Source organism: Streptomyces sp. NPDC101152, assembly GCF_044768275.1.
In the GTDB taxonomy this organism is placed as follows: domain Bacteria; phylum Actinomycetota; class Actinomycetes; order Streptomycetales; family Streptomycetaceae; genus Streptomyces.
On record NZ_JBIWPO010000045.1, the window covers coordinates 1 to 55,591 of the forward strand.

The following is a 55,591-nucleotide window of genomic DNA, read 5'->3' on the forward strand; positions in this document are numbered from 1 at the left end:
AGAATCCGCACCGCGCTGCGTGCCGATGCCCGGTGTCCCGCTCCCGCGCCGTCGCGCCATCGACGTCAGGGCGGCGGCACAGGACGGTGAGGAGAACTCAACCATCGACAGGGGCAGTCGTCGCGGTAACCACCGACCCAAGCCGTGACCACGCCGACCGTCGGCTGCCCCGTCGTCACCCCTCCGCGCGATAGGCCCCGCCGTTTCACGGACGGGTCCTCGCTAAGAGATCCGCAAGCCGACAAGGCGGCCGGCTGACGCCCGCCTCAACAGACCTCATTTCTCGGGCGCACCGGCAAAAGGGAGAAGCACCCTTCATGAGTACCTATCTGGCGGACAAGGCCGAGGATCTGTCCGTGGAAGGCGCTTCCGCAACGTTCACTTACCGGCGGATCGGGCCACGGGGCGGCGTCCCCCTGGTCCTGGTGAGCGGCTTCCGCGGGACCATCGACTGGTGGGACCCGGAATTCCTGGATCTCCTGGCCGCCGACCACGACGTGATCCTCTTCGACAACGTCGGGATCGGCTACACGCCCGGCGAACCGCGCGATTCCGTCGAAGGATTCGCCGACGGAGCCATCGAATTCATCGAGGCCCTCGGCCTGGCGCAGGTCGATCTGCTCGGCTGGTCCATGGGCGGCTTCGTGGCCCAGCACGTGACGCTGCGGCGGCCCGGCCTCGTCCGCAAACTGGTCGTGGCGGGCAGCAGTCCGGGCCGGGTGCCCGAGGCGCCGCCCTTGGCGGAGAAGGTGCAGGGCATCATGTCCAAGCCCGACGCCGGCGCGGAGGACATGCTCTACCTGTTCTTCCCCGAGACCGCCGCGGGCCGCGCCGCCGGGATCGAGCACCTCACCAAGGTCTCGACACGACTGGCCGCCGGCGGCCCCGCCGTGTCCGAGACAGCGGCGATGCGCCAACGCGATGCCATCGCCAAGTACATGGCGGTTCCCTTCGAGCAGGTACGGGCGAACCTGGAGGCCATCAAGCGGCCCGTCCTGTACGCCAACGGCGTCCGCGACGTGATAGCCCCCGCCCTTGCCTCCTACATCGCCGTCCAGCACCTCCACTCGGCCACCCTGGTCCTTTACAGCGACGCCGGCCACGCCTTCCTGTTCCAGCACGTCAAGGCCTTCACCACCGAGGTGGCCAGCTTCCTCGCCGTCTGACCGCGCCGACCGAAACGTCGGCACGCGACTCGGGCGGCAGACCGCTGACACCGGATCAGACACCTGCTGGCCCCTTCTGACCGTGCGAAGTGCCGCCTGACCCGACTGCCGGTCATCACCACCGAACGCCTCCGGGGCCGGCCCGACGGTGACCCGGCGCACCTCATGATCCGACCCCGTTCTCCCAACAGACCTCGGGTGGTGCGCGTATCGGGTGCCGTCGACGGCCGTCCGGCGCCCTGGCCTTGCCCGGTCGGCGCTACGTCCGACTCACGCAGGGTGTCCTGCGCGCGTCTTCTCCAGCAGCGCCCGGTCGTGGGAGTTCACGATCACGAGGTCGGGTTCGCCCCGCTCGTACAGCTCGGCGAGGCGGGCGTGGTTGGCGCGGACGCGCTTGATGTCGTACGCGACCATCCGCTCCATGGCGCGCAGGGACGTGGGGACCGGTGAGCGGCCGTCGAGCGTGCCGTGGTGGTAGAAGGCGTCGCCCGCGTGCAGTATCCAGCGGTCGCCGGCGTCCACGGCGACGCAGGCGTGCCCGCGGGTGTGGCCCGGCAAGGAGAGCAGGACGATCCCCAGGGAGATCCCGTCCAGTTCCTTGGCCACTGCGAACCCCCGCCACCGCTCCCCGTCCGGTGTGTGCTCGACGATCTTCGGGCCGTGCGCCCACTGGGCGGCCTCGTAGCGGAGTTTCTCCCGCCGGGACGGCGCGATCATCGAGGCGAGAGCCTCGGCTGCCGTGACGTGGACCTGGGCGTGCGGGAAGTCGGACAGGCCGCCGATGTGGTCCACGTCGAAGTGGGTGACGACGATGTGCCGTACGTCCTCGCGCCGGAAACCGAGCCGCTCGACCTGGCGGGCGGCGGTCTCCTCAGGGTCGAACACGGGCCGGATCATCCGGCGGGCCGGTCCGACGCGCTTGTGGTCGAAGACGTCGTCCAGGCCGAAGCCGGTGTCGACGAGGGCCAGGCCGCTCTCGGTCTCCGCGAGGAGGCAGTGGCACACCATGTCGGCCAGCTTCATGCTGCCGCAGTTGAGGTGGTGGACTCTCATGGCAGTACGGCTTTCGGGGTGTGGACGAGGGCGGGGTCGGGTTCGCCGCCGGCTTCCTTGAGCAGGCCCCGCACGAAGCGTGCGGCCAGGATCCAGTTCCGCGGTCGCCTCATGTCCAGGCCTCCGATGAGCTGTTTCAGGAGCGTGAGGCTGTCGAAGTAGATGCGTTCGCAGACCAGGTCGTCGTTGGCGTCGAAGATGAAGTACGCCGTCATGCGCACCCGGAAGCGGTTGCCGGTCGGGGGAATCGCCCCGAGGGGGCCCAGGTGGGTGCCCAGCAGCCAGAACTCGACGATGACGGCGTCGTCAGTGTGGCGCAGAGCGATGATCTCGTGGTCCTGGTCGGGGAAGGCGGCACGGCTGCCGTGGTAGTAACCGCGGACGGCCCGGTCGCCGTCGTGCACCGTCATGGTCGGGATCAGCTCGTAGCGTGGGTGGGGGAAGGTGGCCAGGACGTCGTCCCAGTCCTGGCGGACCTCGTCGTGGAAGTGGTCCAGGACGAGCTTCTGGCGGGCCTTGCGGATGTCGTCAGTGCTCATGAGTGGGTGATCGCCTTGTGGGTGAAGGTGGGTGCGGTGCCGGGGTTGGCCCAGGAGGCCGTCAGCTCGCTGGACGGGAAGAACTGGAGGAAGCGGGGGTCGGTCTGGGAGCGGTCGACCAGCGTCTTCTCGAGGATGAGTGAGTTGTACTGGTCTGCGGTCGTCTCGATGGTGTTGGCGTTGAGGACGACCTCCTGCCGCCAGTTGCGGGCCCAGCGGGCGATACCGGGCATGCGCGAGTGCTCGGGGGTGAGGCACTCCGCGGCGATGGCGTTCTCGCTGGAGGCCCAGATGCCGGTGTCGGTGTTGAGGACGAGGGTCTGGTTGCCGAAAACGTGCCCCGGGGTTTCCACGATGGCGACCCCGGGGCCGAGGATCAGGGAGCCGTCGACGGGGAGGAAGGCGTCCGGACGTACGTCCTGGTACGTCTCCGGCTGGTACCAGGGCTGTTGGAGGGGGTGCAGCTGGGACATGGACAGCATCTCGTGCCGTTGCACGATGACCTTGGCATGAGGGAAGGCGGGCTCGACCGCGTTGTCGCCGTCGAGGTCGCGCTGCGGGCTCGTGGTGCCCACCCAACGGCGCAGGTCCTGGGTGTGCAGGTGGTCGAAGAGGAGATAGTCGACGTCCTCCGGCCGGATGCCGAGCCGGGCCAGATGGCCGAGGACCGTGCCGTGCTCGGTGACGAGCAGGGACCGCAACATCCCCGGAGTGCGTCGGGCGAGCGCCGCGAAGTACGGTGTGTTCTGGCCGAGTTCGTGGTCGCTGGGTTCGAACAGCAGCACCCGCTGCCGCCCGTCGCTCTCCGTCCACCGTACGACCAGCATGCGGTTGGTGATCGCCACGAACGGCGCGATGGCAGAACTGGCCCGGAACAGGCCGAACTTGGTCGGGTAGGGAAGGGTGATGAGGTCGCAGGTCGTGACGCTGTCCGGAGTGCCGGTGGCGGCGAACTCGGCGCGGAAGTCCTTCGCCCGGGTCCGGGCCCAGACCAGCTTGGCGCCGTAGCCGCCGGGGACCTCGACGAGTCCGTCAAAGGTGGTGATGCGGGTGCCGGTCGTCGGCAAGTCGACGACGTCGGTGTCGTGCCAGGCGAGCTTCATTTCTCCTGCTCCTCCTCCGGCCAGCAGATGTTGTCGATGGGGTTGCCAGCTGCTCGCTGGGGAGTGTGCGCGAGGTCGGTTCATCTCGAGGGAACCGGCCTCCCGGGACCAGACCCCGCACAGGGTGCTGCCCCGGTTGAGGTGGTGAACCCTCATCCCCGGCGCCTCCACGCTCAGAGTGCCAACGTGGGTACGACGACCTCGACGAGGTGTGGCCCGGGCTCGGCAATCGCCCGTTCGAGTGCCTCGTTGAGTTCCGCGGCGGTATCGACACGGACCGAGGGCACACCGAACCCTTCGCCGATCTGAACGAAGTCGAGGTGGGTATCTCCCAGATCCAGCTGGGCTTTCGCCTTGGGGCCCGCTGCCTCGGCGCCGACCCTTTGGAGTTCGAGGTTGAGGATCGCGTAGGAGCGGTTGTTGAAGATCACGACGGTGATGTCGAGCCGCTCCCTCGCCATGGTCCACAGGGACTGGATCGTGTACATCGCGGATCCGTCGCCTTCGAGCGCGAAGACCGGACGATCCGGGCAGGCGACAGCCGCGCCCACGGCGACCGGGAGCCCCTGGCCGATCGCACCACCTGTCAGAGTGAGTACGTCGTGGCGTGGCGCCCCTGCGGTGTGCGCGGTCAGGGACAGCCCCAAGGTGTTCGACTCATCGGAGATGATCGCGTGTTCGGGGAGCACAGCGCCGATCGCCTGACAGACCTTGTCCGCGGTGAGCGGTCCCGTCGGCTTGTCCGGCCTGAACGGCCGCGCGACCGGTGGTTGGACCTCCCACGCATCCACGGCATCCGCGAGCGCCTGCAGGGTCCCTTGAATGTCGTCGGTGGGTGCGACCAACTCATGGACCTCGCACCCGTCGGGAACGAGACAGCTCTCCTTGCCCGGGTAGGCGAAGAAGGACACGGGTGCCTTGGCGTCGACGAGCAACAGGTGGTCGAATCCCTCAAGTTGCGTTGCCGCGAACTCGGCGAGGTAGGCAAGGCGTTGTACCTGTGGGACGCCGGCCCCACGCTCCCACCGGGTCGGGAAGACCTCGCCGAGGAGTGTCGCCCCGGTTGCTCCCGCTATCCGGGCCGCCAGGCGCAGGGCGTCTGCTCGAAGTGCGCGGCCGCCGAGAAGCAATGCGGTCTTCTGGCGGACCGCCAGGGCCGCGGCGCCCCCCGCGATCGACGTCGCCGGCACCGCTGACGGTGGCGTCACCGACGGCGGTGCGCCGGGCTCGGCGCCCTCGTTCCACGAGACGTCAGCGGGCAGGATCAATGTGGCGACCTGCCCGGGTGATCCGTGAGCGGCCTCGATCGCCTCGGCGGCGTCGCGACCCAGTTCCTGCGCGGACCGAGAGGTCCGAACCCAGGGGGAGACGTTACGAGCGACGGTCTCGATGTCGGACTGCAACTGGGTGTCGTACGGAACGTGGTGCGTAGCGTGATCGCCGACGATGTTGATCACCGGCACCTTGGCTTTACGGGCGTTGTGCAGGTTGGCGAGCCCGTTCCCGAGTCCGCACCCGAGGTGCAGCAACGTCGCCGCGGGGCGATCAGCCATGCGCGCATATCCGTCCGCGGCGCCCGTCGCCACACCTTCGAACAGAGCGAGAACGGCACGCATGTTCGGCTCGGAGTCCAAGGCGGCAACGAAGTGCATCTCCGATGTGCCGGGGTTGGTGAAGCACGTAGTCACGCCGGCATCGACCAGCGTTCGCATCAGTGCCTGGGCGCCGTTCATGAACTCGCGGACCCCGCTCCGATGGGGTCGAGCTCGGTGCGGAAGGCGCTGCGCCATTCCGTCCACTCCGGCAGGGGGACCACCTTGTCGGGAAGGTTCGACACCAAGGCGTACTGGGGCACGAAGATCGCGCCGACGGAGTGTGCCGAGACACCGAGCTCCCGCAGCTCGTCCGCGACCGGATGGGAGCCGAGCACGAGTCGAGCGTGGCCGGGACCAGGCAGGATCGTGGCGGTCGCCTCGAGCTGGTACGGAACGTGGTACATCGCGTTGTCCACGGGGCTGACGGAGTAGCAGTGGAAGTCGCGGCGGAGGGTCTCGTGCGGACCGTCCGAGCGCTCGACCGCCAACGTGAAGATCGGGACGCCGTCCTGGCTGACCTCGGCGATCCGCTCGGTAGCGCTGTCCGAGTACTGGACATCAGCCGTGACCTTGGGAAAGCCGAGAACGTCGCGTCCGACCAAGAGTGCCTGAGCACTGTCCACGGCGATGTGGACAATGTATGTGCCGTTGCCGGGGAGTTGGTCCGCCTCGGTGATCGAGGCCACCGGCACGTTCTCACCGGGTGACCGGTGGACCGGGATACCGCAGACGAACTCGCGATACGGGTCCAGGTTCTTCTCGAGGTACTCCATCACCTGAACGGTGATCAGTGCGTGTTCCGGGGTGACAAGAACGGGGCGAACGTCGGTTTCCGGCATCAGCGCCTCGACCTTGGCCGCGTCGATGAGGAAGTGTCCGACGAACGAGCTGGCCCGCTCGGTCAGCAGCGGCATCCGCACGGACGTTCCATCGCTGAGCCAGTGCGTTCCCTGCGTGCCGTCGTCGACACCCATGATGGATTTCGTCATTGAAACCAACCTTCAGATCGTCGGCGGTAGGCACGGTCGTGGCTTCCGTTCCGCTCGCCTCGCTGGTTCTGACGTTAGGAAACCGCCCGGGTCCGGCAGAGGCTCCCAGCGGCCGAATACTTACTCGGATCGGCAATGTATGAGAGCGTCGGGTTCGTGATGGATCGGCGCGTATGGCGGCTCCCGTGGGGACCCTGCTCACTGCACGATTCGGCGAGGAGCGCGGGGTCGGACTCGACACCTGTCTGGCCGGGACTGGTCTGCGGCCCGATCAGCTCGCCGACCCGGCGCTCGAGGTGACCGCGGAGCTGGAGCTCGCCGTTTCGGCGAACCTCGCTCGTGCGCTCGGGAACCCGCCCGGGCTCGGGATCGAGGTCGGCACGCGCTTTCGCCTGACGTCGTACGGCATGTGGGGTTTCGCGCTCATCAGCAGCCCGACGCTTCGTTCGGCCCTCGATGTCGGCCTGCGGTTCATGGACCTGACCTTCGCGTTGTGCGAGATCGAGGCACGACAGGTCGGCAGTGAGGTGCATCTGGTCCTGAGCTGCGACGACCTGGCGCCCGAGCTGCGGCGCTTCGCGGTCGAACGTGAAGCAGCGGGTATACAGACCATCCAGCGTGACATCTTCGCCACGCCCCGTGCGCTCGACCGAGTGAGTTTCGCCTTCCCGCCGCCGCGGCAGGCATTGAAGCTCTACCGGGACGTGTTCGGCATCGCGCCGGAGTTCGACGCCGACCAGAATGCGTTGGTGTTCGATGCCGGCCTCTTGGACGTTCCGCTGCCGCAGGCAAACGAGCTCACGACGGCGCAGGCACTGGAGCATTGTCGCGAAAGCCTGGAACGCCGGAAAGCACGTGGCGGCCTGTCGGGTCAGGTCCGCGACGTGCTTGTCGCGCACCTTTCGGATCCACCGAGTGCGGCGCAGGTCGCTGATCAGCTGCACATGAGCGCACGCACCCTACGGCATCGGCTCGCGCAGGAAGGCACGTCCTTCCGTGTCCTGCTGGACGAGGTCCGCGAGCGTTTCGCTGAGGAGTTCCTCGGCCATGGACTACGCGTCACCGAGATCGCGTCGCGGCTCGGATACGAAGAGGTCTCAAGCTTCTCCCAGGCGTTCCGCCGCTGGAAGGGGATGGGGCCCAGGGCCTACCGGGCCGCCACCGGCGTACTCTGAAGCGTGTCGCAGAAGGCTGTGGAGACGTTCACGGGACTGCGGATGAAGCAAATTCGAGCGGGTGCTGAAAGCGGTGCGGGAGCGGGGTGGCGACGGGCCGCGGATCGGCCGTCCGTGGTGTCCCCCCTGGTGTGCACCCGTCCCTCGCAGTCCCGGCCCTTCTGCGCGCGGTCCGCTCGGCCCTGACCGGCTTCGCCGAACTCGGGCCGGAGCCGGGGGAGATGGTGTACGCGCTACGCGCCTGCACGGCGTTCGTCGTCGGTTCGATCATGCGAGGCCTTTTGCTCACCGTGGGCGCGATGGGCCCCGAACGGGTGCGGGAGCGCGTCGCCGAGATCACCGCGCCGGGCGACCCCCTCCTGACCTCCATCGCCCCGTATCTGGCGGTCAGCGACGCGGACGCCGAGTTCGAGGACGGACTCGAGCTACTGATCGACGGCCTCGCCGTACGGATCGGCAATTCCGGTCGGAGAGTCACCGGCAGTCGGTAGCACGCACCCAGGTCAAAGGACTTTGTGACAGACCCGCCGGGCAACCGGCCAACTGTCCGGCCGGATGCCCGCGCCCGGCCACCTACGCATCCCCCGGCGGGGAAGGGAGGCAGCGTTGAGACGACTCAGTGGGACAGTTCGCGGAAGAAGGTGCGGATGTCGCCGACGAGGAGTTCCGGTTGTTCCATGGCGGCGAAGTGGCCGCCGCGGTCGAACTCGGTCCAGTGCACGATGTGGTCGCGTTCCTCGACGGCACGGATGGGCAGGAGGGAGTCGTTCAGGAAGACCGCGACGCCCAGCGGGGTGGGCGAGTGGAGAGGGTAGCTCGATGAGTTGGCTTCGTCGGAGTGGGCGACCTCGTAGTAGAGGCGGGCCGATGAGGCTGCGGTGTTGGTCAGCCAGTACAGCGTGACGTCGGCGAGCATGAGGTCGCGGTCGACTGCGCCCCCAGGGCGGCCGGTGGGGTTGTGGGTCCATATCTGGAACGTCTCGGCGATCCAGGCGAGTTGCCCGGCCGGAGAGTCGGCCAGCGCGAAACCCACGGTCTGCGGCCGGGTCGACTGGTCGTCCCACCTTCTCCGGTTGCGTTCGTATCGGGCCTTGTCGTCCTTGCTGAGGCGATCGAGTTCCGCGGGTGTTCCGACGGGATCGGACGGCAGGAAGTTGACGTGCGCGCCGATGACGTGGTCGGCATCGACGTGGCCCAGTGCCTGGGAGACGAACGAGCCCCAGTCGCCGCCCTGAGCGCCGTAGCGCTCATAGCCGAGGCGGGCCATCAGCTGCGCCCAGGCGCCGGCTGTCCGTGTGGGTTCCCAGCCGCGTTGGGTGACCGGGGTGGAGAACCCGAATCCGGGCATGGACGGGATGACCAGGTGGAAGGCGTCAGCGGGGTCGGCGCCGTGTGCACGCGGGTCACTCAGGGGGCCGATCACTTGCAGGAACTCGAAGAACGAGCCGGGCCAGCCGTGGGTGAGGACCAGCGGGGTGGCGTCGGGCTCTGGTGAGCGGATGTGCAGGAAGTGGATGTTCTGGCCGTCGATCGTGGTGGTGAACTGCGGCAGTTCGTTCAGCCGCCTCTCCCAGACGCGCCAGTCGAAGGTGGTACGCCAGTACTCGGCCAACTCGGCCAGGTAGTCGACCGGGACACCCATCTCCCACCCCGTGCCGGGAATCGCGTCGGGCAGCCGGACCCGGCCGAGACGGTCGTGGAGATCGTCCAGGTCGGCCTGCGCGATGTCGATGCGAAACGGGCGGATGTCGGTGTCGCTGTCGCTTGTCATGTCCTCACTGGTTCCGTGTGGGTACAGATGCCGAGGTGGGGGGAAACTCGCCGATGCCAGCTGGGGAAACGCTTCCGTCGGCACGACTCGTCGGCTACTGGGGCAAGGTCCGAGACACGGTGTCCGGGGCGGTCGACATGCCGGAGACGACCAGGGAACCGGGCGTGCGCAGGCCGGGTCGGGTAGCCGTGGCAGCTCTTGCCGGTCGTACTCCAAGCAGCCCCTGGTCGGGGAGGTTCTTGTTGAGGTAGTCCGCGGTGACGCTCATCCGCGCATCGCCGTTCTCCCTCCACCAGTAGGGGAGAACGGCGTGCACGGACTTCAATCCGACCCTGTCCAACATGCCCGACGCCCCGATGCCGGCCGCCGATCATGTACGTGCGGTCCACACCCTCGGGCGTGGCGACGCCATTCGTCACCAGGGTCTGTGCCCGCTTCACCAGAGCAACGAACCAGGTGTTGACGACGTAGCCGTTCTCCTCCTTGCGAAGGAGGATGGGCAACACGTGGCCGAAGTGGAGAACGCAGAACTTCGCCGGACGGCCGGTAGCCGACATCTTGTGACTGCCGAGCCGGGTCGGTCAGAGCTTCGTCTTCTCCCGGACCCACGCGCCGATCTGTGCGATGGCGGCGTCGGCCTCGGGAACGCGGCCGGCTCCGTAGACGTACGAGTGCTGGCCTCCGGGGACGACCACGGTGGTCGTGTCGATTCCGGCGTCCTTGACGCGGGCGGCGAACTCCTCGTCCTCGCCGGCCAGGACCTCGTAGGTGCCCCAGGAGACGAGGGTCGGGGGCAGACCGCTCAGGTCCGCCCGGTTCAGGTTGATCCTGGTGTCGGTGAACTCGATGCCGGTGCCGCCGACCCAGGCGTCCCGGAAGAAGGCCAGCAGCTCCTTGTTGAGTATCTTGTCCGTCCCGGCGTTGGTCTCCATGGTCTTGTTGGCGATCTCGAGGTCGCACCAGGGAGAGATCGACACGATGGCGCCGGGCAGGGGCTGCTTCTTGTCGCGGAGGCGAAGGGCCAGGGCGACGGCGATGAACCCGCCGATCGAGTGGCCGATCGTGATGATGCTTCCCGGCGCGTACCCTTCGGAGAGCAGCCAGTTGAAGGCCGCCTCCGCGTCGTCCACCTGAGCGGGGTACTTGTGTTCCGGTGCCCGCCTGAAGTCCATGACCAGTACGGGCGCCCCGGCGGCCTTGGCGATGTGGCCTGCGAGCTTGCGGTCGACGACCGCCGACGAAAATACGGAACCCCCGGCGTGACCGTGCAGGAGGACGTAGTCGGTGTTGGCGTCGACGGGTTCGCACCAGATACCCGGCACGCCACCCGCGTCCACCTCCCTGTAGGTGACGTTTTCCGGCTCCCGCGCCATGAGATGGGAGCTCTCCACCCGGGTGCGAAGCGCGTCCAGTTCGGACTCCGGAATCACCATCGCGGCGAAGAAATCCGCGAACGCGGTTGCTTCCGGGCTCAGTTCGACTGCAGCGTGATCAGACATGTGATACCTCCATGGGCCATCCGGGCATACCGGCCCGTCAGGACCGGTATCGCCGTGGTTTGTCAGGCAGTGAGGGTGGGGTAGTCGGTGTAGCCGGTCGCGTCGCCGCCGTAGAAGGTGGCGGGGTCGGGGGTGTTCAGCGGCGCGCCGGTTCGTACGCGCTCGACGAGGTCGGGGTTGGCGAGGGCCATGGTGCCGACGGTGACGATGTCGGCGACGCCGTCTTCGACGTCCTTGGCGCGGGTGGCGATGTCGGTGCCGGCCCGGTTGAGGACCAGGGTGTTCGGCCAGAGCTTGCGCAGGGCGTGCAGGGGTTCGTCGTCGCCGCCGTGGAGGATGTGCAGGTAGGCGAGGTCGAGCGGGGCGAGGGCGCGCAGGAGGGCGGGGTACAGCTCGTGGGTGTCGCTCTCGGCGATGTCGTTGTACGGGTTGCCGGGGGAGATCCGGATGCCGGTGCGGCCGGCGCCGATCTCGTCGGCCACGGCGGTGGCGACCTCGACGGCGAAGCGGATGCGGTTCTCGATGGAGCCGCCGTAGCGGTCGGTGCGCTGGTTGGTGTTGGTGGCGAGGAACTGGTGCGGGAGGTAGCCGTTGGCGCTGTGGATCTCGACGCCGTCGGCGCCGGCCGCGATGGCCGCCGCCGCCGCGCGGCGGTAGTCGTCGACTGTGGCGGCGACTTCCTCGGTGGACAGTTCGCGCGGGACCGGCATCTCCTTGAGCCCGGTCGCGGTGAACATCTCGCCCGACGGGCGGACCGGGGAGGGGGCGACCGGCTGGCGGTGATGGGGGGTGTTGTCGGGGTGGGCGATGCGTCCCGCGTGCATGAGCTGGATGACGATGCGTCCGTCGGCCTTGTGCACGGCGTCGGTGACCTTGCGCCAGCCGGCGATGTGCTCCTCGGTGTAGATGCCCGGGGTCACCGGGTAGCCCTGGCCGTCGGCGTTGGGCTGGGTGCCCTCGGTGATGATGAGGGCGTGCGAGGCGCGCTGGGCGTAGTACTCGGCGTTCAGGTCGGTCGGCACACCCTCCGGTGTGGACCGGTTCCGTGTCAGGGGGGCCATCGCCAGGCGGTGCGGCAGGGAGATCTCCCCGGCGACGATCGGGTTCCACAGGGCGTTCAACATGGATGTTTCCTCAAATGAAAGGGTGAGAGAGAACTGCGGGTGGTGGGCTGTCGCGAGTAGCGCCTGCGCGGCAACCGGCCGGATGGGCCCGGTGACCATCCACCGTGGAAGGCAGACCGCGTGGCGGGGCGGTCAGCGCGCGGACGGGCTTGGCGCACACATGACCGCCACCATTGCGGTGTTGAGCCCCGGCTGTTCGTACAGGGCGAGGACGCCGAGCGCGCTGTCACAGAGGGACTCACGTACCGGAATCGGAGTGGCGGTCAGCCGCGGTAGCGAGCGGCCGGGACCTGCCGCGACAGGTTCGGGACGAGCGCCTGACGCGCCTTCTCGAAAGACTCCCAGTCGCTGATCTGGGGCAGTGACGGGATGGTGACGGGCTCACCGGCGTCGAGGCCCGCGAGCGCCGCGTCGACGGCGTCGTCCACGCTCATGATCCACTCGTCGGGAAACGCCTCAAGGTCGGCGCCGGAGCCGTCCCAGAACTCCGAACGGACAGCGCCCGGCAGCACGGCCTGCACCGTCACGGGGCTCTCGGTGAGCTCTTGCTGCAGCGCCTGGGTGAAGGTCAGCACATAACTCTTGGTGCCGCTGTAGACAGCGCTGACGGGCAGGATGTTAAGAGCCAGGGCAGAGGAGACGTTCACCACGGTGCCGTGCCCGCGGGCCGTCAGGCCCGGCAGGACCGCGGTGGTCAGTCTGGTCAGCGAGGTCACATTGAGGTTGATCAGCGCCTCGGAGGCCGCGGCGTCGGAGGTCGCCAGCGGCGTGAACAGCCCCCCGCCGGCGTTGTTGATCAGTACCTCGATGCTCTCATCGGTCCGCAGACGCTCCTCGACCACGGAGATCTGCGCCGCATCGGTGAGGTCGGCGGTGACGATGTCCACCGCGCGGCCCGTGCGGCTGCGGATGTCCGACGCCAGCGTTTCCAGCCGCGTGGTGTTCCGCGCCACCAGGATCAGGTCGTAGCCCCGGTCGGCAAGCCTCTGCGCGTAGGCGGCACCCAGGCCGGCGGACGCGCCGGTGACGACGGCGGTCTTGTTCTGCGTGGTCATGGGGGTGGATCTCATTTCTGGTGGCGGATGAGTAGGGGGTCAATGCGTCGAACCCACTTTAGATTACGATAGGTATCTAAAGGCGTCCAGTCAACGGTCTCCCGATGCAGTCACCCACGCCCGCGGCCGGAGGCTGCTCGACGTGCATGCAGGTACCAGGGGCGGCCGCCGATCGGGTTCGGATGGGCGACCTTTCTGGCGCATGGTCACCCTGGACGCGTTTCATGTACTGCCGCCGACGCGGGCACGGTGAACGACACCCCTGCGGAGACCCGCACCCCGCACGCACTCCCGGTGCAACGCGAGCCGCCTCCAGGCGGCGTCACCCCCCAGCCGCTCGACGAAGGCGTCGCGCGATCGGAAGCCGCTTCCGGTCCGGGTGCGGGTCCACGAGCTCCTCGCCCTTGCGGCAGCGAGAAAGAGTCGTACGGAAAGAGCCCACGTACGGAAAGTGGAGGCGACGGCCGGCCGGCCGGTACTTCACGTATGATAGATGTACTTCAGTATCTAACGTGGGCAGGTGAGTGATGAGTCGCGTTTCGCAGGCACAAGCGATGGAGAACCGCAGGCGCGCGGTCGCCGCTGCCTCCCAGCTCTTCCGGGAGCGCGGCGTGAACGGCATCAGCGTCGCCGATCTGATGAAGTCCATCGGGCTCACCACGGGCGGCTTCTACAAGCAGTTCCCGTCCAAGGAAGCCTTGATCGCCGAGGCGGCTCAAGCCGCTTTCGGAGACCTCGACCAGCTCCTGGCCTCGTTCGACACGGAATACGGCGATCACGACACCGCGCGCGCCGCCCTCGTCGACTTCTACCTGTCGGCCGAGCACCGTGACCAGCCCGGCACGGGTTGTCCCACCGCGGGATTCGCAGGGGACATGGCCCGCGAGCCCACAGCCGGGGAGGTGCGCGAAACGTACGCGGCCGGAGTCGAGGAATTCGCCGCGTGGATGTCCACCGACGCCACCGACGGCCTTCCGGTCGTGGCCACTCTGGTCGGCGCGATCCTGCTCGCCCGGGCCACGGCGGGCACAGAACTGTCGCAACAGATCATGGAGTCGACCCACAAAGCCCTCACCGCGCCACACGGGCCTTGACCCAAGGCCGGGTAGTCAAAGGGCTTGCAGGCTTGCAGAGCAATAACTCGCGGTCTTGATCTCTGGTGTGATGGTGATGTTTGCCTCGCGCGCCAAGTCGAACAGGTCGTTCAGGGTGACGAGTTGGCGTTCGGCGGGGTCGAGAGCGCGGTCTGCGGTTGCCAGCAGTTCCCGGATGTCCCTCAAGCGCCGGTTGATTGGCTCGGGCAGACGCTGAAGAGGGTGGCGACGGCGACCTGGGGCAGGCCGTGCCGGTAGAGGAGGACGGTGGCCAGAAATTCAAGGAGTGGACCGACCCCGCCGCGTCATCGGCCCGCTTCTACTACGAGGTCACCCACCCGGCGAACCGCCTGCAGCCGTCGGCCGACCCCGTCGGAGCCCGGCCAGAGCGGTCACCCACCCTGCTGGGTGTCGCGGTCTTCCCGCACGAAGCCCTGCCCATCCGCGCCCTCGCGGAACGCTTCGCCAATGTCGTGCACTGGACCGAGTTCGACCGCGGCGGCCACTTCGCCGCCATGGAACAACCCGAACTGCTCGTCGGCGACATCCGCACCTTCTTCCGGGAACTGACCCACTGAGTCGTCACGCCGTCGCACGCCGCGCTCTCCAAGCCGAGGTCGGAGGCGACCGGGACGTCCTGACTTCGCCAAGCCGTCGCCCGTTCCAGCGAGCCGTTCGAGGCCGGCACGAGGCTCGCCCGGTCGCACTTCCTGCCGAAACATCCGCCCTACGGGACGCTTGCAAACCTCTCGACGGCAACCTAGCATTATGATCATAATTCAATTGTTTCGCCGAAGGGACTCGATCCTCATGTCCGAGCAGCCTCTCCCCACCACCGGTCGCGCCTGGCACCTGGAGAACCGCCCCACGGGAACGCCGGTGCCGTCCGACTTCGCGCTGCGCGAGGTGGAGATCCCCGCCATCGACGCGGGCCAGCTCCTGGTCGCCAACGAATACCTCTCGGTCGACCCCTACATGCGCGGCCGGATGAGCGACAAGAAGTCCTACATCGAGCCGTTCGAGGTGGGCGCACCGATGGACGGCACCGCGGTCGGCCGCGTCCTGGCGTCCAATGCCGAGGGCTTCACTCCCGGCGACTACGTGACGCACTTCCTCGGCATGCGCGACTACGCGGTCGTCGACGCGCCGACCGCCCAGAAGGTGGACCCGGACCTCGCGCCGCTCTCCACGTACCTGGGCGTGCTCGGCGCCACCGGCCTCACCGCCTACATCGGGCTGACACGCTTTGCGAAGATCAAGGAGGGCGACACGGTCTTCGTTTCCGGCGCGGCGGGCGCAGTCGGCAGCGCGGTCGGCCAGATCGCCAAGCTGCAGGGCGCCGGCCGGGTGATCGGCAGCGCGGGCTCGGACGAGAAGGTCAAACTGCTCACCGAGGAGTACGGCTACGACGCGGCGTTCAACTACAAGAACGGGCCGGTCGCCGAGCAGCTGGCACAGGCGGCGCCGGACGGCATCGACGTCTACTTCGACAACGTCGGCGGCGAACACCTGGAGGCTGCGATCGGCGCGCTCAAGCTCCACGCCCGTATCGTGCTGAGCGGAATGGTCTCGCAGTACAACGACGAGAAGGTCGTCGGGCCGCGCAACCTGTGGAACCTGGCCGTCACACGCTCGGACCTGCTCACCTTCATGGTGACCGAAGAACTCGACCTCCTGCCCGACTTCGTCCGCGACGTCGGTGGCTGGATCGGCGCCGGCAAGCTGCACTTCCAGGAGACCGTCATGGAGGGCCTCGAGAACACCATGGAGGCCTACCTCGCACTCATGCGGGGCGAGAACGTCGGCAAGATGATCGTCAAACTCTGAATCGGCCGTCACCGGACTCAGCGAGGAACCTGGGCCAACTCCTCATGTAACAGCGTGAGTTGTACGAGGCGATTACCTCCGGCGCCGCGGAGCGGGCCCGCGCGCACGCACTGACGCACCTACGGACCAACTACCGGTCGACGGTGCGGCAGCTTTTCGGGGAGACCGGGGAGATGGCTGGACGGCCTCCTCGGGCCCCGCGGTTTCCAAGTCGCGGATCTCACCGAGGAGTTCGCCGATGCCGGTTCGCTGAGTGGGGATCTCTGTGTGCGCGGCCTTGAGCGCGGCCTCAGCGTTCAGAGCGCGTTCACGCCAGGTCGCCTCGCGTTCGTCGTCCTGGGCGGCGAGGGTCCGTGACCGGTGTTCGCTGGTTTGGGCCATCGCCGCGGAGATGGCGGTTCTGGCCTCGGGGTTGTCGTAGCGCGCCCTGCTGACCCGGCTCGTTCCCGCCGTGGTCGTCGTGTCCCTGGTCCCCGACCTGATGATGTTCTTCAGCGTCTACAAGCCGCACGCCGACGCCGCCTACCTGCGCGCCCTGCCCTTGAACAACACCCCCCGCTGCTGACCACGAGTGACTCCCTCCTCGCCGGCGGGGAACGCCCCAGCCCTTGCTCCGTCCAGCCGTGGACCGGCAGGTACACCCATGCACGAGACAGCCGCCGTCGCACGTGAAGCGTCAAATTATCGTGGGGGTATGAACACCGACGAGCCGAACTGGCTGGACGACGAGGAACAGCAGACCTGGCTCGCCATGGTCGGCATGCTGATCAGCCTCCCCGCCGCTCTGGACGCCCAACTCCGCGCGACGCCGGCATCTCCCGCCACGAGTACCAGGTCCTCGCCGGACTCTCCATGTCCCCCGAGCGCACCCTGCAGATGAGCGACCTGGCGGAATTCGCCGAAGCCTCCCTCTCCCGGCTTTCTCACACCGCCAAGCGCCTGGAGAAAAAGGGCTGGCTCACCCGCACCCCCGACCCCGCCGACGGCCGCTTCACCCTCGCCATCCTCACCGACGCCGGATGGGACAAGGTCACCGCCACCGCCACCGCCCCCGGCCACGTCGCCGAAGTACGCCGCCTGGTCATCGACCCTCTGACCAAGACGCAGGCCAGGCAACTGCGGGAGATCATCCGCCGCGTCACCGACGCCATCGACCCCGGCCGCACCTCCCCCCGATGCTCCACCCCTGACCCGCACCGCTCACCCGCCCGTGCCCCAGGCGGCCTGCGGCGCACTGATCCCCACCCCACACCCACCCCCGCAGCCGCCACGGAGACCCACCATGCCCGACCCGCTGAACCCCGCCAGCGCCTACGACGCCTTCCTCCCCGACGCCCTCACCCGGGCCGCCGCACACCGCCCCTGGACACCGGCCGACGGACCCCTGCCCGCGATATACCTCAGCCACGGCGCCCCGCCCCTCTTCGACGACGGCCGCTGGCTGCGTGAACTCTCCGACTGGGCCCTGTCCCTGCCCAAGCCCAAAGCGATCGTGATCGTCTCCGCGCACTGGGAGGACGCCCCGCTGATGCTGTCGGCCCCCGCGGCCGGTACACCGCTGTACTAGTAGGACTCCGTTAGGTTGCTCTGGCTCTTGGGTTCTGGCTGGTGGTGGATGTTCTGGGCAGGGGGCGGTGGCAGGTGGTGCAGGTGCCGGTCCAGCAGTTCAGCAGGTCCTGGATGGCGTCGAGGATCTGGTAGAGGGTGAGTTGGCTGTATCGGCTTTTGGGGCCAGGCGCTGTTCCGTCAGGAACGCGTGGGCGGCGGTGACCAGGGTGACGTGGTGGTGCCAGCCGGTCCAGGAACGGCCCTCGAAGTGGTCCAGGCCCAGGCCGTGTTTGAGTTCGCGGTAGTCGTGCTCGATGCGCCAGCGGATCTTGGCCAAGCGGACCAGTTCGGCCAGCGGGGTGTCGGCGGGCAGGTTGGACAGCCAGTAGTCGGTGGGTTCTCGGGCGCCTTCGGGCCATTCGACCAGCAGCGTCACCTCGGGCAGGACACCGTCCCAGTGGCCGTGTTCGGCGGTGGCGGCGGCCTGGGCCAGGCGACGGGATCGGATCCCGGCCGGCCGCACCCGCAGAGACAGAAAATGCGAATGCAGCGGTCCGCGGGAGCCTTCCCGCCAGGTCACCTCGGTGAACGCCTGCTGCCCGCGGCCGGCCGCCAGCGCGGCGACCCGGGACGGCTTGTCGCGGTAGCGGGGCTGCGGCTTGCGGCCGTTCCCGGACCACACCGGGGCGGTGGGCTGCGCGTCATGTGGGTGAACGGTCACGTCCGACCGGATGGCCACGACATAGCCGATGCCCCGCTCGCTCAGGCCTTCGCGGAAGTCGGCATTCTGCCCGTAACCCGCGTCGGCCACCACCACCGGCGGCACCAGACCCCATCCCGCCAGCTCATCGAGGGTGTCCAGGGCCAGACGCCACTTCTCCCGGTGCCCGACCTCTGGCGGCATCCCGGTCTTCTGCCGCCGTGCGGCATCGTCGGCCCACTCCTGGGGTACGAACAGCCGCCACTGCAGCGGACAGGACGCGGTGTCGGAGACCGCGTGCACACTCACCGCGACCTGGCAGTTCGCCTGCTTGCCCAGCGCACCGCAGTACTGGTGCGCAACCGCCACCGACATCCGGCCGTCCTTGGGAAACGACACATCGTCGACCGCCCAGGCAGCCGGGCGGATCTGCGGCAGCATCCGCTGCGCGATCCGCCGCCGCACCGGCACCGGATCCCAGGTCGACTGGTTCACGAACTGCTGCAGGTTCTGCTCGTTGCCGTCCGGCAGGCGCTCCGCCATCGGCTGGATCGATTTGCGCCGCCCGTCCAGCATCAGCCCCCGCAGGTAGCAGTCACCCTTCGCCCGCTGATCCTTGCGCGGCACCGACGCGAACACATCAGCGACGAATAACTCCAACTTCGCCCGAGCACGGTTCACTTCATGTGCGTCCACACCCCCAACATGCCCCCAACCAGGACCGAGAGTCAGACGTAACGGAGTCCTACTAGGACTTCGGCGGCTTTCACCGCCGCTACTACCAGATGCGCTACGCCACCCCTGAGCCACCGGCCTCGCCGCCCGCCTCGCCGCGATGATGCCCGACACCGAACCCCTCCACCAGCACCCCACCCGCGGACTCGACCACGGCGCCTGGATCCCCCTGATGGCCATGTATCCACTGGCCGACATCCCCGTCGTACAGATGTCCATGCCCACCCACGACCCCCAGCGCCTCCTGGCCCTCGGCCGCCGCCTGGCCCCCTACGGGATGAGGGCATCCTCGTCATCGGCTCCGGCTTCATGGTCCACGGCCTGCCCCACATCACCCGCGACATGTTGCTCCACGGCACCGTCCCCGCCTGGTCCTCCGGCTTCGACGACTGGGCCGCCGACACCCTCGCCCGCGGCGACGTCGACGAACTCGCCTCCTACGCCACCCACGCCCCCGGCATGGCCTACGCCCACCCCACCCCCGAGCACTACCTCCCCATCTTCATCACCCTCGGCACCGTCCAGAACCCCGAACAGCCCGCCCGCGCCGTCATCGACGGCTACGTGGCCGGCCTCGCCAAACGCTCCTTCCAATTGCACTGACCCGCACCGCCTCTGCCTTCGACTCCAGGGGGAGACTGGCGAGGTCCGCCTGCGCTCCCAGTGACTGCAGGACGAGCACCACCGCATCGAACTCAGCTGACCGACAAGCGGCCCTGACGCTCTGGCTTGATCCAAAAGGAGAGCCCCACTGCTCGTCCCAGGCGGCTTGTGACCTGCTGCGACGGCCCGAGGCGGCATTCAAGGCGGAGCGGGACCGGGAGGCCCGCTCCGCGGTGAATCAGGCCCAGTTCGACCAGGCCGAGTTCGTCGAGGAAGACTTTGAGGAAGAACTCGGCGAAGACGGTGAGGACGGCGCGCTCGATGACCCGATCCGCATCGTGCACGGGTTTCGCCGGGCGATGGAGTTCACCGATTTGATCGGGGTCTGCCAGGGGTTTGTCGCCGGGGCGAGTCGGCTGGTGCCGCGGCTGCGCGGGCAGGAGTTCACCGAAAGCCAAGGCCCAGCCCACCGGCGGGAGACCCGAGAAGCACCCGCGGCGCAACATCGTGGACGCCATCTGCTACATCAACGACAACGGGCGAAGTGGAGGGCGACACCGCTGTTTTCCAGGCACCCAGGCACCCAGGCCCCCGAAGCGTGACACGCAGGCGTGTGCCGTCGGCAGACGGGATCCCGCATGGCTGACGACTCCGCGGCCGTCGTGACCCCGAGGGGGTAGGTCAGGTTCGGCGGGCCTCGGCGTCCCGTCTGGCGGCTGCGCTCCTGCCCTCGCGTTCCCGTGCGAAGGCCGCGCTGAGTTCACCCGTCACTTCGTTCATGGTGAAGGGCTCGCCGCACCCTTCACACACGGTGCCGCTCAGACCCACCTCGCGACCGCATGTCTTGTGAATGTGGTGGACGGCGATCCCTTCCCCGGGCTCCTTGCACCAGGTCTCGCCCCATGCACGGAGGGCGAGCAGCACCGAGGCGAAGGCTTCGCCCTTGTCGGTGAGGTGGTACTCGTAGCGGCGGGGCCTCTCGCTGTACGCACGGCGTTCGAGCATGCCGTCGGCCTCCAGCCGCTTGAGGCGGTTGGTCAGCATCTGCGGCGAAGCCAGGGTCTGGACCTGCAATGTGTCGAAGCGGCGGTTGCCCATCGTCAGCTCCCGCATGATCACGAGCGTCCAGCGGTCCCCGATCACCGCGCTCGACCGCGCGACCGGGCACTGAGTGCTCGTGATCTCTGACCAGCCACCCATACCGACGTCCTCCTCGTGAACTCGTTCCGCCCCCCATCATCGCAGAGATCGAACGAGTTTCTATGGAAAATAGAGTTGGTAGCTATGTTTTTTTGAGTTACTCTGCGGATGAGCCGAGAGAGCGTCCATGTGACAAGACGTGGACTCCTCGGCACTTCTGGAGGCACCACTCATGACCGATACGCAGTACGACCCGGCGCACACGGGGCTGCTCCTGATGGACCCGTACAACGACTTCCTCTCCGAAGGGGGCAAGGTTTGGCCCATGGTCGAAGAGGTCGCCAAGGAGGTCGGCCTGCTCGACAACCTGCGCGCGGTGATGGCCGCCGCGCGTGCGGCCGGCATCCAGGTCTTCGTCGTCCCGCACCGTCGCTGGCGCGAGGGCAACTACGCGAACTGGAACTACCTCAACCGGGACCAGGCCGCCAGCAAGCAGAACCGGGTGTTCGAAGACGGAGCCTGGGGCGGCGACTGGCACCCGGACTTCGTTCCCCAGGCGAACGATGTCGTGGTCCACGAGCACTGGGCGCAGAGCGGGTTCGCCAACACCGATCTCGACTTCCAGCTCAAGAAGCACGGCATCACCCACGTGGTGACCATAGGCATGCTGGCCAACACCTGCATCGAGTCGACCAGCCGCTACGCCATGGAGCTGGGCTACCACGTGACCCTGGTACGCGGAGCGACCGCCGCGTTCACCCGGGAAATGCTGCACGCGGCCCACGAGCTGAACGGTCCGTCGTACGCCCACGCCATCCTGAGCGCTGACGAGATCGTCACCGCCTTCAAGGGCGCACACGTCTGACGCTCACCACAGAACCGTCCAACGGGGGCGACGTTTCCCGATTGCAGATGCACAGGTGACTCACTGCTCATGCGGTGCGTTGCGTTGCGCTGAGAAAGGATCAGATCTTGTCGAACGACCAGGTGTTGGACAGTGCGGTGATCAGCGAGACAGCGGAGACGGCTACCGTCGACGCGCCGATCGAGGCCGTCGACATCGCTGACTGGGTGCTGAACCTGCCCGACGCGGAGTACCGGCGCTGCGCGCCGGGCGAGCACATCGCTGCGGGCCGGACCACCACGGATGACGGGCGCCCGATGTCCATCAACGTGGAGAACATCGGCGGCACCCTCGTCATCCAGCACTACGTGGTCGAGGTGCACGAGCCGCACCACTGCCACCTGGTGTCACTGTCCGATGCGCAGACAGAACAAGGCTGGATCAAGGTCCAGGCCACCTGGGACCTGCGGGTGGAGCCGAACGATGACGGAACCTGCCGTCTGACCAACACCGTGACCACCCACGCCACCCAGGGGTTCCTGGACGCTCTCGCTGAGGTCGGCGTGAGCTTTGACGACGCCGCCGCGCAGTATCATCCCGCGATCGTCGCCCACAACCAGCACGAGACTCCGCTCTTCGCGGCCAGCATGGCACGCAAGGCACTGGCCAAGCCGGTCGCGAGCTGATCTCTCCGTCTCGGCGGCCACTGCTGCGCCGGCACGGCGCAGCAGTGGCCATGAGGCGGCCGACCTCACGTGGTCGCCGACTCGATTTTCATCCTTCGAGGCTGAGTACTTTCACACGTTGGTAACGACCACCATGCGCACCGTGTGCAGTGCGCCTTTCCCCTGCGACGGGGCCCAGAAGGAGTCGACTCATGTCCCAGCAAGCCGCTGCCCAGCCACGCATCAAGATCGAGGAGCTCGAGGGCGGGTTGATCATCGCCCGCCTCGCCCCTGATGAGCTGGGACTCTTCGGGCGCGACGACGCTCCGGAGTTCATCGAGCTCGTCCGGCGCGCCGACCAAGATCCGGCCATTCGCGCCGTGGTGTTCACCGGGTCACATCCCAGCCGCTTCATCAGCCACGCGGAAATCAGCTGGCTGCAGGAGGACGGATCGGCGATTCCCCCCGTGAGTACTCGGGTCACGAGCGCGGTGGCGAAGATCGCCCATTGGGCGGCCCGGTACCGGCTCACCCGGTGGGTGGCGGGCAAAACGCCGTTGATGGGGGGCATCCAGCTCGATGACCTGCACACGGCGTATCTCCGCATGGCCACCAGCTCCACGATCTTCGTGGCGGCCCTCAACGGGTCCGCGCTGGGTATTGGCGCCGAGATCTCGTGGGCCTGCGACCTGCGGCTGATGGCCGAGGGCGACCATTTCATCGGTCATCCGGAGATCCTGATGGGCATCCCGCCCGGCTCCGGTGGCACCCAGCGCATGCCCCGGCTCATCGGTTCCCACCGTGCACTGGTGGCGATCCTGGAAGGCCGGCCGCTCCCCGCGGAGGAAGCACTCGCCGTCGGGGCCATCGACGAGATCGTGCCGGCCGATCAGCTCATGTCCCGGGCCGTCGAACGAGCCGCTCATCTCGCGGCGCGGCCGACCAAGGCGATCGCGGCCGTCAAGCGGGCGGTGAACGTGGGCGGCTCGCTGTCGCTCGCCGACGGTCTGCACCTCGAACGCTCCGAGTTCCTCGCCTCCCTGCCGCAGCCGAAGGCGCAGGAACTCATGAAGGGCTACCTGCGCGACACCGCGGCGAACGGTGAGCTGCCGCTGTACCAGCCCGGCGGCTATGCCGCCGCCCTCCAACGCGGAACCGCGACAGGCGACAAAGAGGAAGTGACGGCATGACACACAAGGCGACCACGAAGTTCAGCCGGCGCACCGTGCAGTTCGCCTCGGGTGACTCCTACTGCTCGGCCTGGCTGTACCTGCCGGACACCGCCTCCGACACGCCCGTGCCGGTCGTCGTGATGGGGCACGGCCTCGGCGCCACCCGGGAGATGGGGCTGGCGCCCTACGCCGAACGATTCGCCGCCACCGGGTTGGCAGTGCTGGTATTCACGTACCGCAATCTCGGCGACAGCGGCGGCCGACCGCGCCAGGTGTTGTCCATGACCAAACAACTGGCCGACTGGGACGCCGCCCTCGAGTACGCGGCCTGGCTCCCCGAAGTCGACCGGCACCGGGTCGCGGTATGGGGCAGTTCGCTGGGCGGGGGCCACGCCATCGCCGTCGCCGCCCGGCATCCGGAACTGTGTGCCGCGGTCGCCCAGTGCCCCTTCACCGACGGGCCGGCTTCAGCCGGCGCGCTCGGAATACGGGAGACCCTGGTCCTGGGGGGCGTCCTGGCCCGCGACTTCCTGGCAGCGGCGCGCGGGAAGGAGCCGGTCACCGTTCCGGTTGCGGCAGCGCCCGGTCAACTGGGTCTGATGACCGCACCCGACGCGCTGCCCGGAATGCTGAAGTTGGTGCCCGACGGCTACGAGTGGGTCAACCGCGCAGCGGCTCGCAGCTTGATCAACATCGTCCGGTATCGGCCCGGCCGAGCGGCCAAGGACATCGCCGCGCCGATCCTCGTCTGCATCAGCAGAACCGACTCGGTCGCCCCGCCCGTGCCGACCGAACGCTACGTCCGTAAGGCACCGCGCGGCGACATCCGTCACTATGACGCGGGGCATTTCGACTTCTACTTCGGAAAGGCATTCGAGCAACTGGTCGCCGATCAGACCGAGTTCCTGGTCAGCCACCTGAAACCCGCGCAGGTCACGAGCGGCTGAGCCGACCTCACCGTCACGGAGAGGCAGCCGATATCTGTCTGACATATCTGCATATCTGACAGGCGAGGCCGAGAGCCTCACGGTGGAAGGCCCGTCCGCGGGGTTCACCTACCGGCGGATGTGTTCGCAGGGCGGTGTCCCGCTGGGCCTGTTGCACCGGTTCCGCGCGACCATCGACTGGTGGACTCCGAATTCCTGGACTACCTGGCCGCCGACCACGACGTGATCGTCTTCGACAACGTCGGCGTCGGCTACACCACCGGCGAGCCGCGCGACTCCCTCGACGAGTTCGCCGACGGCGCCGTCGAGTTCATCGAGGCACTCGGCCTCACGCAGGTCGACCTGCTCGGCTGGTCCCTGGGTGGCTTCGTGGCCCCGCGCCTGACCGCGCGGCACCGGGAGCTGGTGCGCCAGGTCATCGTGGCGGGCAGTGGCCCGACCGGCTGGGTGCCCGGTGCGCCGCCCTTCAGCGAGCAGGTCCCGGGCATCATGTACAAGCCCGGCGGCGGCCTGGAGGACATGCTGTACCTCTTCTACCCTGACACGGAATCGGCCCGCGCCCTGGGAAGGAACACTTTGAGCACGTCTCGCAGCCGACGGCCCCGCGGTCTCCGAGACGGCCGCGTAGGGGCATGATCGCTATGGCGGGCCAGTTCCTGGCAGTCCCCTTCGATCAGGTGCGGGCGGAACTGAAGGCCATCAAGCCTCCGGTCCCTTACGCCAATGGCTGCACGATGTGATGGTCCCCGCTCGCAACTCCTACGTGGCTGTCCAGCGTCTTGCCGGTTGGCCGGCCTGCGTACAGCAGGGATACCCGCGGTCCGCGTGAGAGCGCGGCGCGTTCGTCGGACTCGTCGAGCACCGTCTCGGCGATGGTCCGCAGGAGCATGAGCGCGACGGGAACGAGCACGGCGGCGACGGCCGAGTCGGTATCGGTTCGCCGGGCCGGGTTGGCGGCGGCGTCATCGCGCGACTTGCGGCTGGGCTGATCGTGGTCGTCGGTCCGACCGGAGCGGCCACGCCAAGGGATGTCACCTCGTCAGGCCTCCGACGGATCCGGACCAGGCTTCCGGGCCGAGGCCTGTCGATGCGCCAGCAGCTGCCCGGGGCGATTCGCCGTACCGCCGCGACAGGCTCCTGTGTGGCTGCTGGTCTCGATACGCCCGAGCATGGCGGCGATCTGGGAGTCGAGCGCCCGTGGTCGTGGGCCACGACCACGGGGCTCCGGTGGCGTGAGCCTCGATCTGGGCCTGGGCCGACGCTTTCTGCGGGATCGTGGCGCTGAGCGTGCCCTTCGGCGGACGAGGCAAGTCGGGGCTCCGGGCCATTCCTTCGGTGAATCGGCCTGGGGGCCCTGCGCCCCGCGGAAGGCCGTTTGCTGGCGCCGGTCCAGAGCTACAGAGCTCAACTGCGGTGGCTGGGCTGCACGCACCTCGATGTACGGGCTTGTCCTGTTCGGGTTGCAGGGCATGGCCTGCAACCCGACGTTCGGCGGAACCCGCGATCCCTGTCGCTATCCCATCTCGTTCCGCTTCCCCTCTTGCCTCTTCATGGAATTACGGTCATACTTTAAAGGTCGCGGAAACCTCAGGGCCCTGACCCAGGGCGGCCCCGCGACCGAGGCCTCTGGCCGCCGACTGCAGCCGTAGTCGGGAGACCGGTTTGCCGCCCTGCGCCCACCCTGCAGGGAAGAAGGGGGCGGCGCACACTGGCGCTAACCCTCACATCGAAGGGCATGACCATGAACGACGCACATGAAGTACGAGGCGACGTGGTGACGTCGTACAAGAACGCACCGACCCGCACCGTCACCGCCGACGGAGTGACCTTCGCCTACCGTGAGCTCGGTCCCCGGTCCGGTGTCCCGGTGGTCTTCCTCACCCACCTCGCCGCAGTGCTCGACAACTGGGATCCCCGGGTCGTCGACGGCATCGCCGCCAGGCACCGGGTGATTACGTTCGACAGCAGGGGCGTCGGCGCCTCCACCGGGTCGACACCGAAGACCATCGAGGAGATGGCCAAGGACGCCGTCACCTTCATCCGGGCGCTCGGGCTCGAACAGGTGGACATCCTCAGTTTCTCGATGGGCGGCATGATCGCCCAGGTGATCGCGCAGACCGACCCGCAACTCATCCGCAGACTGATCCTTGCGGGCACCGGTCCTGCCGGCGGTGAGGGCATCAAGAACGTGACCCGGATCTCCCACTTCGACACGCTCCGAGCGCTGCTCACCCTTCAGGATCCGAAGCAGTTCCTCTTCTTCACCCGCACCGCGAACGGGCGTCGGGCCGGCAAGGAATTCCTGGCCCGTCTGAAGGAGCGCACCAAGGACCGGGACAAGGCGATCTCCCTCACCTCCTACTTCTCCCAGCTCAAGGCCATCCACCGCTGGGGGCTGGCACGTCCGCAGGATCTCTCCGTCATCCAGCACCCCGTGCTCGTCGCGAACGGTGACGACGACAGGATGGTTCCGACGCAGAACTCGGTCGCCATGGCCCGGCGACTGCCGAACGTCGAGCTGGTGATCTACCCCGACGCCGGCCACGGCGGCATCTTCCAGTTCCATGAGCAGTTCGTGCCGACCGCTCTCGAGTTCTTCGGCCGGCCGTAGGGCCGCGGTGCGGTCTGCGTACGGGCCGAGGATGTGGGTCAGAGCCGTGGCACCCGGTGGGCGGGCGACTCGAGGCGTCTGTCCGGCATCACTGACCTGGCCGTTCCCTGGCCGTGCGGCGCCGGCGAGGTCGTCGTCGTGCGGGACGGCGATGCGGAGAACGGCGTGGTGGACGCCCCGTCGGTGACGCGGCGGGAGCCTCCGGGGGCTGAGCCAGTGCTGGCTGCTCGGTGTGAGGCGGGGTCGGGCAAGCTCCCGCTGAGTGGTGAGGCGGTTTTGAGCCGCCCGCTCGCCGCAGTCAGGCAGGGGCGGGCGGTCACCCGCCAGGGGATTGACCGTCCCCCTCAGCGGATGAAGGTGAGGGCGTTCTCGATTCCCTGCTCAAGGACCTCGTCGGAGAGCTCATGGTCGGAGAGGGCACGGGACAGCTGCAGCGTTCCCACCGCCATGGTGAAGAGCCCGATGGCCTTACCGCGGGCGGACTGCGGATTCTCGGGTGCCAGGCGGGCAGCGAGTTCTTCCACGATGCCCCTGGCGCCGTCGGTATAGGCCCCCTTGGCCCCGTCTCCGCAGCGGCCGATCTCGTCGAGCAGGGCTGCGGAAGGGCATCCGTCGCCGGGGTTGTCCCGGTGCTGGGGCGACAGATACTCGCGAACGAAATCCTCGAGTCCCTCGCGGCCGGGCCGCAACGTGCCGTAGCTCTCCTGCTGCGTGCGCAGCTGGTCGGCGACGACGTTGGCGACGAGGTCGTCCTTGGACTCGAAGTGGGCGTAGAAGGCTCCGTTGGTGAGTCCGGCGTCCGACATCAGGATGGAGATGCCGGAGCCGTCTATGCCGTCCTGCTTGAACCGGTGACCGGCCCGTTCGATGATCCGTTGCCGCGTCACCTGCTTGTGCTCCTTGGTGTAGCGCGCCACAGGGTTCCTCCATCAGTTCCGCTGGGCCATTGCCTTGCATCTCATCCTAATCTATGGTCTGACGCATGTAATATTACGCTCGGCAGGCGACTTTGCGGCCGATCCGCAGCACCCGGGACACCGCCGCGCCCCGGCCCCGGGCGGATGCGCCGCAGCTGCACCGTCGCCACTGCGGACACCACGCGGCGTTCGGCGCAAGGCCGGGGAGCGGACCGCCCACCGGACGGCACGTCATGGGCCCGAGTGGAGACGATCTCACCGCCGCCGAGCCCGCCGCCCGCCGGCCCGGGAAGCGGAGGGCCTCGCACCGCCTCAGGTCTTCGCCCGGTCGACCGCCCACACCCGGAGAACCAGGAGAGCGATGATGCTCAGCCCGAGCCGGGGCGTGTCACGACTGCTGACGGACGTCCCGACACCCGGAGCGCACCGCGATCGTCTTCGGTGACGACCACATTACGTACGCCGCCCTCGACGCCGCCGCCAACCGGGTCGCGAACCTGCTCGTCTCGCGCGGGATCCAGCCGGGCGACAAGGTCGCACTGTCCTGCCCCGACCTTCCCCACTTCTCCAGCGTCTACTTCTGACAGCGGCCAGCAGGAATTCCCCACGTACGGCCAGTTAGGAACGTGACGCTCAGTGATCGGCTACATGGGCCGGGTTCCAGCTGTCGCGCACCTCTGGACCGCTGAGGTGAGGAGGATTTGAGGCTGCGCGGGCGTCTACGTTGATGTGCTTGCTTGTTGGGGATGGCGGGCGGAATAGCCGCAGCCCGTCACGCCTTGGGGTCGGCATGCGGATCTTTCGTACCTACGCGCGCGTCTACGCCACCGACCTGGATGCGGTGCTGGCACCGCTGAGCACCGTTCCCGATCAGCCGATCACCAGCCGCTTCACGATGCCGAACGGCCTGGAGCTGGCCGTCGTGGGCCAGGTTCTGGTGGTGGCGGGGGACGAGCGGGCACTGGAGCCGTACACAGCGACTGCGGCGACGCTGATCGTGGACGACCTCGACGAGTGCCAGGCGCGTCTCAGCCAGACCGGAGCACAGATCGTGCGCGGCCCGCAGGCCGTTCCCACCGGGAGAAACCTGACCGCCAAGCTGCCCGGTGGCATCCAGTTCGAATATGTCGAGTGGGACGAAGCGCAGTGGGAACGCGTCGGAGGCCGACCCGGCTAGGTTCTCGCCCCTCCCGGAGTATGTCGCCGCCGCTCGGACGGGCCGCTGCGGTGACAGTCCGGTCTACGCTCGCTCGCGTCTCCCGCTCATGGTGACCGAGTCGCGATTACAACCTGTGAGATCCGCGGCCAAATGACTCCCCGTCAAGTGGCCGCGAGCGGGGAATTAGAACACTGGCCGCTGACATACTTCGGCATCGTCAAGGCAGGCGTCCTGTGAGTCACGGTGTCAGGGGGGTTTCCGACCCGGGGGGAGTCATAGGCGCGCCGGGCGGGGGCGTGTCGGTGGGGTACTGGGCGCGGACGGCGTCCATGAGCAGGTCGAACATGCGGCCCAGTTGGTCGCGCCCGTCTGCTGGCGAGGTAGTGGTGAGCATGCCGACGAGGATGATGACGATGTCCTCGGCGTGAACGTCGTCGCGCAGCGTCCCGGCGGCGACTCCGGCGGCAAGAATGGTTTGCACAGCTGCGGAGAGCTGTTCACGTGCCGGCGACACGGTCCCGGCGCCGGAGGCGAGAACTGCCCGTAGGGCGTCTGCGGTCTCTCGTCGTGTCATCGCGTAGTCGGCGAAGTGGTCCATCCAACTGCGTAGGGCGTGGGCTGGATGCCTCGTGTGCAGGAGCGCCTCGGCGGCGGCACACAGCTGGGCCAGTTCGTGCCGGTAGATCGCTTCGACCAGTGCTTCCCGGGTGGGGAAGTGCCGGTAGAGCGTGCCGATGCCGACCCCCGTGTCCCGCGCGATCTGCTTCATCGACACCGGTACTTGTCCGGACGCGAACGCATGGCGCGCGGCGTCGAGCAGGCGGGTGCGGTTGCGTGCTGCGTCCGCACGGATGGGCTTGGGCGTCTCGTGGCTCGGCATGATGCGGAGGGGCCTTCGGTCATGGTGCTGCGAGTCGGAGCCGCCTGCTCCCTGCTGGAACCGTGGAACGGGCAGCGGGATGTCGCCGTGCATGCGGGTCGCTCAGGTGGCGAGGCGTTGCGGGAATCCGCCGGGGGAGCCCCGCTCGCGCCGTGGGTGAGGATCAGTGGGGTGGCGCACGGGCTCGGGTGGGCGGACGCGAGGGAAAGGGGATGTCTCCTGGCCGGCGGACTTGCCTGGTGGTGAAGTGCGGCAGTTCGTGCAGCCGAGGAGAGGTGTTCAAGGCCCGACGAAGCCGCCGTGCACGGTTTCGCGATGGCGCCCGCCCGGTGGGTGGCCGGGCTGCCGTCGAGGCATGCCCGACCACCGCAGGGCACCTGGTGGGGCGGGGCCGGAACCCACACCAGGGTGCCGCGGCGCCGACTGGGGTCCCTGTCGGGCGCCGGGGCCGGTCGTGCGGCGGCGGGAGGTGGTCAGAGGTTCTCGTTGACGCGGCCGATGTACTCGCCCAGCGCGTACTCGACGTCGAGGCCCTTCTCGGCGACCAGCGCGCCGAGCCCGACCGCACGCGCGGCGAACCCCGGCTGCGTCAGTGTGCCCGCGAACTCGCCGAAGGCGGCGACCAGGTGGGCGTCCGGCGGCAGTGTCGCCCGGTTGACCTGGGCCTTCGCGGTCGCCAGTGCCTGCCGGTCGAAGGAGGCGAGGCGGGCGACCGTCGCGTCGATGAAGGCGTCGAGTTCCGCGTCGGGCAGGGTCCGGGTGACCCATCCCCAGCGCTCGGCCAGGTCGGCGTCGTAGTCGGCACTGGTCAGGATCGCCTCCAGCGCGCGGTCGCGGCCGATGGAGCGCGGGAGTCGCTCGCCGCCGCCTCCGCCGGGGACGATGCCGATGCCCACCTCGGGCTGGCCGAAGATCGCCTTCTCGCGGCTGGCGTAGCGCAGGTCGCAGGCGAGGGCCAGCTCGTTGCCCGCGCCGCGGGTGCGGCCCCGGATGGCCGCGATGCTGATGAACGGAGCCTTGGTCAGCCGCAGGACCATGTCGGTCCAGACCGGGTTGTCACCCTCGTGCTCGGGCTGGGGGAGGTCGGCGGCTGCGGCGCCGTCGTAGTGGTTGACGAAGAAGTCGGGGAGGTCGCTGCTGAAGACGACGACCTGGATGTCCGGGTCGTTCTCGAGCTCCTTGACGATCTTGAGCAGCGTCACGGCGGACTCGGGAATCACCAGGTTGGCGGGAGGATTCGCGAACGTGATCCTGGCGGTCCGCGGGGTCGTGCGCTCCAGGCGGATCGTGCTGGGCTGGCTCATGGCGTGGTTCCGTTTCGTAGGGGGCTTGCGTGGCTGTGATCGCGTCCGACGACCACGGGGCTGTTGCGTCTGGTGGGGGTGCGGGTGCCGTCGCCCTGTCTGTCGGCGCGGCATCGGCTGAGATGGGCCCGCACTGTGTGGCATGTGGTGCGCGCCGTTCGAGCTGATGACGAGCGCCGAGGTGGCCGCCATGCCTGTTATGGCCGCGCGCGTGTCGTTCGCCACTGGCCGAGTCGCTGCCTGTACCCGTTGCTCGAGCCGTTTAACTTATGATCGTAATATAATAAGCGGGAAATGCTCGACAGGCAAGAGATGCGACCCGCGGGTGAAACACCAGCCGGCCGCGTCGCGCCTACGGCGGACCGGCGCGGTCAGGCGGACGGGATGACGATCGGGGTGCCGAACAGGTAGAAGTTGCTGATGTCGATCACCAGGGGAGCCGCATAGGTGGGGAAGCGTTCGATGATGGCCTGCTTGTAGGCCTGGCCGTCGTCGCCGAGGAGCTCACCGGCGACCTTCAGGTACTCGGCCATCTCCGCGAGAACGGCCTGTCCCGCGGGCAGTCCGTGTCCGGGCAGGATCGTGTCGTAATCCGGGTCGGCGAGTTCCTGGAGGATGACCTGCCAACGGTCGATGTCGTGGTTTCCGACGAACACATGGGTCTTGTGGTAGACGACGTCCTGCGCGACCAGCACCCCGTGCTCGGGCAGCCGGATCAGTAGTTGGTCGGAGGTCTCACCGCCGGAAAGGGCTTCGAAGACGAAGGGAACGCCGTCGATGACCTCGGTGCCCGGGGTGATCAGAACGGTGGGGGCCACCTCTGCCGCGGGGACCGGGATGCCGGTGGGGTCCTGGAGGTCGCCTCGCGCCGCCATCTGATCGCGCGTGACGGCCAGGGCGTGAATGGGTGCGTTGAAGCGGGCCGCGCCCTGGAAGTGGTCCGGGTGCTCATGGGTGATGATGAGCCGGTCCAGCGGTTTGCCGAGTTCCTCGGCGTATGCGACGACCTCGTCGGCGCCCGCGATCGTGATCTGGCCGTCCACCGCGACCAGTCGGCCAGGGGTCTCGATCAGCTGGGTGGTGACGTTGATGTTGTCGTCGGGAGCCATGTAACTGTGCACCCGCACGTCGCCCTTGTCGATGATGGTGACGGTGCCCCTCATTGGTCCACTCCTTCTGGTGTCCTGCGCAGCCGGGCCGTGGTCGGGCCTTGTACGAGTTCTTGTGCCGGGTGCTCGTGCGGTGTCGCGGTCCGAAGCCGGCACCGCTGGTGACGGGCGGTGGGTGAGGGCGGGCGGCCTGTGGTGGAGCACGGGTCTGGGCCGGTGAACCGCGCCCGGGCGCTCGGCGTGCGGGCGCGCGGTGTGCCGGCGTGTATGGGCCTGCCCTTTGATGTTCGCTCCATCGCGGGGGCGCCGGGCGCCTGCGCAGGTCGGCGGACACGGTTCGTCCGTGGCCCAGGGTCTTGCTGGACGGTCCGGTCGACGAGCCTGCGGCCCGGCCGCCCGCCGGCCGTCGGTGTCGAACAGGTGGAGGCTGTCGTGATCGTGGCGCTGGAGAGGATCCCGGAGGCGTCGTCCGCTGGTCGCGAGCGGCGCTTCGCAGTCGGTGTTCACCGGCTTTCCTGACGTGCGATGCCGAGGTAGTCGCCGAGGCGGAGTTCCACTTCTTCGGGACCCTTTTCGGCAAGGAGCTTCTCGAACCGGGGCCGGGATGCCTGGACCCCTGGCCAGGTCAGGGAGCCCAGGAATTCGGTGTAGGCCGCTCGCAGGTCGGCGTCGGGCGGGAGCGTCGCCCGGTTGACCTGAGCCTTGGCGGCTGTCAGCGCTGTCTTGTCGAAGGACGTCAGCCGCTTTGCCACACCGTCCACGAAGCCGTCCAGTTCGGCGTCGGCGACGGCGCGGGTCACCCAGCCATAGCGTTCTGCCGTGTCCGCGTCGTAGTCATGGCTGCTGAGGATGGCTTCGAGAGCCCGATCCCGTCCCGTGAGTCGGGGCAGGCGTTCCGTGCCGCCGCCGCCGGGAAGAATCCCGCCGCCGACCTCGGGCTGGCCGAACACCGCGTGCTCGCGGCTGGCGTAGCGCAGATCGCAGGCCAGGGCCAGTTCGTCCCCGCCGCCCCGGGTCCGTCCGCGGATGGACGCGATGCTGATGAACGAAGCTGTGGACAGCCGTACCACGAGATCGATCCACGCCGGCGTCGCCTCCGGATCGGACGGCATGAAGTCGGCGACCCGGTCGAGATCGAAGTGGTTGAAGAAGTAGCCGGGTGTACTGCTGGTGAAGACGGCAACGTGAACCTGCGGGTCCTCGCTCAGTTCCGTGACGACCTCAACCAGTCGGGACACGGTCTCCCCGACGATGAGATTCACCGGTGGATTCGAGAATGTGATCTTGCGGATTCCCGGTGCCGACTCCTCCACGCTGATCGTGCTGGGCTGTGTCATCGTTCGCTCCAGGGGTGACCTTGACGGTTCGTCAGGGATGCGTTTGCGTCAGGGCGCCTTGACCTGGCAGAGGCGAGGCCCAGGACCAGGTCTCGCAGTCGCGTGGCCATGTCGTGCTTCTCCTTGCTGTTGCCTCGATGCCCCGGTCGGCTCGACGGAGGAGGGGGTGTCGGTCGGGTGGATGAGTGCGCCGGGCTGCTGGCCGAGGGCCGGGCAGAAAGAGGTGGCGCAACGTGCTGACGCGGCCGGCGGTCGGGACCGCGGTGTAGCGCAGTCTCGGTTTCGGGTCCGTGGCCGCCGCGGTGATAGCGCGGCATCGGCGCGCTCCGCGTCCTTGTCGCCATGTCCTTCTCCTGCGGTGAGGCGCGAGTTCACTGATCACGCCCGACGCTACGAAGGAAGCGCGGCAAGCGGATCCGTCACCGTGTCCGTCACCGTGTCCGTCACATATGGCCCGGTGTCATTGAACTCGGGTTGCGGCAGTGGCTCCGGGCGACCGCAGCCCATTAAGCTTTCAAGCAAATGGACCTGTACGGACGGCGCCAGGAGCAGGCAGCCCTCGACCGGATCCTTGACGGTGCCCGTCAGGGATTGGGAGCGAGCGTGATGTTGTGGGGTGACCCCGGCATCGGTAAGACCGCCCTGCTCGAATACATGGCTGAGTCGGCCGCCGCGGACTTCACTGTCCTGCGATGCGGGGGCACTCGTCTTGAGTCGCAGCTGGCCTTCGCCGCACTGCACGAACTGCTGTGGCCGGTGACGGAGCGGATCAGCACGCTCCCGGAGCCGCAGGCCAACGCCTTGAGCGGGGCGCTCGGTACCAGGAACGATGTGGCGGACCGGTTTCTGATCGGCGTGGCCGTACTGACGCTCGTCGGTGAGCTGGCCGGCGAGCGACCGGTTCTGATCGTCGCCGACGACGCCCAGTGGCTGGACGAGGCGTCCGCCCAGTGCCTGGCCTTCGTCGCTCGCCGGCTGCGCGACGAGGCCGTGGTCATGCTCCTCACCGGCCACGACGATCCCGTCGAGGGCCCCTGGGAGAAACTGGCGGCGATGGAGGTCCGCGGGCTGGACGACGACAACGCACGGCTCCTCGCCCGTGCCCTGGCTCCGCACGCGGACGAGAGGGTGATCCGCCGCACGGTCCGCGCGGCGGCCGGCAATCCGCTGGCACTTCAGGAGCTGCCCACGTCCGAAGCGGCCGGCGACCTCTCGGCGTATCCGCTGGGCGACGACCAGATCTCTGTCGGGCCCCGCCTGCGCCGTTCCTTCCACGCACGGATCGAGAGGTTGTCGGCGCCTGCCCGCACCGCGCTTCTCCTCGCCGCCGCCGATGACCGCAGTGACCGGGACACCGTGCGCCAGGCCGGTGGCGTGCTCGGCCTCGACGCGGCCGCGTGGGACGAGGCCCAGCACTCGGGCCTGCTCACCACGGGCTCGGGCGGGCGGATCCGCTTCCGCCACCCGCTCATGGGGGCGGTGGTCTACGACGTGGCGCCGCCCGTGGACCGGCAGGCTGTGCATCACGCTCTCGCCTCCGTGCTGAGCGGCGAGCACGCCGGCGAGTTGCGGCCCTGGCATCTCGCCGCAGCTGTGGAAGCCACGGGCGGAACCGACGAGGAGGTAGCCCGGCTGTTGGAGGAGTCGGCCCGCCGTGCCTGGGCGCGCGGCGGCTGTGCCACGGCTGCCCGTGCCCTGCAGCGTGCGGCGAGGCTGTCACCCGCGGCGGACGACGCGGCACGGCGACTGTCCTACGGGGCGAAGGCGGCCTGGGAGGCCGGACAGGTCGATGCGGCGCGGGGCATGCTGGAGCGGGCGGAAGGGATGTCCTCCGAAGCCACGGTCGGGGAGCTCAGCGAAGGGCTGAGCGGGCTGATCGAGTTCGCGCACGGCGATCTGAAAATCGCCTGCCGTCGGCTGCTCCGGGACATGGAGCGGGTGGCCGACGCCGGGCAGGCGTTCCAGCTCGGCAGCATGGCGCTGCGGGCGGCGTGGGCGGCCGGGCACGGCGAACTGCAGCGCGAGGCGCTTGACCGGCTCGAACGGCGGCTCCCACAGGGGAACTTCCCGAACGCCGATCTGCTGCCGTCGCTGCGCCAATGGTGGACGCAGGACCTGAGCGACGGAGCCGACGACAGCGACCAGGCCGCGGCCCCCGACGCCGAGGTCCTCAGCCGGCTCAGCGGCAGTGCCTGGTTCCTGATGCCGCCGGCGCCGGTGGCGATCGCCTGGGGGATCGAGTCCGCCCTGGAGGATGCCCTGCGTGGCGAGATCGACCGGCTGCGGCCCACGGACCAGGTGAACGCCCTGACCCAGGCGCTGGCACAGACGGCTGCGCTGGGCATCGCGCAGGGCTCCTGGCCGTCGACCGCGGCGAACGCCCTGGAGGGGCTCCAGGTGGCCGGGGAAATCGGTGACTACCACCTGGCGTCGCAGTGCCTCAACTGTCTGGGGTGGCTGGCAGCCGTCCGAGGCGAGGAGCCGGCCGTCGCGGACTATGCCGCCCGGGCCTTCGAGGTTTCCGTGCCGCGCAGTGTGCGCCTGCTCAGCGCCGCCGCGCAGTGGACCCTCGGCATGTCGGCGCTCTTCGCCGGCCGGGCCGAGGAGGCCCTGGACTACCTGGCCCGTCTGACCGAGGCCGGACACCACGCGGCGCACCCCACCATCGCGGTGCTCGCCGCACCGGACACCGCCGAGGCCGCCCTCCAGGCAGGGCGGCGGGCGACGGCCGAGGAACAGGCGCGGCTGCTGCGACGCTGGGCCGAACGGACCGACGCGGCATGGGCGATCTCCGCGACCCATCTGGTCCATGCCCTGCTGGCGTCGGGGGCGGATGCGGAGAAGCGGTTCCGGCTCGCGCTGGATGTTCCCGGAGCCCGGTCGCGGCCCTTCACCTACGCCCGCACGCGCCTGCTGTATGGCGAGTGGCTGCGGCGGGCCCGCCGCCGTACCGACGCCCGGACCCAGCTCGCCGAAGCCGCGGAGATCTTCCGGCGACTGCACGCGGCGCCCCTCCTCGCCCGCACCCGGGCTGAACAGGAACTGACCGGGCAGCACCTGCACCGCGACCTCGCACCGGCCCGGGACACCGCAGCCATCCTCACCCCGCAGGAGCTGAGGGTCGCACGGCTGGCCGCACAGGGGCTCACCAACCGGGAGATCGGATCACAACTGCTGATCAGCCACCGCACGGTGGCCCATCACCTGGCCAATGTGTTCCCCAAGCTCGGTATCGTCTCGCGCGCCGACCTCGCCCGCATCGACTTCGGGGACGGGTTGCACCTGATCGGCTGACGGGCCGCCTTCGGGGCTGGACCGGGGCCCCGATGATGCCCAGCGCTGCGCTGGGTGGAGTTCGTCGCCGTTCACACCCGGGGCGTCCCACCATGCGGCGATGTTGTAGGCGGTGCCGTCGAGCACGTCGTCGCCGGCGCTATCCGGTTGCTGAGGTGCCGACAAGGGTGAAGGCAGCCACGACGAGACGGTGGCGAGATCAGGTTTGATGATTCATGCCCGGAGGCGGGCCCCTGGTCCCAGCCGAGCGGTGACTTCGCGTGGAGTGAGGGCGGAGTGTTCCGCGGAGCACTCGACGACGACGCGGAGCGGAGCGCCGCATTCGGTGTGGCGAACGTCCAGTACGGGGCCCTCGGAGTCGAGGGCGTAGGCCTCGCCCCACTGGCTCAAGGCCATCAGGACGGGCCACAAATCCCAGCCCTTGCGGGTCAGACGGTACTCGTTGCGGGAGCGGCTGCCCGGCTCCTGGTAGGCGACGGTCTTCAGGACGCCGGCCGTGATCAGCTTCCGGAGGCGATCGCTGAGGACGGCCTCCGACAGGCCGAGGTGGCGGTGGAAGTCGTCGAAGCGGCGGACTCCGTTGACGGCGTCACGCAGGATCAGCAGCGTCCATTTCTCTCCGACCACGTCGAGCGTGCGCTGGACGGGGCAGTTCTCCGTGCTCGCCTCAAGCCACTCCATCCCGCCATCTTAGGGGTCTGACTTCGTAATTGACAGTCAGGTAAATCGGCAGCTAGCTTCACTTGAAAAAGTCAGATGGAGGCGCTCGACCGTGGGACGAACACGTACGTATACATGGGAAGATCCCGCGATCCTGGCGGAAGCCGCCGGACGCATGGCCGGCATCGACTTCCTGCGCGAGCTGAAGACGGGGCGACTGCCGGGGCCGCCCATCAACTACTCCATCGCCTTCACCCTGGACGAGGTGGAACCCGGCAGGGCGGTCTTCTCCCTGACGCCGGGGGAGGAGCACTACAACCCGATCGGCAGCGTGCACGGCGGAATCTTCGCCACTCTGCTCGATTCGGCGGCGGGCTGTGCCGTCCAGTCCACCCTTCCGCAAGGAATGGCGTACACCTCGCTCGACCTGACGGTGAAATTCCTGCGGCGGATCACCGTGGACACGGGCATGGTGCGTGCCATTGGCACAGTTGTCAGCAAGGGCCGCCAAACTGCCCTCGCCCAGGCGCAGTTGGTCGACGCGACAGATCGCCTGCTCGCTCACGCCACCAGCAGCTGTCTGCTTTTTCCGGTGCCGCCCCCGCAAGGATGATCTTTGGCGGAGCCCCACCGTGGCCTGGGCCCGGTACCTTGCCGACGCGCGAGCAAGTAATCACCCACTCGTTTTCATCCCGCTCGACCGCGGCCGGCTCGGCCTGGAATTGATCAGCCTCCTCCCGCAGCTCATCCACACGATGGCGAGCGGCGCACTCGCGCTGTTCCAGCAGTCCCACAACCGACGGCATCTCCGACCTCCACCGGAACGACAACTCGACGGTTCGTCACCGCAACTGAACCGTCGCCTCCATACCTGACCAGTGGAAACGCAGTGCTCAACCCCGGAAAGACAGCAGCTTCTCACCGCGAACCGGACGGGACTTCGGCAGGGGATGCTGGAATCAGCTGCTCCGCCCAGATGACCTTGCCTTCGCGGCCGTGGCGAGTACCCCAGCGTTGGGTGAGCTGGGAGACCAGGAACAAGCCGCGACCTCCCTCGTCGGAGTCCCGGGCGCGGCGCAGGTGCGGGGCGGTGCTGCTGGCGTCGGAGACTTCGCACGTCAGGGCGGATTGAAGGATCATCCGCAGTCGGACGGGGCTCTTGCCGTAGCGGATGGCGTTCGTCACCAGTTCGCTGACGATCAGCTCTGTGGGAAAGGCCATCTCTTCCAGACCCCAGGCGGCCAGCTGATCGGCTGCCTGGACGCGGGCCTTCGAGACTACTGCCGGGTCGCTGGGGAGATCCCAGGTGGCGACATGGTCGGCGTCGAGCACCCCTGTTCGTGCCACAAGAAGGGCGACGTCGTCCGTGGGACGGCTGGGCAGCAGCGCGGAGAGCAGTTCGTCGCAGGTCTCCTCGAGCGACGCCGGTGCCCGGGCGAGCACGTCGCGCAGCAGCGCGAGGGCGGTCTCGACGTCGCGAGAGCGGCTCTGGACGAGGCCCATCGGTGTACAACACCAGCCGACTGTGTTGTGGCACTTCGAACTGGGCGGTTTCGAAGGGGAGGCCGCCCAGGCCCAGGGGCGGGCCGACCGGCAGCTCCAGGACGACGACCGCATGGGCTGTGGTGGCATCGTCGGCGGTGGTCGGTGCACTCACGACGGCCGGCGGAAGGTGCCCGGCACTGGCCAGGGAGCACACACGGGAGACAGGGTCGTAGACCGCGTACAGGCAGGTGGCGCTGATCTCGTCCGTACCCCGTTCCTCCTCGCGCTGCATGCGGATGACCACGTCATCAAGGTGTGTCAGCAGTTCGTCGGGCGGCAGGTCGATGTCCGCAAGAGTACGGACGGCCGTCCGCAGCCGCCCCATGGTGGCGGCGGCATGGAGGCCATGACCGATCACATCGCCTACGACGAGGGCGACGCGGGCTCCGGAGAGCGGTATCACGTCGAACCAGTCACCGCCCACGCCCGCTCTGGATCCGCTGGGCAGGTAGCGCGATGCCGACTCGACGGCGGACTCGTCCGGCACGTGCTGCGGCAGCAGGCTGCGTTGGAGGGTGAGCGCGGTGGAGCGCTCCTGGGTGTAGCGACGGGCATTGTCGATGTTGACCGCTGCTCTGGACGCGATCTCCTGGGCCACCAGGAGCTCGTCGTCGTCGAAGGGGTCTGCCGTGTGACGCCGGACGAACTGCGCGAGTCCCAACGGGCTTCCCTGGGCCCACAGTGGGACCAGGAGCAGGGAGCGCGGACCCAAGGCGCGCAGGGCCGACTCGTGTCCGCCGACATCGCCAGCCATGCGGGGATGGCGTCCGCGGCGATGCGGAGCCGGAGAGGCTGGCCGGTGGCCAGTACGCGAGCCAGCTCTGAGCCTTCCGGGCAGTGGTACGTCTGCCCTGTGACGAATTCCGGATTTGGACAGCCGTCCGAGACCGCCTGGGCGATTCGGCGGAGCGTCGGGGGACCGGCTTCCGAGTACGTGCTCTCCTCCGGGAGGGCGGAGGACAGCAGGTCGACGGTGACGAGGTCTGCGAAGTGGTCGGCGCCGACGTCCGCCAGTTCCTGGGCGGTGCGGATGGTGTCCAGGGTGGTCCCGATCCGCCTCCCGGCCTCGTTGATCATGATCAGCCGCCGCTGCAGCAGGCGGTCGCGTTCCCTTTGGTACGCCGCGACAGCCTGTTCCGCCGTGCGATCGGCATACTCGAAGCCGATCGCGCTCAGGGTGACCGTCGTCGCGTTGATCAGCTCCTGGGACGTGGTGACACGGACCGTCTCCGTGTAGAGCTCATGAACCACACCCGCGTGGACGAGCCGATAGATGCGAAGGAGCTGACTTATCGGCACCCCGTGCTCGGCGACTCGGCAGGCGAACTCGATGGCGGCGGGTGGCGTCCCGACCTCGGTCATGTCAAGGTCACGCTCGAGGAAATCCAGAACAGCGGTGACGTGTTCGGACAACGCCAAAGGCGCCAGAACGGCGATGTCCTCGTACTCCCAAACCTCCGGAAGTTCGCCGCGCAAGCGTTGCAGCACCACGTCGACAACGTGATCCGCTCGGGGGGCGAGCCCTCGAGCGAGGTCGCGGAGGAAGGCGCGGGTGTCGGTTCCCACACTGGAAATGTACCCCCGGCCTGGTCGACGAGCCGTGCCGACGCCGGTCCGGTGAAGGCGCCCAGCGTCGGCCGGATCGAGAGTGTCGGGCGTTCACGGTGTGTGACCGGCGCGGCGGAGAACGGGGCGCAGCACCTCGATGACGCTGGGGTCGTCCACCGTCGACGGGATGGGTTCGTCGCGGCCGTCGGCGATGCCGCGCATGGTCTTGCGCAGGATCTTTCCCGAGCGGGTCTTGGGCAGGGCGGCCACGACCGTGACGTCCTTGAGGGAGGCGACGGCGCCGATGCGTTCGCGCACGAGTTGGACGAGTTCGGCCTCGACCTCGGCTGGTTCGCGGTTGGTGCCTGCCTTGAGGACGACGAGGCCGCGCGGGATCTGTCCCTTGAGGGCGTCGGAGACGCCGATGACGGCGCATTCGGCGACGTCGGGGTGGGTGGCCAGGGCCTCTTCCATGCTGCCGGTGGACAGACGGTGTCCGGCGACGTTGATGACGTCGTCGGTGCGGCCCATGACGAAGACGTAGCCGTCGTGGTCGATGTGTCCGCTGTCGCCGGTGAGGTAGTAGCCGTCGAAGGCGGACAGGTAGGAGGCGATGTAGCGGGCGTCGTCGTTCCACAGGGTGGGCAGCGCGCCGGGTGGCAGGGGGAGCTTGACGACGATCGCGCCGTCGACGCCGGGTGGCACGGGCTGCCCGGTGGGGTCGAGGACGCGGACGTCCCATCCGGGCAGCGGGCGGGTGGGGGAGCCGGGCTTGACGGGCGCGGCCTCGATTCCGACCGGGTTGGCGACGATGGGCCAGCCGGTCTCGGTCTGCCACCAGTGGTCGATCACCGGCACACCCAGCAGGCCGCTCGCCCAGTGGTAGGTCTCGGGGTCGAGACGTTCGCCGGCGAGAAAGAGATAACGCAGGCCGCTCAGGTCGTAGTCGACGGCGAGCGTTCCCTTCGGGTCCTCCTTGCGGATCGCGCGGAAGGCGGTGGGGGCCGTGAACATGGTCTTGACGCGGTGCTCGGCGGCGACGCGCCAGAACTGGGCCGCGTCCGGGGTGCCGACCGGCTTGCCCTCGTACAGCACGGTGGTGGCGCCGGCCAGGAGCGGGCCGTAGACGATGTACGAGTGTCCGACGACCCAGCCCACGTCGGAGCCGGTGAACATGGTCTCGCCCGGTCCGATGTCGTAGACGGCGCCCATCGACCAGTGCAGGGCGACCGCGTAGCCGCCGCAGTCGCGTACGACTCCCTTGGGTTTTCCGGTAGTTCCGGACGTGTAGAGGATGTAGAGGGGATCGGTGGCGGGGACGGGAACGCAGTCGGCCGGCGCGGCGGCGGCGGCGAGGGCGGCCCAGTCGAGATCGTCGGGCCCCAGCTCGGCCGGCTCCTGCGGGCGTTGCAGGATCACGCTCTTCTGGGGCTTGTGGGCCGCGAGTTCGATCGCCTGGTCGAGCAGGGGTTTGTATGCGATGACCCGCTTGCCCTCGATGCCGCAGGAGGCGGAGACGACGACTTTGGGGGCGGCGTCGTCGATGCGGAGGGCGAGTTCGTGCGGGGCGAAGCCGCCGAAGACGACCGAGTGGACCGCGCCGATCCGGGCGCAGGCCAGCATCGCGACGGCGGCTTCGGGGACCATCGGCATGTAGATGACCACCCGGTCGCCGCGCCCCACTCCGAGTCCTGCCAGCGCTCCGGCGAAGGCCGCCACCTCGTCCCTCAGCTGCGCGTAGGTGTAGGTGCGGCGGGTGTCGGTCACGGGTGAGTCGTAGACGAGCGCGGGCTGTTCGCCCCGGCCAGCTTCGACGTGCCGGTCGAGCGCGTTGAAACAGACGTTGAGTCGCCCGTCGGGAAACCAGCGGTAGAAGGGCGCGCCCGAGGAGTCAAGTGCGCGGCGTGGGGCGACATCCCAATTGATGCCTTCCGCCGCCTTCAGCCAGAAGCGCTCGGGGTCCTCGGTACTGGCGCGGAAGACATCCTCGTACGTTCCCATCGCGCACTCCTTTGTGACATCGGGACGTGGTGTGGTGGTGTGGGACAAGTGTCGGACACAGGTACCGCATGCCGGTGTGGTCGAGCGGGATGCCGGTGACCGGTCCACCGGACACCGGCAACCTGGTGGTGCGGCGCCTGGCCGACGGACTCCGCTGTCAGGTACGGCGTGTGCTCAGGCGCCGAGGTGCGTGCGCAGCCACCGGCCCATCTGCCCGATGGCCTGGTCCACCTCGGGCACCCGTCCGGCGCCCAGGACGAACGAGTGCTGCCCTTCGGGCAACGAGTGGGTCTCGGTGGTGACCTTGAAGTCCGTGAGGCGGCGTCCGAGCTGGGCACCGTCGTCGGTGAGGGTCTCGTACTCGCCGTAGTAGACGAGCGTGGGCGGCAGGCCGGTCAGATCGGCCTTTACGAGGCTGATCTCGGGGGATGCGAAGTCCACGGCCGGGTCCTGCAGCCAGGCGCCCCGGAAGAGCTCCAGCGTGCCGCGGCTGAGCATCCTGTCGTTGGTCTCGTTGGCGTCTACGGACAGGTTCTGGATGGTGAGGTCGGTCCACGGCGAGACGCTGACGATCGCGCCCGGAGTGGCCTCGCCCTTGGCGAGCAGGCGCAGCGGCAGCATCACCGCGAGGGTGCCGCCGATGGAGTGGCCGGTGCTGCCGATGTTCTGGGGCTGGTAGCCCTGCGCGAGCAGCCAGCGGTAGGCGGTCTCGGCGTCGTCGAGTTGGGCGGGGTGGGGGTGTTCGGGCGCCAGGCGGAAGTCCACGACGAGGGAGCGGGCGCCGGCCGCCTTCGCGATGTGGCCGGCTGCCTTGCGGTCGGAGTGCATGGAGGCGGTGACGGATCCGCCGAAGTGGAAGTGCAGCAGTGCGCGGTCGGGGTCGGCGCCCTCGGGGATGGCCCACAGGGCGGGGACGCCGTCCGCGTCGACCTCGGCGTAGGTGACGCCTTCCGGCTCGGTCGATGCCTTGTGGTTGGAGTCGACGATGTCGCGGATGACGGCCAGGTCCAGGCCCGGTGTCGACGACTTCGCGCTCACGCTCGCGAGGAACTCCGCGAACTCGTGTGCTTCCTTGCTGACTCCCATGAGGGCGCTCCTTTTCATACGGGTGCCGTGCGGGGTTACCCGGCGGTAGCCCGGGGCGATGTGCTGGTGTGCCATGACGCTACTGGCTGAGTATAGAAAAGTAAACTCAGATGATGGGGGTCATCCTCATGGACGCGAGCAGGGTGAGACATGCCGGAGGGGGCGACGCCATCCCGTGACCCACCGCGTCCCTCCACTGTCAGTGCGTCGCCGAGAGTGAAGCCCCGACGGAGCGCGGTACAGGCTGCGACGCGGAACACCTACCGCTGAGAATCAGCGGCCTGAGGCCCCGCTGTCCTTCCCGTCAGGATTCTGTACTGCATGTGACGGAACTCGAGTTCGGAACCTGCGGGCGAGCTGATGCTGCCGAGCCACCCGAGGATGAACGCCGCAGGTACGGAAACCAGGCCTGGAGTCTGGAACGGATACCAGTTGAAACTCGCTTCCGGCCACAGTGCGAACTCGGTTCCCGAGACGATGGGCGAGAAGACTGTGAGGATGATGCAGAGCAGCAGTCCTCCGTAAACGGACCACAGCAGTCCTCTGCGGTTGAACCGGTGCCAGAAGAACGAATAGATCAACGCGGGGAAGATGCAGGACGCCGCAACGCTTATCGAGAAGGCGACCAGGAAATCAGTCGGATACCGGTGGATGGCGGCGGCCAGTGAAAGGCCCACCGCGCACACGATGACGGCGGCCACGCGCAGTGCCCGCACCTCCCCGGTCTCGGTGCGGCGGAGCTTGCCTCGCGCGAACACGTCGTGGGCGAAGGAGACGGCGGCGGCGAAGGTCACACTGGACACGGTCGTGAGCACGGTGAGGAAGACGACGCACGCAATGACGGTGATCAGCGGGACGCGTCCTGTCGAGCCGTCACCGAGTACGCCCGAGGCCAGCTGGATCAGGGACGACTGCCCGGTGGCGTCGACCGCCCGGATGCCGTTCGCACCCACCACGGCCGCTGCCGCGAAGCCGGTGGTGATCAGGAGGAGGACGAAGGCACCGACCAGCCCCGTGGCGATGCTCACGGACCGCCGTGCCGTGCGCCCGGTCCGGGACGCGCCGATCCGCAGGAGCTGGTGAGGCATGACGGCCGTACCGAGAATGAAGACTATGTGATTGCCGAATGTGTTGAGCGCCCCGAGCGTTGCCGTGTAGGGCCAGAATCCCGGCCTCAGATAGTCGTCCGGCGTCAGGCTCTTGTCCACCGCGGTGGAGAGCAGGGATCCGGGATCCCAGTCGGATTTCCTGAGGGCCAGCAATGTGATCACCGCAAGTACGAAAAAAGTGATCGGCACTTTGGCGACGTGCATGAAACTGTTTCCCCGCAGACCCGCCACCGCGGCGAAGCAGGCGACGAGACAGCCCATCAGTATCGTGCACACCACCTGGGCTCCCTCGGCCGATGTGCCGATCAGGAGAGCCGTGCTGCTGCCGGCGACACGCAGTTGGATGATGAGGAGGGGAATGGTGATGGCCAGTGTCACCGCGGTCGCGGCGATCCGGGGCCCCGAACCTGATGCCCGCAACGAGAAGAGGTCGCCGAGGGTGTAGCGACCGCTGTTGCGGATCTTCTGTGCGAGGAGCAGCAGCACACCGAGCATGATCAGAACGTCGAGGGCGTACGTGAACCCGTCGTATCCGAACAGGGCGATGCCCCCGGAGACCGTCAACAGGGTGACGATCGAGATCTGCTCGCCGGCCATGGCGAAGCCGTTGAAGACGGGGGACAGGGCCCGGTCGGCGACATAGAGCCTCTCGGGGTTGTCCTCCTCCGCCGTGGCAAGCGTGAAGAGCCACAGCAGGGACACTCCGATGAAGATCAGGAAGGCGATGATCACGGGGCGTCTGGCGTCCGACCCGATGGGGTCGAGTACGCCCGAACCGAGGATGTCCATGGTCACCGCTTCACCGCCAGGACCCGTTGACGGGAGCGGCACCCGACGCTTCGGTGTGCGCCGCACCGGACGTCAGAGACTGCTCGACGGGGTCGGACAGCCGGGTGCTTCGCGCCTCGTACAGCCAGGCAGTGGCGACGAAGAGCCCACACTGCAGGATGCCCCACACCATGCCGAGAGTGATCTCCCCGTGCACCCGCACCGCGGGCACGCCGGTGAAGCACGACAGCACGGTGCCTACGGTGAAGGGGACCGCGTTGACGACGAGAAAGGCACGCTGCGCACGATGTGCCCTCTCGCGGAGGCCGTCCAGGCGCTGCAGTTGCGCGGCAGTGGTCGCGGGGCGGGGCGCGGGTGGACGGCCAGGGGGAGTCGGGGGGAGATGAGGGTGCACAAGACCTCCAGGCGATGAGGGTGGGTGACGGCGCAGCGCGGAGCGCTCCGTCGCCAGGGCGGGCAGTCCGGCCCGGCGACGGAATGGATGTGATGGGCGAGGGCAACGGGTGTGTGCGCCCCGGCGGAGCACGGCATGTGGCACAGGACGTGCTGCCGGCATCTGTCGCCACCCGTTGCACAGGGTGCTGTGTCGGGTGCCTGGCGAATCAACGCGGACGAGAAACTGGGCGCAGACTCCGAAACCCCCGCAGGGACCTCGCGAAAGCTGCGCGTGCTCAAGCCGCCGGCGCCGTGACGCGCCGTATCGTGAGCAAGAGGATCACGGACTCTGTGATGGCCTGTCAACAATCCGTGAGCTGTGTGCGGCATGTCACCATGGCAACCAGAGGCCGCGCCTTGTCTTCAGGGGCACGGCCAGGTGCGTGGGGGACCGGGTCGCCGGACAGGCGAGTGGGATCGGCAGGCGTTCAACGCACCGAAATCTCCTCGGCGTTCAACCCGGAAGCAGTTCGGCGACCCGTTCGGTGACCTCCTGCCGCAGAGCGGTCCACAGGGCGCGTACGGCGGGGTGTGTCACCGCCTCGCGGCGGACGGCCAGGGTGATGGGGAGGCGGATGTCGATCTCGTCGGCGAGCAGTCGGCGCAGTCGCGTCCGCTGGGTCAGGAAGGCGGGCAGGACGCCGATGCCGGCCCCCTGCCGGGTGGCCTCGAGTTGGGCGAAGACGTTCGTCGAGGAGAATGCCGGGGTCATTCCGGGAAGGTGGCGTTCGATGTCGAGGTCCCCGACCTGAAGCATCGACTCGATGTAGAAGACGAGCGGGTGCTCGCGCAGGTCGGCCACCGTCTCCGGCCGCCCGTACCGGGTGAGGTATTCCTCGGACGCGTAGAGCCCCAGCGTGTAGTCGGTGAGGTGCTCGGTCACCAGGCGGCTGGTGGAGGGAACGCCGATGACGAGAGCGAGATCGAAACCGGACGGGCGCAGGGCCAGCTGCCGTGTCGCGGTGATGAGTTCGGCCTGGAGCCGGGGATGCCGGCGGCGCACCCGCACCAGGGCGGGGGTGGCGAAGGCGGTGCCGAAGCCGTCGGGTGCGCTGACGCGCACTGTCCCGTGCAGGGACGGCGAGTCCTGGCCGGCCACGGTGTCGACGACGCGGTCGATGGCCTCCTCGATGGCGCGTGCGTTTTCCGAGACGACTCGTCCGATGTCCGTCAGTGTCCACCCTTCCGCGCCGCGCTCGATGAGGCGCAGGCCGAGGCGCTTTTCCAGCGCGGCGATACGACGGGAGACGGTGGTGTGGTCCACGCCGAGAGCGTCGGCGGCTGTCACCAGACGTCCGGTGCGGGACACCGCGAGCAGGTAGCGCAGATCGTCCGCGCGGAGTCTGCGCGGATCGACGGGCCGAGGCGAGCCGGCCGGCTGCGGGGCAGGATTCTCGTCCGGGGAGCGGGAGCGCACCATCCAACGGTATCTGCATTTGTGCACAGCGGGTGTGCGCCATTGGTGGTTGTCCGCACACGGCGTGGGGCCGCACAGTCGGGCCAGTGGGCGCGACGTGCCCCGCCGTTGTGCTGAAAGGGCCGCCATGGTCGCCAGCCTTTTTCTCCCGCGGATCCTGCGCGTCGGCGGCGGTGCCGCCGGCGAGCTGGGTGACGTCGTCGCAGGGCTGGGCCTGCGCCGCCCCCTGCTGGTGACGGACGCCTTCCTGTCCGGGACGGGAGCGGCGGAGCGCCTGATGGCGACGCTGAGGGATGCCGGTCTGCAGCCGTGCCTGTTCGCCGGCACCGTCCCGGATCCGACGACCGACTCGCTCGGCGCGGGCCTGACCGTCCTGCGGGAGCACGGCGCGGACTCGGTGATCGGGTTCGGCGGCGGCAGCCCGGTCGACACCGCAAAGGCGCTCGCCCTGCTGGGCGTCCAGGGCGGCCGGATGCGGGACTACAAGGCCCCGCACACCAACCTCGGCCCGGCGCTTCCGGTGATCGCGGTCCCGACGACCGCGGGCAGCGGCTCGGAGGCCACCCAGTTCACCATCGTCACCGACAGCGCCACGGACGAGAAGATGCTCTGCTCGGGGCCGGCGTTCCTGCCGGTCGCCGCCGTCGTCGACTTCGAGCTGACCCTGTCGATGCCGGCCCGGCTGACCGCCGACACCGGCGTCGACGCGCTCACCCATGCCGTCGAGGCGTATGTGAGCCGCAGGGCCAATCCCTTCAGCGACGGCCTTGCCCTGAACGCGATCCGGAGCATCGGCCGCCACCTGCGGCGCGTCTACGCCGACGGGGCGGACACCGAGGCACGCGAGGCGATGATGCTCGCCGCGACCCAGGCAGGCGTCGCCTTCTCCAACTCCAGCGTCGCGCTGGTGCACGGCATGAGCCGTCCGATCGGCGCGCACTTCCACATCGCCCACGGCCTGTCGAACGCGATGCTCTTCCCCGCGGTGACAGCGTTCTCCGTGCCCGCCGCCGAGAGCCGGTACGCCGACTGCGCCCGCGCCCTCGGAGCTGCCACCGACGGCGACAGCGACGCCGTGGCCGCCGGTAAGTTCGTGGAGGCGCTGCGGACCCTGTGCCAGGATCTTGAGGTCCCCACCCCTCAGGCACACGGCATCGACAAGGACGAGTGGTCGCGCCTGTCACTCCTCATGGCCGAACAGGCACTCGCTTCCGGATCCCCGGCCAACAACCCGGTCGTACCGACCGTGGAGGAGATCCAGGACCTCTACGCGCAGATCTACGCCTGACATCCTGCGGGTGAGGAACCGTGATGGCCACGAACGACACGGAGCACGAGATGACGGCTCATGACTGATACCGCTGCGGACGAGGTTCTCGCCGACGTGCGCCGCGGCGTCGGCCGGATCCTGCTGAACCGGCCCAAGGCGCTCAACGCCCTGACGACAGGCATGGTCGCCGCCATCGACCGTGTGCTCGCCGCGTGGGAGCACAGACCGCTGTCCGCCGTGGTGCTCGCGAGTACCAGCCCGAAGGCGTTCTGTGCGGGCGGAGACATCCGTACGATCCGCGAGTACAGCCTCGCCGGGGATGCCGAGGCCAGTGAGCGGTTCTTCTCCTCCGAGTACCGGCTCAACGCCCGGATCGCCGAGTATCCCGTGCCGGTCGTGTCGCTCATCGACGGTCTGTGCATGGGCGGCGGTCTCGGTCTGTCCGTCCACGGCGGCTTCCGCGTCGTCACCGAGCGCGCGGTGCTGGCGATGCCGGAGACCGGGATCGGATTCTTCCCGGACATCGGCGCCAGCTACTTCCTGCCGAGGCTGCCCGGCTCGATCGGCATGTACCTGGGGCTGACCGGGCACCGGCTCGACGCGGCCGACGCCCTGTACACGGGCCTGGCCACGCACTTCGTCCCCGCGGACGGGCTGGACACGGTCGGGGACGCCCTGGCCGACCACCCCGGCGAGCCGGTGGACGTCGTCCTGAACCGCCTGGCCGGCCACTCGCCGGTGGCGGAGAGCGGGCTGGCGCAGGCACGTGCGGACGTGGACCGGGCGTTCGGTGCGCCGAGCCTCGGCGAGATCGACAAACGTCTGCGCCACATCGGCACCCCCTGGGCGGCGACCGCGTCGGCCGCTCTGGAGTCCGCCTCGCCGCAGAGCCTGGAGATCACTCACGCGTTGCTGGCCGGGGGCAGGCAGCGCACGCTGCGCGAGTGCCTGGCCGCCGAACTCGCCCTCACGCGTACGACCATCCGTACGCCGGACTTCTTGGAGGGCGTCCGGGCGGCCGTGGTCGACAAGGACCGCACTCCCCGCTGGCAAGGCACCTCGCTCGACGGACGGACACCGCCGGCCTGAGCATGTCCGCCGGCGAGCAGACCACCGCCTCACACAAGGAGCCGGTCGGGCAGGCGGTGCGCGCCAAGGAGACGACAGCTGCAGCCTCCTTCGGCCGGGCTGTCACACAAGCGGGAGCACGGCGCTGCCGGTCGGCCATGCGCCCGGCGCGAGCGTCGTAAGCGGCGAGCCGTCGCCGCGTCCCGCACGGCGCGGGGCACTTCGTCTCTCCGCCTGGGCGGGCTCACACCGGCGTGGCGGTTCGTCCGCGGTCATTGATTCCACCAGTCAGCAGCAGGGCGCCGGAACACCGACAGTGCCGGTTCTTCGCGACCGTAGTCACCATCGGATCGCCGACGGCGTCATCGCTGCCGATCAGGGCGCCGGACGGAGGGGCTGCGGCCTGTAACGGCTCAGTCGTTGTCGTGCTCCATCGAGACCACGACCTTGCCGGCCTTGGTGCGGCCCTGCTCGACGTGCGCCATGGCCTCGAGTGTCTGCTCGAACGGGAAGGTGCTGTCGATGACCGGCCGGAGCTTCCCGCTGTCGTAGAGGGCGCCGAGCTTGCGCAGCTGCGAGCCGCTGGCCTGCATGAAGAAGAACTCGTAGCGCACGCCCAGCGCCTTGGCCTGCTTGCGGATCTTACGGCTGAGCGCGTTCATGACCAGACCCAGGAAGGAGGGGGCGCCGAGCTGCTTGGCGAAGGCGGCGTCCGGCGGGCCGACGACACTGATGGCCAGGCCGCCGGGCTTCAGCACGGTCAGCGACTTCTCGAGGTTCGCTCCGCCCACGGAGTCCAGTACCAGGTCGTAGCCGGACAGCAGCTTCGAGAAGTCCTCCTTGGTGTAGTCGACGACGACGTCGGCGCCGAGGCTCCTGACCAGTTCCTCGGTCGCGGTGCCCGTGGTCGTCGCCACGGTGGCTCCGAGGTGCTTGGCGAGCTGGATGACCGTCGACCCGAGGCCGCCGGCACCGGCGTGGACGAGCACCTTCTGGCCCGGCTTCACCCGTGCACGCTCGACGAGGATCTGCCAGGCGGCCAGGGCCACCAGCGGCACTGCGGCCGCCTCCTGCAGGGTGAGGGAGGCCGGCTTGGGCGCGACATCGTCCACGTCGATCGCGATGAACTCCGCGAAGCCGCCCACCCGCAAGTCACGCGGGCGGGCGTAGACCTCGTCGCCGACCTCAATGCCGTGCACGGCGGAACCGACCCGCGTCACGACGCCGGCCACGTCGTGCCCGAGCACGAACGGGGTCTTGTACTTCAGGAGCTGCTTGAACTCCCCGTTGCGGACCATCTTGTCCAGCGGGTTGATGCTGGCGGCGCTCACTTTGACCAGGACGTCGCGGTCCCCGACGGCGGGCTCGGGTACCTCCGCGGCGCGCACGCCGTCCTTGCCGTACTTCTCGACGACGAAGGCCTTCATGCCGGCCGCCTTTCTGTGTGGGTGTTCCGGTGCTCGATGTGATTCTCCGGGCAGGTCCCCCTGTGCGCCCGTTTCTCGCGTGCGGCCGGGGGAGCTGCTGGTCATGACGCTACTTGCTGAGTATGGAAAAGTAAACTCAGGAGAGGTTAGTATCACTGCATGGATGCGAGGACCGAAACTCTTCAGGAAGCCGGCAGGGACCCCCGCCTGGACCGGGACACGTCGAACTGCTCGATCGCCCGGACCCTTGAGGTGGTGGGGGAGAAGTGGACGATCCTGATCCTGCGCGAGGTCTGGTACGGCTCGTCCCGTTTCGGTGACTTCGAACGCGTCCTGGGCTGTCCTCGCAACCTCCTCGCGGCGCGGCTCAAGATGCTGGTGGAGGAAGGGATCCTGGCCACCGAGACCTACAAGGAGCCGGGCTCGCGGAGCCGGCCGAAGTACGTGATCACGTCCAAGGGCATGGACCTGGTCCCGGCCGTGATGGGGCTCCTGCAGTGGGGTGACCGCTACCGCGCGGACCCCGAGGGCCCGGCCATGCTGGCGCGCCACCGTGGATGCGGCGCGCACGTCGACGCCCAGATCCGCTGCGAACGGGGCCACGTCGTGCAGGCGGAGGACATCGAGAGCATTCCCGGCCCGGCATTTCGTCTGAGGCCCGCCGAGTGAACCGGGCGCGGTTGCGCCGGGGAATCGTGGCGGGCTCAGTCTGCCGGCGTGTGCTCACTGCGTCTGGCCCGGACCCGGTGGAGGCGGACCTTCGTGCGGTTGCCGCAGCGGGACATGCAGCACCAGCGGCGGTTGCGGGCGGGGGAGCGGTCCAGGAAGCACAGGGCGCACCTGTCCGCGCCGCAGACACGTACCCGCCGGATCTCGGCGGACAGGAGCAGGTCGACGGCGTCCTGGGCGATCAGCGTCAGCGCGGCTGAGGCATCGGTGGCGATGCTCGTGGTGCCGGCGGGCTCCGCGAGGACGGCTCGGTCTACCGTCTCGCACACCTGACCGTCTCCGGCGGAGGCGGCACGACCGTCGTCGTGGATCGGAGAGGTCGCGTCGGTCTCAGCGGGGTTCAGGCGACAGGTAGGCGCCGTTGTCGGAGCCTACGGCGAGATGCTCCGTCGGCCGGCGCAGTCTGTTGCCTGAACCCCGAGGGGCTCAGCGCGGGCTCCGACCGTTGAAGCCGCAGGGATTCACGACCCGCCTCGCTTGGCGCGGAACGAGGTGCGGCCGTTTCGCCGCACCATCGCGATGGTGGTGGCAAGGCTGCCGCGGTTCGGGTCGGGGTGCAGGCCGTTGCCGAGGCGGTGCATCTGGTCGGTGTGCCAGCTGATGTCCAGTACCCCGTCCAGGACCTTGACGTCGGTGATCTTGCCCAGCAGGGTTCTCATGCCGTAGCGCACCTGGTGTGCCGTGAGTGCCTCGGCCTGCCCTTCGAGGATGAGCCGGGCCGCGTCCGGCGTGGTGATCGCCGGCCGGCCGATGCCGACCACGTCGCATTCGCCGGCCTGTACGGCTTGCTGCATGGCATCACGGGTGCGGAATCCGCCTGTGACGGCGAGTGGGAGGTCGCCCACGAGTTCGCGAACAGTGCGGGCGTATTCCAGGAAGTACGCCTCGCGTGCCCTGGTACTGGGCGCCGCCGAGCCGCTCATCGCCATGGACTCGTAACTACCGCCGCTGACCTCGATGAGGTCGACGCCTTCGTGGGCGAGTGCGGCCAGCACGGCCTGGGACTCGTCCTCGGTGAATCCGCCCCGCTGGAAGTCCGCCGAGTTGAGTTTGACGCCCACCGCGAAGCCGGGCCCGACGCGGCCGCGGATGCGGCGGACGACCTCGAGAGCGAAACGCATCCGCCGCTCGGGATCGCCGCCCCAGCCGTCGTCGCGCCGGTTCGACAGTGGTGACAGGAACTGCGAGATGAGATAGCCGTGGGCTGCTTGCACCTGTACGCCGTTGAAGCCGGCTGCTTCGCACACGGCCGCGGCCGTGGCGAAGCGCTCGATGAGCTCCTCGATCTCGGCCGGTCGCAGTTCGCGTGGTGTCGTGGCTCCAGGCAGTTTCGTCGGGATCGGGCTGGGGGCCACCGGCGTGTGTCCCAGTGCCAGAGGATTGGCCTGGCGGCCGGGGTGGTTGAGCTGTGCCCAGATCGCACCGCCCGAGTCCTGGGCCGACTTGGCCCAGCGAGAGAGCGCGTCGAGATCACGCTCGTCCTCGATGACGATGTTGCCCGGTTCGCCGAGCTGGGTGCGATCGACCATGACGTTGCCGGTGATCATGAGGCCATAGCCGCCTCGGCTCCAGGTGGAGTACAGACGGCCGAGGCGCTCGTCGGGGGCGTTGTTCCTGTTTCCCAGCGCCTCGCTGAGCGCCGACTTCATCAGGCGGTTGGGCAGTATCTGGCCGTTGGGGAGAGTGAGGGGGGCATCCAGCGTGGTCATCGGGGCCTTCTTCGGTGTGGTCGGCGCCAGCCAGGGCGGCGGTCTGGCGCACGGTTCGTCGGCAGTGCGGGTCGGCGGATCGTCACAGGAAGGCCGGAGGGGGCTGGTAGCCCTCGAGTTCTCGGCCGAGGAGCTCGGCGAACTTGATGGTGGTGAGGTCGCCGCCGCTCGGACCCATCGCCTGGAGCCCGACGGGCAGACCGTCTCGGCCGGTTCGCACCGGGATGGTCGTCGCCGGAGAGCCGGCCACGTTGGCGATGGCGCTCCACTTGACCTGGTCCCAGTAGGGGCGAGACCGCTCGTCGACCTGGATCCGGCGTCCGAATCTGTCGATCGGTTTGTTGTGATGAGGCGGTGCCGTGGTCGGTGTGACCGGCATGAGGAGAACGTCGAAGTCCCGGAAGAACTCGGTCCACCGCTGCCGCAGCTCATGGCGTGCCACGTCCGCCTGGAGCCAGCTGTAATGGGACTGGAAGGTTCCTCGCAAGGCGTACAGCGCCTCTCCACGAGGATGCTGGACCAGACGCGCGAGGAGCGCCGTGTTGGAGGCCGCTGTCAGCCCGGATCGGTCGTAGGTGAACGCGCCGAAGAGCAGGCGCAGGAAAATGTCATGACTGGTCGCCATGTCACCGGGGAGGCCGGAGGGCCGCACCTCGACCTTCGCGCCGGCCGCCTTGAGGGCGCTCAGGGCGTCGTCCATCGCCGTGGCAACGTCGTGGTCGACGGGGCACGAGGGGTCCTCCGGCCACACCGCGACCCGGAAGCCGTCCAGTGCGCTCGCCCTGGGTGGTGCGAGGGTGTAGCTGAATCCGCCGTCACGCTCGGGCGGTCCTACCGTCGCGTGGAGGACGGGGACAAGGTCGCGCGCCTCGCGGACCTGGGCGCCCGCGCAGGCGAGATCGATCTCCCCCCACCGCCCGACACCGGGTCCGCCCGGCACGTGGCCGATGAGGGGGATGGACCGCCAGGTCGCCTTGTGCCCGTAGAGGCCGTTGAAGTGCGCCGGGATCCGGGTGGACCCGCCGATCTCCGAGCCGAAGTCGAAAGCAGTCAGCCCGGCGGCGGTAGCCACGGCGCCGCCCCCTGCGGAGCCTCCGGACGTGCGTGCGGTGTTCCACGGGTTGAGCGTTGGTCCGAAGACCGGGTTGTCCGCCTGGACGTCCTGGTTCCCCGCGGGCATGTTGGTCTTGCCGATGATCACCGCACCCGCGGCACGCAGCCGTCGCACCGCCTCGGCGTCCTGTTCCGGCACGTAGTCCCGGAGGTGGGGCCGGCCACAGACGGTGCGCAGACCGGCGGTCTCGTAGCTGTCCTTCAGCGTGATCGGCAGACCGTGCAGCGGGCCGAGTTCCGCCCCGCTCGCGCGCTTCGCGTCGGCATTCCTGGCCGCGCTCCGCGCCCGTTCGACATCGAGGGTGACGATCGCGTTGAGCGTCTGGTTGTGGGCGTCGATGCGGCTCAGATAGACCTCGAGCAGTTCCTCACTCGACACCTTGCCCGAGGCCAGCGCACTCAACTGGTCCACGGCTGACTGGAACGGGAGGTCACGCACGGGGAGCCTCGTTTCTGTAGGTGCTGATGTGGCTGGCCCTGAAGCCGAGAGGGGCTGGTGCCCCTCGTGCGGTGGGTGCCGTGGGGCGGGACATCACTCGGCCTGCTGTTTCGATTGCGCCCGGAGCGTGACGGGAAGGTGCGCCGAGCGTGCATGACGGGTTGAGGAGCGAATCCCGGTGCACGTGAGACACAGCCGGCGAATGTGAGGCCCGCTCCAACGGCATCCGATCAAGCTCAGGACCCGAGGAAGCCGAGCGCCCTCGCGACGAAGTCCTCGTTGTACTGGAAG

Annotated in this window: 51 protein-coding genes and 7 pseudogenes (1 of these 58 cut by a window edge); 27 read left to right on the plus strand and 31 right to left on the minus strand. The window is 68.6% G+C overall.

Annotated elements, in window-relative coordinates:
- The first annotated feature begins 317 nt into the window (after nt 1-317).
- Nucleotides 318-1,166, plus strand: coding sequence for an alpha/beta fold hydrolase (locus tag ACIRVK_RS35885; protein WP_404254674.1), 849 nt, complete (start codon nt 318-320; stop codon nt 1,164-1,166).
- A 270-nt stretch (nt 1,167-1,436) separates the two neighbouring features.
- Here ACIRVK_RS35885 and ACIRVK_RS35890 read toward each other — a convergent pair whose 3' ends face one another.
- The 5 genes from ACIRVK_RS35890 to ACIRVK_RS35910 all read right to left on the minus strand — a co-directional run bounded on the left by ACIRVK_RS35890 (nt 1,437) and on the right by ACIRVK_RS35910 (nt 6,445).
- A complete protein-coding gene (locus tag ACIRVK_RS35890) occupies nt 1,437-2,219 on the minus strand; it encodes an MBL fold metallo-hydrolase (RefSeq protein WP_404254676.1) in 783 nt (260 codons plus the stop codon).
- Nucleotides 2,216-2,758 carry an ester cyclase gene (locus ACIRVK_RS35895; protein ID WP_404254678.1) on the minus strand — a complete coding sequence of 181 codons (543 nt, stop codon included), beginning with the start codon at nt 2,756-2,758 and terminating at the stop codon, nt 2,216-2,218. Before ACIRVK_RS35895 ends, ACIRVK_RS35890 begins: the two co-directional genes overlap by 4 nt.
- Nucleotides 2,755-3,861 (minus strand): hypothetical protein, encoded by a 1,107-nt coding sequence (locus ACIRVK_RS35900; protein WP_404254680.1) that lies wholly within the window; start codon nt 3,859-3,861, stop codon nt 2,755-2,757. The genes ACIRVK_RS35895 and ACIRVK_RS35900 overlap by 4 nt, the downstream gene beginning before the upstream one ends.
- Before the next feature lie 173 nt (nt 3,862-4,034).
- Nucleotides 4,035-5,594 (minus strand): acetolactate synthase large subunit, encoded by a 1,560-nt coding sequence (locus ACIRVK_RS35905; protein WP_404254682.1) that lies wholly within the window; start codon nt 5,592-5,594, stop codon nt 4,035-4,037.
- Nucleotides 5,591-6,445: an acetoacetate decarboxylase family protein gene (locus ACIRVK_RS35910; RefSeq protein ID WP_404254684.1), complete on the minus strand. Its 855-nt coding sequence runs from the start codon at nt 6,443-6,445 to the stop codon at nt 5,591-5,593. Before ACIRVK_RS35910 ends, ACIRVK_RS35905 begins: the two co-directional genes overlap by 4 nt.
- A 185-nt stretch (nt 6,446-6,630) precedes the next feature.
- On the opposite strand from ACIRVK_RS35910, the gene ACIRVK_RS35915 reads away from it, so the two are divergent.
- From ACIRVK_RS35915 to ACIRVK_RS35925, 3 genes and pseudogenes are all read left to right on the plus strand, one after another.
- A complete protein-coding gene (locus ACIRVK_RS35915; RefSeq protein ID WP_404254686.1) occupies nt 6,631-7,620 on the plus strand; it encodes an AraC family transcriptional regulator in 990 nt (329 codons plus the stop codon).
- A gap of 42 nt (nt 7,621-7,662) precedes the next feature.
- Nucleotides 7,663-7,747, plus strand: a pseudogene (locus ACIRVK_RS35920) (IS5/IS1182 family transposase); the annotation flags it as partial.
- Between the two features lie 4 nt (nt 7,748-7,751).
- Nucleotides 7,752-8,111, plus strand: coding sequence for a TetR/AcrR family transcriptional regulator C-terminal domain-containing protein (locus ACIRVK_RS35925; protein WP_404254688.1), 360 nt, complete (start codon nt 7,752-7,754; stop codon nt 8,109-8,111).
- 125 nt (nt 8,112-8,236) lie between these two features.
- On the opposite strand, the gene ACIRVK_RS35930 is transcribed toward ACIRVK_RS35925, so the two are convergent.
- From ACIRVK_RS35930 to ACIRVK_RS35945, 4 genes are all read right to left on the minus strand, one after another.
- Nucleotides 8,237-9,391: an epoxide hydrolase family protein gene (locus ACIRVK_RS35930; RefSeq protein WP_404254690.1), complete on the minus strand. Its 1,155-nt coding sequence runs from the start codon at nt 9,389-9,391 to the stop codon at nt 8,237-8,239.
- A gap of 581 nt (nt 9,392-9,972) precedes the next feature.
- On the minus strand, nt 9,973-10,890 hold the full coding sequence (locus ACIRVK_RS35935; protein ID WP_404254692.1) for an alpha/beta hydrolase: 918 nt from the start codon (nt 10,888-10,890) through the stop codon (nt 9,973-9,975).
- A gap of 62 nt (nt 10,891-10,952) precedes the next feature.
- Nucleotides 10,953-12,014, minus strand: a complete 1,062-nt coding sequence (locus ACIRVK_RS35940; protein ID WP_404254694.1) for an alkene reductase — start codon at nt 12,012-12,014, stop codon at nt 10,953-10,955.
- Nucleotides 12,015-12,277: 263 nt separating this feature from the next.
- Nucleotides 12,278-13,069 carry an SDR family NAD(P)-dependent oxidoreductase gene (locus ACIRVK_RS35945; protein ID WP_404254696.1) on the minus strand — a complete coding sequence of 264 codons (792 nt, stop codon included), beginning with the start codon at nt 13,067-13,069 and terminating at the stop codon, nt 12,278-12,280.
- Nucleotides 13,070-13,623: 554 nt separating this feature from the next.
- Between ACIRVK_RS35945 and ACIRVK_RS35950 the strand changes: the two genes are divergently transcribed.
- Nucleotides 13,624-14,163, plus strand: a complete 540-nt coding sequence (locus tag ACIRVK_RS35950; RefSeq protein WP_404254698.1) for a TetR/AcrR family transcriptional regulator — start codon at nt 13,624-13,626, stop codon at nt 14,161-14,163.
- 15 nt (nt 14,164-14,178) lie between these two features.
- Here the strand turns inward: ACIRVK_RS35950 and ACIRVK_RS35955 are convergent, their stop codons facing one another.
- Complete coding sequence (locus ACIRVK_RS35955; RefSeq protein ID WP_404254700.1) at nt 14,179-14,349, minus strand: hypothetical protein; 171 nt, start codon at nt 14,347-14,349, stop codon at nt 14,179-14,181.
- Nucleotides 14,350-14,411: 62 nt separating this feature from the next.
- Here ACIRVK_RS35955 and ACIRVK_RS35960 point away from each other — a divergent pair, with 62 nt between their 5' ends.
- The 6 genes and pseudogenes from ACIRVK_RS35960 (at nt 14,412) to ACIRVK_RS35985 (ending at nt 17,557) form a co-directional block, all read left to right on the plus strand.
- On the plus strand, nt 14,412-14,741 hold the full coding sequence (locus tag ACIRVK_RS35960) for an alpha/beta fold hydrolase (RefSeq protein WP_404254702.1): 330 nt from the start codon (nt 14,412-14,414) through the stop codon (nt 14,739-14,741).
- A gap of 232 nt (nt 14,742-14,973) precedes the next feature.
- Nucleotides 14,974-15,990 carry an NADP-dependent oxidoreductase gene (locus tag ACIRVK_RS35965; protein ID WP_404254703.1) on the plus strand — a complete coding sequence of 339 codons (1,017 nt, stop codon included), beginning with the start codon at nt 14,974-14,976 and terminating at the stop codon, nt 15,988-15,990.
- Nucleotides 15,991-16,043: 53 nt separating this feature from the next.
- Nucleotides 16,044-16,271: pseudogene (locus tag ACIRVK_RS35970) on the plus strand (hypothetical protein); the annotation flags it as partial.
- 413 nt (nt 16,272-16,684) lie between these two features.
- Nucleotides 16,685-16,870 (plus strand): hypothetical protein, encoded by a 186-nt coding sequence (locus ACIRVK_RS35975; protein WP_404254705.1) that lies wholly within the window; start codon nt 16,685-16,687, stop codon nt 16,868-16,870.
- Nucleotides 16,843-16,950 (plus strand): annotated as a pseudogene (locus ACIRVK_RS35980) (MarR family transcriptional regulator); the annotation flags it as partial. The gene ACIRVK_RS35975 and the pseudogene ACIRVK_RS35980, both read left to right, overlap by 28 nt.
- A gap of 322 nt (nt 16,951-17,272) precedes the next feature.
- Nucleotides 17,273-17,557, plus strand: a complete 285-nt coding sequence (locus ACIRVK_RS35985) for a hypothetical protein (RefSeq protein ID WP_404254779.1) — start codon at nt 17,273-17,275, stop codon at nt 17,555-17,557.
- Between the two features lie 99 nt (nt 17,558-17,656).
- On the opposite strand, the gene ACIRVK_RS35990 is transcribed toward ACIRVK_RS35985, so the two are convergent.
- Entirely contained in the window at nt 17,657-18,934 is a 1,278-nt protein-coding gene (locus ACIRVK_RS35990) for an IS701 family transposase (RefSeq protein WP_404254707.1), read from the minus strand.
- A gap of 348 nt (nt 18,935-19,282) precedes the next feature.
- Here ACIRVK_RS35990 and ACIRVK_RS35995 point away from each other — a divergent pair, with 348 nt between their 5' ends.
- From ACIRVK_RS35995 to ACIRVK_RS36005, 3 genes and pseudogenes are all read left to right on the plus strand, one after another.
- Entirely contained in the window at nt 19,283-19,576 is a 294-nt protein-coding gene (locus ACIRVK_RS35995; RefSeq protein WP_404254781.1) for a hypothetical protein, read from the plus strand.
- 113 nt (nt 19,577-19,689) lie between these two features.
- Nucleotides 19,690-20,025: pseudogene (locus ACIRVK_RS36000) on the plus strand (DUF6192 family protein); the annotation flags it as partial.
- 19 nt (nt 20,026-20,044) lie between these two features.
- Nucleotides 20,045-20,136 (plus strand): annotated as a pseudogene (locus ACIRVK_RS36005) (IS5/IS1182 family transposase); the annotation flags it as partial.
- Between the two features lie 121 nt (nt 20,137-20,257).
- Here the strand turns inward: ACIRVK_RS36005 and ACIRVK_RS36010 are convergent.
- Nucleotides 20,258-20,776, minus strand: a complete 519-nt coding sequence (locus ACIRVK_RS36010) for a helix-turn-helix domain-containing protein (RefSeq protein ID WP_360523769.1) — start codon at nt 20,774-20,776, stop codon at nt 20,258-20,260.
- 172 nt (nt 20,777-20,948) lie between these two features.
- Here ACIRVK_RS36010 and ACIRVK_RS36015 point away from each other — a divergent pair, with 172 nt between their 5' ends.
- The 5 genes from ACIRVK_RS36015 (at nt 20,949) to ACIRVK_RS36035 (ending at nt 24,980) form a co-directional block, all read left to right on the plus strand.
- Entirely contained in the window at nt 20,949-21,581 is a 633-nt protein-coding gene (locus ACIRVK_RS36015) for an isochorismatase family cysteine hydrolase (RefSeq protein ID WP_404254709.1), read from the plus strand.
- 107 nt (nt 21,582-21,688) lie between these two features.
- Entirely contained in the window at nt 21,689-22,246 is a 558-nt protein-coding gene (locus tag ACIRVK_RS36020; RefSeq protein ID WP_404254711.1) for an SRPBCC family protein, read from the plus strand.
- 248 nt (nt 22,247-22,494) lie between these two features.
- Nucleotides 22,495-23,415 (plus strand): enoyl-CoA hydratase/isomerase family protein, encoded by a 921-nt coding sequence (locus ACIRVK_RS36025; protein WP_404254713.1) that lies wholly within the window; start codon nt 22,495-22,497, stop codon nt 23,413-23,415.
- Nucleotides 23,412-24,344: an alpha/beta hydrolase gene (locus ACIRVK_RS36030; RefSeq protein ID WP_404254715.1), complete on the plus strand. Its 933-nt coding sequence runs from the start codon at nt 23,412-23,414 to the stop codon at nt 24,342-24,344. The genes ACIRVK_RS36025 and ACIRVK_RS36030 overlap by 4 nt, the downstream gene beginning before the upstream one ends.
- Nucleotides 24,345-24,524: 180 nt before the next feature.
- Nucleotides 24,525-24,980, plus strand: coding sequence for an alpha/beta hydrolase (locus ACIRVK_RS36035; protein WP_404254717.1), 456 nt, complete (start codon nt 24,525-24,527; stop codon nt 24,978-24,980).
- Between the two features lie 79 nt (nt 24,981-25,059).
- Here ACIRVK_RS36035 and ACIRVK_RS36040 read toward each other — a convergent pair whose 3' ends face one another.
- A complete protein-coding gene (locus ACIRVK_RS36040; RefSeq protein ID WP_404254719.1) occupies nt 25,060-25,254 on the minus strand; it encodes a hypothetical protein in 195 nt (64 codons plus the stop codon).
- Nucleotides 25,255-26,085: 831 nt separating this feature from the next.
- On the opposite strand from ACIRVK_RS36040, the gene ACIRVK_RS36045 reads away from it, so the two are divergent.
- Nucleotides 26,086-26,955 (plus strand): alpha/beta fold hydrolase, encoded by an 870-nt coding sequence (locus ACIRVK_RS36045; protein ID WP_404254721.1) that lies wholly within the window; start codon nt 26,086-26,088, stop codon nt 26,953-26,955.
- A 344-nt stretch (nt 26,956-27,299) separates the two neighbouring features.
- On the opposite strand, the gene ACIRVK_RS36050 is transcribed toward ACIRVK_RS36045, so the two are convergent.
- The gene (locus ACIRVK_RS36050; protein WP_404254723.1) at nt 27,300-27,872 is read right to left on the minus strand and encodes a TetR/AcrR family transcriptional regulator; all 573 of its coding nucleotides are present in this window, start codon (nt 27,870-27,872) and stop codon (nt 27,300-27,302) included.
- Between the two features lie 419 nt (nt 27,873-28,291).
- On the opposite strand from ACIRVK_RS36050, the pseudogene ACIRVK_RS36055 reads away from it, so the two are divergent.
- Together ACIRVK_RS36055 and ACIRVK_RS36060 are read left to right on the plus strand one after the other, a co-directional pair.
- Nucleotides 28,292-28,456 (plus strand): annotated as a pseudogene (locus tag ACIRVK_RS36055) (AMP-binding protein); the annotation flags it as partial.
- Between the two features lie 206 nt (nt 28,457-28,662).
- Nucleotides 28,663-29,049: a VOC family protein gene (locus ACIRVK_RS36060; protein ID WP_404254725.1), complete on the plus strand. Its 387-nt coding sequence runs from the start codon at nt 28,663-28,665 to the stop codon at nt 29,047-29,049.
- Between the two features lie 220 nt (nt 29,050-29,269).
- Here ACIRVK_RS36060 and ACIRVK_RS36065 read toward each other — a convergent pair whose 3' ends face one another.
- The 4 genes from ACIRVK_RS36065 to ACIRVK_RS36080 all read right to left on the minus strand — a co-directional run bounded on the left by ACIRVK_RS36065 (nt 29,270) and on the right by ACIRVK_RS36080 (nt 33,661).
- Nucleotides 29,270-29,911, minus strand: a complete 642-nt coding sequence (locus ACIRVK_RS36065) for a TetR/AcrR family transcriptional regulator (protein ID WP_404254727.1) — start codon at nt 29,909-29,911, stop codon at nt 29,270-29,272.
- Nucleotides 29,912-30,384: 473 nt separating this feature from the next.
- Nucleotides 30,385-31,215, minus strand: coding sequence for an enoyl-CoA hydratase/isomerase family protein (locus ACIRVK_RS36070; protein ID WP_404254729.1), 831 nt, complete (start codon nt 31,213-31,215; stop codon nt 30,385-30,387).
- Between the two features lie 371 nt (nt 31,216-31,586).
- A complete protein-coding gene (locus tag ACIRVK_RS36075) occupies nt 31,587-32,378 on the minus strand; it encodes an MBL fold metallo-hydrolase (protein ID WP_404254731.1) in 792 nt (263 codons plus the stop codon).
- Between the two features lie 449 nt (nt 32,379-32,827).
- Entirely contained in the window at nt 32,828-33,661 is an 834-nt protein-coding gene (locus ACIRVK_RS36080; protein ID WP_404254733.1) for an enoyl-CoA hydratase/isomerase family protein, read from the minus strand.
- Nucleotides 33,662-34,183: 522 nt separating this feature from the next.
- Between ACIRVK_RS36080 and ACIRVK_RS36085 the strand changes: the two genes are divergently transcribed.
- Nucleotides 34,184-36,955 carry an ATP-binding protein gene (locus ACIRVK_RS36085; protein WP_404254735.1) on the plus strand — a complete coding sequence of 924 codons (2,772 nt, stop codon included), beginning with the start codon at nt 34,184-34,186 and terminating at the stop codon, nt 36,953-36,955.
- 213 nt (nt 36,956-37,168) lie between these two features.
- Here the strand turns inward: ACIRVK_RS36085 and ACIRVK_RS36090 are convergent, their stop codons facing one another.
- The gene (locus ACIRVK_RS36090; RefSeq protein ID WP_404254737.1) at nt 37,169-37,636 is read right to left on the minus strand and encodes a winged helix-turn-helix transcriptional regulator; all 468 of its coding nucleotides are present in this window, start codon (nt 37,634-37,636) and stop codon (nt 37,169-37,171) included.
- 91 nt (nt 37,637-37,727) lie between these two features.
- Here ACIRVK_RS36090 and ACIRVK_RS36095 point away from each other — a divergent pair, with 91 nt between their 5' ends.
- The gene (locus tag ACIRVK_RS36095; RefSeq protein ID WP_404254739.1) at nt 37,728-38,228 is read left to right on the plus strand and encodes a PaaI family thioesterase; all 501 of its coding nucleotides are present in this window, start codon (nt 37,728-37,730) and stop codon (nt 38,226-38,228) included.
- A 305-nt stretch (nt 38,229-38,533) separates the two neighbouring features.
- Here the strand turns inward: ACIRVK_RS36095 and ACIRVK_RS36100 are convergent, their stop codons facing one another.
- The 7 genes and pseudogenes from ACIRVK_RS36100 to ACIRVK_RS36130 form a co-directional block, all read right to left on the minus strand.
- Nucleotides 38,534-39,118, minus strand: a complete 585-nt coding sequence (locus ACIRVK_RS36100; protein ID WP_404254741.1) for an ATP-binding protein — start codon at nt 39,116-39,118, stop codon at nt 38,534-38,536.
- Nucleotides 39,119-39,173: 55 nt separating this feature from the next.
- A pseudogene (locus ACIRVK_RS36105) lies at nt 39,174-39,914 on the minus strand (PP2C family protein-serine/threonine phosphatase); the annotation flags it as partial.
- Nucleotides 39,915-40,819: 905 nt separating this feature from the next.
- Complete coding sequence (locus ACIRVK_RS36110) at nt 40,820-42,709, minus strand: AMP-binding protein (RefSeq protein WP_404254743.1); 1,890 nt, start codon at nt 42,707-42,709, stop codon at nt 40,820-40,822.
- Nucleotides 42,710-42,883: 174 nt separating this feature from the next.
- Entirely contained in the window at nt 42,884-43,795 is a 912-nt protein-coding gene (locus tag ACIRVK_RS36115; protein ID WP_404254745.1) for an alpha/beta hydrolase, read from the minus strand.
- A 260-nt stretch (nt 43,796-44,055) separates the two neighbouring features.
- Nucleotides 44,056-45,693, minus strand: a complete 1,638-nt coding sequence (locus tag ACIRVK_RS36120) for a transporter (RefSeq protein ID WP_404254777.1) — start codon at nt 45,691-45,693, stop codon at nt 44,056-44,058.
- Nucleotides 45,694-45,703: 10 nt separating this feature from the next.
- A complete protein-coding gene (locus ACIRVK_RS36125) occupies nt 45,704-45,925 on the minus strand; it encodes a hypothetical protein (protein ID WP_404254747.1) in 222 nt (73 codons plus the stop codon).
- A 657-nt stretch (nt 45,926-46,582) separates the two neighbouring features.
- Nucleotides 46,583-47,548: a LysR family transcriptional regulator gene (locus ACIRVK_RS36130; RefSeq protein ID WP_404254749.1), complete on the minus strand. Its 966-nt coding sequence runs from the start codon at nt 47,546-47,548 to the stop codon at nt 46,583-46,585.
- A 124-nt stretch (nt 47,549-47,672) separates the two neighbouring features.
- On the opposite strand from ACIRVK_RS36130, the gene ACIRVK_RS36135 reads away from it, so the two are divergent.
- Both ACIRVK_RS36135 and ACIRVK_RS36140 read left to right on the plus strand, forming a co-directional pair.
- Nucleotides 47,673-48,833 (plus strand): iron-containing alcohol dehydrogenase, encoded by a 1,161-nt coding sequence (locus ACIRVK_RS36135; RefSeq protein WP_404254751.1) that lies wholly within the window; start codon nt 47,673-47,675, stop codon nt 48,831-48,833.
- Nucleotides 48,834-48,893: 60 nt separating this feature from the next.
- Nucleotides 48,894-49,904, plus strand: a complete 1,011-nt coding sequence (locus ACIRVK_RS36140; protein ID WP_404254753.1) for an enoyl-CoA hydratase/isomerase family protein — start codon at nt 48,894-48,896, stop codon at nt 49,902-49,904.
- A gap of 392 nt (nt 49,905-50,296) precedes the next feature.
- On the opposite strand, the gene ACIRVK_RS36145 is transcribed toward ACIRVK_RS36140, so the two are convergent.
- Complete coding sequence (locus tag ACIRVK_RS36145) at nt 50,297-51,310, minus strand: NADP-dependent oxidoreductase (protein WP_404254755.1); 1,014 nt, start codon at nt 51,308-51,310, stop codon at nt 50,297-50,299.
- 159 nt (nt 51,311-51,469) lie between these two features.
- Here ACIRVK_RS36145 and ACIRVK_RS36150 point away from each other — a divergent pair, with 159 nt between their 5' ends.
- Entirely contained in the window at nt 51,470-51,979 is a 510-nt protein-coding gene (locus ACIRVK_RS36150; RefSeq protein WP_404254757.1) for a winged helix-turn-helix transcriptional regulator, read from the plus strand.
- Between the two features lie 35 nt (nt 51,980-52,014).
- Here the strand turns inward: ACIRVK_RS36150 and ACIRVK_RS36155 are convergent, their stop codons facing one another.
- From ACIRVK_RS36155 to ACIRVK_RS36170, 4 genes are all read right to left on the minus strand, one after another.
- Complete coding sequence (locus ACIRVK_RS36155) at nt 52,015-52,308, minus strand: CGNR zinc finger domain-containing protein (RefSeq protein ID WP_404254759.1); 294 nt, start codon at nt 52,306-52,308, stop codon at nt 52,015-52,017.
- Between the two features lie 192 nt (nt 52,309-52,500).
- Nucleotides 52,501-53,748 (minus strand): NADH:flavin oxidoreductase/NADH oxidase family protein, encoded by a 1,248-nt coding sequence (locus ACIRVK_RS36160; protein WP_404254761.1) that lies wholly within the window; start codon nt 53,746-53,748, stop codon nt 52,501-52,503.
- Nucleotides 53,749-53,830: 82 nt separating this feature from the next.
- Nucleotides 53,831-55,300: an amidase gene (locus tag ACIRVK_RS36165; RefSeq protein WP_404254763.1), complete on the minus strand. Its 1,470-nt coding sequence runs from the start codon at nt 55,298-55,300 to the stop codon at nt 53,831-53,833.
- A gap of 236 nt (nt 55,301-55,536) precedes the next feature.
- Nucleotides 55,537-55,591, minus strand: partial view of an alpha/beta fold hydrolase gene (locus ACIRVK_RS36170; RefSeq protein WP_404254765.1) — the 3' end only. Its footprint extends 815 nt past the window's final position; only the last 55 of its 870 coding nucleotides appear in the window; its start codon lies beyond the right edge, outside the window; the stop codon is at nt 55,537-55,539.

What these genes read in the sequence shown, in the direction of transcription:
- ACIRVK_RS36030 (WP_404254715.1), top strand. Translation starts at nt 23,412, where the DNA reads ATGACACACAAGGCGACCACGAAGTTCAGCCGGCGCACCGTGCAGTTC.
- ACIRVK_RS36135 (WP_404254751.1), top strand. Translation starts at nt 47,673, where the DNA reads ATGGTCGCCAGCCTTTTTCTCCCGCGGATCCTGCGCGTCGGCGGCGGT.
- ACIRVK_RS36145 (WP_404254755.1), bottom strand. Translation starts at nt 51,310, where the DNA reads ATGAAGGCCTTCGTCGTCGAGAAGTACGGCAAGGACGGCGTGCGCGCC.
- ACIRVK_RS35905 (WP_404254682.1), bottom strand. Translation starts at nt 5,594, where the DNA reads ATGAACGGCGCCCAGGCACTGATGCGAACGCTGGTCGATGCCGGCGTG.
- ACIRVK_RS35910 (WP_404254684.1), bottom strand. Translation starts at nt 6,445, where the DNA reads ATGACGAAATCCATCATGGGTGTCGACGACGGCACGCAGGGAACGCAC.
- ACIRVK_RS35890 (WP_404254676.1), bottom strand. Translation starts at nt 2,219, where the DNA reads ATGAGAGTCCACCACCTCAACTGCGGCAGCATGAAGCTGGCCGACATG.
- ACIRVK_RS36130 (WP_404254749.1), bottom strand. Translation starts at nt 47,548, where the DNA reads ATGGTGCGCTCCCGCTCCCCGGACGAGAATCCTGCCCCGCAGCCGGCC.
- ACIRVK_RS36045 (WP_404254721.1), top strand. Translation starts at nt 26,086, where the DNA reads ATGAACGACGCACATGAAGTACGAGGCGACGTGGTGACGTCGTACAAG.
- ACIRVK_RS36110 (WP_404254743.1), bottom strand. Translation starts at nt 42,709, where the DNA reads ATGGGAACGTACGAGGATGTCTTCCGCGCCAGTACCGAGGACCCCGAG.
- ACIRVK_RS35945 (WP_404254696.1), bottom strand. Translation starts at nt 13,069, where the DNA reads ATGACCACGCAGAACAAGACCGCCGTCGTCACCGGCGCGTCCGCCGGC.
- ACIRVK_RS36160 (WP_404254761.1), bottom strand. Translation starts at nt 53,748, where the DNA reads ATGACCACGCTGGATGCCCCCCTCACTCTCCCCAACGGCCAGATACTG.
- ACIRVK_RS36150 (WP_404254757.1), top strand. Translation starts at nt 51,470, where the DNA reads ATGGATGCGAGGACCGAAACTCTTCAGGAAGCCGGCAGGGACCCCCGC.
- ACIRVK_RS36090 (WP_404254737.1), bottom strand. Translation starts at nt 37,636, where the DNA reads ATGGAGTGGCTTGAGGCGAGCACGGAGAACTGCCCCGTCCAGCGCACG.
- ACIRVK_RS35985 (WP_404254779.1), top strand. Translation starts at nt 17,273, where the DNA reads ATGCCCGACCCGCTGAACCCCGCCAGCGCCTACGACGCCTTCCTCCCC.
- ACIRVK_RS36015 (WP_404254709.1), top strand. Translation starts at nt 20,949, where the DNA reads ATGACCGATACGCAGTACGACCCGGCGCACACGGGGCTGCTCCTGATG.
- ACIRVK_RS36120 (WP_404254777.1), bottom strand. Translation starts at nt 45,693, where the DNA reads ATGGACATCCTCGGTTCGGGCGTACTCGACCCCATCGGGTCGGACGCC.
- ACIRVK_RS36085 (WP_404254735.1), top strand. Translation starts at nt 34,184, where the DNA reads ATGGACCTGTACGGACGGCGCCAGGAGCAGGCAGCCCTCGACCGGATC.
- ACIRVK_RS35930 (WP_404254690.1), bottom strand. Translation starts at nt 9,391, where the DNA reads ATGACAAGCGACAGCGACACCGACATCCGCCCGTTTCGCATCGACATC.
- ACIRVK_RS36065 (WP_404254727.1), bottom strand. Translation starts at nt 29,911, where the DNA reads ATGCCGAGCCACGAGACGCCCAAGCCCATCCGTGCGGACGCAGCACGC.
- ACIRVK_RS35940 (WP_404254694.1), bottom strand. Translation starts at nt 12,014, where the DNA reads ATGTTGAACGCCCTGTGGAACCCGATCGTCGCCGGGGAGATCTCCCTG.
- ACIRVK_RS35935 (WP_404254692.1), bottom strand. Translation starts at nt 10,890, where the DNA reads ATGTCTGATCACGCTGCAGTCGAACTGAGCCCGGAAGCAACCGCGTTC.
- ACIRVK_RS35965 (WP_404254703.1), top strand. Translation starts at nt 14,974, where the DNA reads ATGTCCGAGCAGCCTCTCCCCACCACCGGTCGCGCCTGGCACCTGGAG.
- ACIRVK_RS35900 (WP_404254680.1), bottom strand. Translation starts at nt 3,861, where the DNA reads ATGAAGCTCGCCTGGCACGACACCGACGTCGTCGACTTGCCGACGACC.
- ACIRVK_RS35895 (WP_404254678.1), bottom strand. Translation starts at nt 2,758, where the DNA reads ATGAGCACTGACGACATCCGCAAGGCCCGCCAGAAGCTCGTCCTGGAC.
- ACIRVK_RS35950 (WP_404254698.1), top strand. Translation starts at nt 13,624, where the DNA reads ATGGAGAACCGCAGGCGCGCGGTCGCCGCTGCCTCCCAGCTCTTCCGG.
- ACIRVK_RS36075 (WP_404254731.1), bottom strand. Translation starts at nt 32,378, where the DNA reads ATGAGGGGCACCGTCACCATCATCGACAAGGGCGACGTGCGGGTGCAC.
- ACIRVK_RS36060 (WP_404254725.1), top strand. Translation starts at nt 28,663, where the DNA reads ATGCGGATCTTTCGTACCTACGCGCGCGTCTACGCCACCGACCTGGAT.
- ACIRVK_RS36010 (WP_360523769.1), bottom strand. Translation starts at nt 20,776, where the DNA reads ATGGGTGGCTGGTCAGAGATCACGAGCACTCAGTGCCCGGTCGCGCGG.
- ACIRVK_RS36140 (WP_404254753.1), top strand. Translation starts at nt 48,894, where the DNA reads ATGACTGATACCGCTGCGGACGAGGTTCTCGCCGACGTGCGCCGCGGC.
- ACIRVK_RS36070 (WP_404254729.1), bottom strand. Translation starts at nt 31,215, where the DNA reads ATGAGCCAGCCCAGCACGATCCGCCTGGAGCGCACGACCCCGCGGACC.
- ACIRVK_RS36100 (WP_404254741.1), bottom strand. Translation starts at nt 39,118, where the DNA reads ATGGGCCTCGTCCAGAGCCGCTCTCGCGACGTCGAGACCGCCCTCGCG.
- ACIRVK_RS35995 (WP_404254781.1), top strand. Translation starts at nt 19,283, where the DNA reads ATGGTCCACGGCCTGCCCCACATCACCCGCGACATGTTGCTCCACGGC.
- ACIRVK_RS35885 (WP_404254674.1), top strand. Translation starts at nt 318, where the DNA reads ATGAGTACCTATCTGGCGGACAAGGCCGAGGATCTGTCCGTGGAAGGC.
- ACIRVK_RS36115 (WP_404254745.1), bottom strand. Translation starts at nt 43,795, where the DNA reads ATGGGAGTCAGCAAGGAAGCACACGAGTTCGCGGAGTTCCTCGCGAGC.
- ACIRVK_RS35975 (WP_404254705.1), top strand. Translation starts at nt 16,685, where the DNA reads ATGAACACCGACGAGCCGAACTGGCTGGACGACGAGGAACAGCAGACC.
- ACIRVK_RS36080 (WP_404254733.1), bottom strand. Translation starts at nt 33,661, where the DNA reads ATGACACAGCCCAGCACGATCAGCGTGGAGGAGTCGGCACCGGGAATC.